Annotated in this window: 50 protein-coding genes, 1 pseudogene and 1 riboswitch; of the genes and pseudogenes, 41 read left to right on the forward strand and 10 right to left on the reverse strand. The window is 53.6% G+C overall.

The window, feature by feature from the left end; genetic code table 11:
- From C162_RS22230 to C162_RS22250, 5 genes and pseudogenes are all read left to right on the forward strand, one after another.
- Window positions 1–939: pseudogene (locus C162_RS22230) on the forward strand (extracellular solute-binding protein); the annotation flags it as partial.
- A gap of 138 nt (window positions 940–1077) precedes the next feature.
- Entirely contained in the window at window positions 1078–1917 is an 840-nt protein-coding gene (locus C162_RS22235) for an ABC transporter permease (RefSeq protein ID WP_235218502.1), read from the forward strand.
- 25 nt (window positions 1918–1942) lie between these two features.
- Window positions 1943–2815 (forward strand): carbohydrate ABC transporter permease, encoded by an 873-nt coding sequence (locus tag C162_RS22240; RefSeq protein WP_036697866.1) that lies wholly within the window; start codon window positions 1943–1945, stop codon window positions 2813–2815.
- Between the two features lie 40 nt (window positions 2816–2855).
- Window positions 2856–3797 carry a sugar phosphate isomerase/epimerase family protein gene (locus C162_RS22245; protein ID WP_036697869.1) on the forward strand — a complete coding sequence of 314 codons (942 nt, stop codon included), beginning with the start codon at window positions 2856–2858 and terminating at the stop codon, window positions 3795–3797.
- A gap of 62 nt (window positions 3798–3859) precedes the next feature.
- Window positions 3860–5599, forward strand: coding sequence for a hypothetical protein (locus C162_RS22250; RefSeq protein WP_036697871.1), 1740 nt, complete (start codon window positions 3860–3862; stop codon window positions 5597–5599).
- Window positions 5600–6410: 811 nt separating this feature from the next.
- On the opposite strand, the gene C162_RS35565 is transcribed toward C162_RS22250, so the two are convergent.
- Complete coding sequence (locus tag C162_RS35565) at window positions 6411–6740, reverse strand: hypothetical protein (protein ID WP_156949686.1); 330 nt, start codon at window positions 6738–6740, stop codon at window positions 6411–6413.
- 140 nt (window positions 6741–6880) lie between these two features.
- Window positions 6881–8194, reverse strand: coding sequence for a helix-turn-helix domain-containing protein (locus C162_RS22260; protein WP_036697876.1), 1314 nt, complete (start codon window positions 8192–8194; stop codon window positions 6881–6883).
- 117 nt (window positions 8195–8311) lie between these two features.
- Here C162_RS22260 and C162_RS22265 point away from each other — a divergent pair, with 117 nt between their 5' ends.
- The 14 genes from C162_RS22265 to C162_RS22330 all read left to right on the forward strand — a co-directional run bounded on the left by C162_RS22265 (window position 8312) and on the right by C162_RS22330 (window position 25934).
- Window positions 8312–10591, forward strand: a complete 2280-nt coding sequence (locus tag C162_RS22265; protein WP_036697879.1) for a glycoside hydrolase family 3 C-terminal domain-containing protein — start codon at window positions 8312–8314, stop codon at window positions 10589–10591.
- Window positions 10592–10795: 204 nt separating this feature from the next.
- On the forward strand, window positions 10796–12142 hold the full coding sequence (locus C162_RS22270) for a glycoside hydrolase family 30 protein (protein ID WP_036697881.1): 1347 nt from the start codon (window positions 10796–10798) through the stop codon (window positions 12140–12142).
- Window positions 12143–12270: 128 nt separating this feature from the next.
- On the forward strand, window positions 12271–14067 hold the full coding sequence (locus tag C162_RS22275) for a sensor histidine kinase (RefSeq protein WP_036697882.1): 1797 nt from the start codon (window positions 12271–12273) through the stop codon (window positions 14065–14067).
- A complete protein-coding gene (locus C162_RS22280; protein ID WP_036697884.1) occupies window positions 14042–15127 on the forward strand; it encodes a response regulator transcription factor in 1086 nt (361 codons plus the stop codon). Before C162_RS22275 ends, C162_RS22280 begins: the two co-directional genes overlap by 26 nt.
- A 78-nt stretch (window positions 15128–15205) precedes the next feature.
- Window positions 15206–16513: an ABC transporter substrate-binding protein gene (locus C162_RS22285; protein WP_036697887.1), complete on the forward strand. Its 1308-nt coding sequence runs from the start codon at window positions 15206–15208 to the stop codon at window positions 16511–16513.
- An 87-nt stretch (window positions 16514–16600) separates the two neighbouring features.
- Window positions 16601–17485, forward strand: coding sequence for a carbohydrate ABC transporter permease (locus tag C162_RS22290; protein ID WP_036697889.1), 885 nt, complete (start codon window positions 16601–16603; stop codon window positions 17483–17485).
- Entirely contained in the window at window positions 17482–18309 is an 828-nt protein-coding gene (locus C162_RS22295; RefSeq protein WP_036697892.1) for a carbohydrate ABC transporter permease, read from the forward strand. The genes C162_RS22290 and C162_RS22295 overlap by 4 nt, the downstream gene beginning before the upstream one ends.
- A gap of 82 nt (window positions 18310–18391) precedes the next feature.
- A riboswitch (guanidine-I (ykkC/yxkD leader) is annotated at window positions 18392–18503 on the forward strand.
- Between the two features lie 59 nt (window positions 18504–18562).
- Window positions 18563–18922, forward strand: coding sequence for a DMT family transporter (locus C162_RS22300; RefSeq protein ID WP_036697978.1), 360 nt, complete (start codon window positions 18563–18565; stop codon window positions 18920–18922).
- A 1-nt stretch (window position 18923) separates the two neighbouring features.
- Window positions 18924–19238, forward strand: coding sequence for a DMT family transporter (locus C162_RS22305; RefSeq protein WP_036697894.1), 315 nt, complete (start codon window positions 18924–18926; stop codon window positions 19236–19238).
- A 108-nt stretch (window positions 19239–19346) separates the two neighbouring features.
- Entirely contained in the window at window positions 19347–20210 is an 864-nt protein-coding gene (locus C162_RS22310) for an aldo/keto reductase (protein WP_036697896.1), read from the forward strand.
- A 414-nt stretch (window positions 20211–20624) separates the two neighbouring features.
- Entirely contained in the window at window positions 20625–22064 is a 1440-nt protein-coding gene (locus C162_RS22315; RefSeq protein WP_036697899.1) for a PTS mannitol transporter subunit IICB, read from the forward strand.
- A gap of 207 nt (window positions 22065–22271) precedes the next feature.
- Complete coding sequence (locus C162_RS22320) at window positions 22272–24338, forward strand: BglG family transcription antiterminator (RefSeq protein ID WP_036697902.1); 2067 nt, start codon at window positions 22272–22274, stop codon at window positions 24336–24338.
- A gap of 16 nt (window positions 24339–24354) precedes the next feature.
- Window positions 24355–24789 (forward strand): PTS sugar transporter subunit IIA, encoded by a 435-nt coding sequence (locus tag C162_RS22325; RefSeq protein WP_036697905.1) that lies wholly within the window; start codon window positions 24355–24357, stop codon window positions 24787–24789.
- Window positions 24789–25934: a mannitol-1-phosphate 5-dehydrogenase gene (locus C162_RS22330; RefSeq protein WP_036697908.1), complete on the forward strand. Its 1146-nt coding sequence runs from the start codon at window positions 24789–24791 to the stop codon at window positions 25932–25934. Before C162_RS22325 ends, C162_RS22330 begins: the two co-directional genes overlap by 1 nt.
- Before the next feature lie 148 nt (window positions 25935–26082).
- On the opposite strand, the gene C162_RS22335 is transcribed toward C162_RS22330, so the two are convergent.
- Window positions 26083–27156, reverse strand: a complete 1074-nt coding sequence (locus C162_RS22335) for a M42 family metallopeptidase (protein ID WP_036697912.1) — start codon at window positions 27154–27156, stop codon at window positions 26083–26085.
- A gap of 148 nt (window positions 27157–27304) precedes the next feature.
- Here C162_RS22335 and C162_RS36115 point away from each other — a divergent pair, with 148 nt between their 5' ends.
- The 16 genes from C162_RS36115 (at window position 27305) to C162_RS22410 (ending at window position 40384) form a co-directional block, all read left to right on the forward strand.
- Window positions 27305–27481 (forward strand): hypothetical protein, encoded by a 177-nt coding sequence (locus C162_RS36115; protein WP_156949687.1) that lies wholly within the window; start codon window positions 27305–27307, stop codon window positions 27479–27481.
- 134 nt (window positions 27482–27615) lie between these two features.
- The gene (gene spoVAC / locus C162_RS22340) at window positions 27616–28113 is read left to right on the forward strand and encodes a stage V sporulation protein AC (protein ID WP_036697915.1); all 498 of its coding nucleotides are present in this window, start codon (window positions 27616–27618) and stop codon (window positions 28111–28113) included.
- 3 nt (window positions 28114–28116) lie between these two features.
- Window positions 28117–29151, forward strand: coding sequence for a stage V sporulation protein AD (gene spoVAD / locus C162_RS22345; protein WP_036697917.1), 1035 nt, complete (start codon window positions 28117–28119; stop codon window positions 29149–29151).
- Window positions 29148–29498: a stage V sporulation protein AE gene (spoVAE, locus tag C162_RS22350; RefSeq protein WP_036697920.1), complete on the forward strand. Its 351-nt coding sequence runs from the start codon at window positions 29148–29150 to the stop codon at window positions 29496–29498. The genes spoVAD and spoVAE overlap by 4 nt, the downstream gene beginning before the upstream one ends.
- Before the next feature lie 221 nt (window positions 29499–29719).
- Window positions 29720–30676, forward strand: coding sequence for an AAA family ATPase (locus C162_RS22355; protein WP_036697922.1), 957 nt, complete (start codon window positions 29720–29722; stop codon window positions 30674–30676).
- A 1-nt stretch (window position 30677) separates the two neighbouring features.
- Window positions 30678–31928, forward strand: coding sequence for a DUF58 domain-containing protein (locus C162_RS22360; protein WP_036697924.1), 1251 nt, complete (start codon window positions 30678–30680; stop codon window positions 31926–31928).
- Window positions 31925–34168, forward strand: coding sequence for a DUF4129 domain-containing transglutaminase family protein (locus C162_RS22365; protein WP_036697927.1), 2244 nt, complete (start codon window positions 31925–31927; stop codon window positions 34166–34168). The genes C162_RS22360 and C162_RS22365 overlap by 4 nt, the downstream gene beginning before the upstream one ends.
- Before the next feature lie 95 nt (window positions 34169–34263).
- Window positions 34264–34788: a YqeG family HAD IIIA-type phosphatase gene (locus tag C162_RS22370; protein ID WP_036697929.1), complete on the forward strand. Its 525-nt coding sequence runs from the start codon at window positions 34264–34266 to the stop codon at window positions 34786–34788.
- Between the two features lie 8 nt (window positions 34789–34796).
- On the forward strand, window positions 34797–35918 hold the full coding sequence (gene yqeH / locus C162_RS22375; RefSeq protein WP_036697979.1) for a ribosome biogenesis GTPase YqeH: 1122 nt from the start codon (window positions 34797–34799) through the stop codon (window positions 35916–35918).
- A gap of 20 nt (window positions 35919–35938) precedes the next feature.
- Entirely contained in the window at window positions 35939–36817 is an 879-nt protein-coding gene (aroE, locus tag C162_RS22380) for a shikimate dehydrogenase (protein ID WP_036697931.1), read from the forward strand.
- Between the two features lie 51 nt (window positions 36818–36868).
- Window positions 36869–37162, forward strand: coding sequence for a ribosome assembly RNA-binding protein YhbY (gene yhbY / locus C162_RS22385; protein WP_036697934.1), 294 nt, complete (start codon window positions 36869–36871; stop codon window positions 37160–37162).
- Between the two features lie 12 nt (window positions 37163–37174).
- Window positions 37175–37765, forward strand: a complete 591-nt coding sequence (locus tag C162_RS22390) for a nicotinate-nucleotide adenylyltransferase (protein WP_036697937.1) — start codon at window positions 37175–37177, stop codon at window positions 37763–37765.
- On the forward strand, window positions 37749–38327 hold the full coding sequence (gene yqeK / locus C162_RS22395; protein ID WP_036697940.1) for a bis(5'-nucleosyl)-tetraphosphatase (symmetrical) YqeK: 579 nt from the start codon (window positions 37749–37751) through the stop codon (window positions 38325–38327). The genes C162_RS22390 and yqeK overlap by 17 nt, the downstream gene beginning before the upstream one ends.
- Window positions 38324–38671, forward strand: a complete 348-nt coding sequence (rsfS, locus tag C162_RS22400) for a ribosome silencing factor (RefSeq protein WP_036697944.1) — start codon at window positions 38324–38326, stop codon at window positions 38669–38671. The genes yqeK and rsfS overlap by 4 nt, the downstream gene beginning before the upstream one ends.
- The gene (locus C162_RS22405; protein ID WP_036697947.1) at window positions 38668–39591 is read left to right on the forward strand and encodes a CvfB family protein; all 924 of its coding nucleotides are present in this window, start codon (window positions 38668–38670) and stop codon (window positions 39589–39591) included. The genes rsfS and C162_RS22405 overlap by 4 nt, the downstream gene beginning before the upstream one ends.
- A gap of 22 nt (window positions 39592–39613) precedes the next feature.
- Window positions 39614–40384 carry a class I SAM-dependent DNA methyltransferase gene (locus tag C162_RS22410; protein WP_036697981.1) on the forward strand — a complete coding sequence of 257 codons (771 nt, stop codon included), beginning with the start codon at window positions 39614–39616 and terminating at the stop codon, window positions 40382–40384.
- A gap of 535 nt (window positions 40385–40919) precedes the next feature.
- Here C162_RS22410 and C162_RS22420 read toward each other — a convergent pair.
- Complete coding sequence (locus C162_RS22420) at window positions 40920–41078, reverse strand: hypothetical protein (protein ID WP_036697952.1); 159 nt, start codon at window positions 41076–41078, stop codon at window positions 40920–40922.
- Between the two features lie 76 nt (window positions 41079–41154).
- Complete coding sequence (locus C162_RS22425) at window positions 41155–42114, reverse strand: ArsR/SmtB family transcription factor (protein WP_036697955.1); 960 nt, start codon at window positions 42112–42114, stop codon at window positions 41155–41157.
- Between the two features lie 461 nt (window positions 42115–42575).
- On the opposite strand from C162_RS22425, the gene C162_RS22430 reads away from it, so the two are divergent.
- From C162_RS22430 to C162_RS22445, 4 genes are all read left to right on the forward strand, one after another.
- Window positions 42576–43973, forward strand: a complete 1398-nt coding sequence (locus tag C162_RS22430; protein WP_036697958.1) for an ABC transporter substrate-binding protein — start codon at window positions 42576–42578, stop codon at window positions 43971–43973.
- 190 nt (window positions 43974–44163) lie between these two features.
- Window positions 44164–45054, forward strand: a complete 891-nt coding sequence (locus C162_RS22435; RefSeq protein ID WP_036697960.1) for a carbohydrate ABC transporter permease — start codon at window positions 44164–44166, stop codon at window positions 45052–45054.
- A gap of 24 nt (window positions 45055–45078) precedes the next feature.
- Window positions 45079–45915: a carbohydrate ABC transporter permease gene (locus C162_RS22440; protein ID WP_076155496.1), complete on the forward strand. Its 837-nt coding sequence runs from the start codon at window positions 45079–45081 to the stop codon at window positions 45913–45915.
- 28 nt (window positions 45916–45943) lie between these two features.
- Window positions 45944–46906, forward strand: a complete 963-nt coding sequence (locus C162_RS22445) for a glycoside hydrolase family 43 protein (RefSeq protein ID WP_036697966.1) — start codon at window positions 45944–45946, stop codon at window positions 46904–46906.
- Between the two features lie 423 nt (window positions 46907–47329).
- Here the strand turns inward: C162_RS22445 and C162_RS22450 are convergent, their stop codons facing one another.
- The 5 genes from C162_RS22450 to C162_RS22470 all read right to left on the reverse strand — a co-directional run bounded on the left by C162_RS22450 (window position 47330) and on the right by C162_RS22470 (window position 53659).
- Window positions 47330–48634 carry a DUF4179 domain-containing protein gene (locus C162_RS22450; protein WP_036697968.1) on the reverse strand — a complete coding sequence of 435 codons (1305 nt, stop codon included), beginning with the start codon at window positions 48632–48634 and terminating at the stop codon, window positions 47330–47332.
- Window positions 48573–49169 carry a sigma-70 family RNA polymerase sigma factor gene (locus C162_RS22455; RefSeq protein WP_036697971.1) on the reverse strand — a complete coding sequence of 199 codons (597 nt, stop codon included), beginning with the start codon at window positions 49167–49169 and terminating at the stop codon, window positions 48573–48575. Before C162_RS22455 ends, C162_RS22450 begins: the two co-directional genes overlap by 62 nt.
- A gap of 157 nt (window positions 49170–49326) precedes the next feature.
- Window positions 49327–50181 (reverse strand): AraC family transcriptional regulator, encoded by an 855-nt coding sequence (locus C162_RS22460; protein ID WP_036697973.1) that lies wholly within the window; start codon window positions 50179–50181, stop codon window positions 49327–49329.
- A 128-nt stretch (window positions 50182–50309) separates the two neighbouring features.
- Window positions 50310–52907, reverse strand: a complete 2598-nt coding sequence (locus C162_RS22465) for a beta-L-arabinofuranosidase domain-containing protein (RefSeq protein ID WP_051493846.1) — start codon at window positions 52905–52907, stop codon at window positions 50310–50312.
- Between the two features lie 224 nt (window positions 52908–53131).
- Window positions 53132–53659: a hypothetical protein gene (locus C162_RS22470; RefSeq protein ID WP_036697974.1), complete on the reverse strand. Its 528-nt coding sequence runs from the start codon at window positions 53657–53659 to the stop codon at window positions 53132–53134.
- A 278-nt stretch (window positions 53660–53937) separates the two neighbouring features.
- Here C162_RS22470 and C162_RS22475 point away from each other — a divergent pair, with 278 nt between their 5' ends.
- Window positions 53938–55338, forward strand: coding sequence for a helix-turn-helix domain-containing protein (locus C162_RS22475; RefSeq protein ID WP_051493847.1), 1401 nt, complete (start codon window positions 53938–53940; stop codon window positions 55336–55338).
- Window positions 55339–55527: 189 nt separating this feature from the next.
- The coding region (locus tag C162_RS37370; protein ID WP_036697976.1) for a transposase at window positions 55528–55696 on the forward strand (169 nt) is incomplete at its 3' end.

Raw genomic sequence — 55696 nt, forward strand, 5'->3', positions numbered from 1 at the left:
CCGATGGGCATGTCTCTCGGCTCCGCTCAGCTGGAGACGCTGATCTACTCCTTCATCAAGCCGATCAGCGGCGACCTTACTTACAGCCAGCGCTACGAGCTGCCGCTGCATGAGGGCTTCAAGGATGCGGCACAGTTCCTCAACAAGCTCTACAATGAAGGACTGGTCAGCAAGGACTTCAGTCTGGATGAAGACAAAGCCCAAGTGTCCAAGGACATTCAGAACGGCAACGTCGGCTTCTTCTCCGAGGATGTGGACAGTCTGTTCTATGCCGACGGTACGCTGGAGAATCTCTACAAGAATGTACCGGGCAGCAAGCTGCAGCCGGTGGATGTCCTCACTAATGCCAAGGTGGACAATAAGTATATCAAATCCCGCTATGCCTCGAACGGTATGTACATCATGATTCCTAAGAGCAGCAAGCGTGCGGTGGAAGCAGTGAAATACCTTGACTGGATGGCAACCGGCAACAATCTGATTGACATCTACAACGGCGTTGAAGGCGAGAACTACGATATGGTGGATGGTATTCCGGTAGTTAAGGCTGATGTTTCTCAGGAATTCCAAGACCGTCTGTTCACTTCCGGGGACACCGCGATTATCTCCAACGGTAAGAACCTCGGCGATCAGGCCACCAATGAGAAAGCCTGGATTATGGGCTTCCCTGCTAATAACCAGGAGGCGCTGAAGCAATCTATTGATATTGCAAACACAGATACTGTGGGTCCTATTGTCTTCGGCAAGCCGATTGAAACAGAATCAAAATACGGCACTACGCTCAGCGACAAGCTTAACGTGATTATCGTGAAGACCGCGATGGCGAAGCCGGATCAATTCGATACTATTTTCGAACAGGAAATGAAGGACTACATGTCTCTGGGCGGAGACAAGCTGAAAGCGGAGCTGGAGCAGGCGCTTACAGAGATTTCAGCCAAATAAACTAAAAAAAAGTGAAAACCGGGGGGAGCTTGCATGCTGCTCTGCCCGGTTTTTTCTCCATAGGAGGAGAGGAACTTGAGCAAAGCGTCTTACATCAGAAGGTACTGGCAACTATACGCGCTGCTTTCACTGCCCATTATGTATTTCCTGATTTTCCGCTACGGCCCGATGTACGGGGTGCAGATTGCCTTTAAGGATTTCAACCTGTTCCAAGGCATCAACGGCAGTGAGTGGATCGGCTTCGATGCGTTCCGCGAGGTCTTTGGCATGAAAGAGTTTTACAGCAGTTTGCGCAATACGTTTTTGTTGAATTTTCTGGATTTGGTAGTGTCTTTCCCGGCCCCGATCTTTCTGGCCATTATGCTCTATGAAGTGAAGTCAGTATGGTTCAAAAAAATATCACAGACCCTCCTCTACATTCCCCATTTCATTTCCTGGGTGATTATCGGGGGGATCGTCTATCAATTGTTCGGCAACCAATCCGGTATGGTGAACGGTGTACTGGAGAGTATGGGGCTGAACCCTATTCCTTTTTTGACCGAAAAAAATCCATGGCTGATTACTTACCTGTTCACGGGTGTCTGGCAAAGTGCCGGCTGGGGGACCATCCTGTATCTGGCGGCGCTTACCGGTGTCAACCGCGAGCTGTTCGAGGCTGCTGAAGTGGATGGGGCTACCCGGATGAAGAAGATCTTCTACATTACGCTGCCCAGTATCAAACCAACCATTATTACCCTGCTGATTCTCAACCTGGGGAAAATGGTCAGCATCGGCTTCGATCGTCCTTACATCATCGGGAATACGGCAGTGCGCGAATACTCCGATGTGCTTAGTACCTTCGTATACCGGATTGGTCTGGAATCAGGCCAGTATACGCTGGCGACTGTAGTTGGATTGTTCCAGGCGGTGGTTGGACTGGTGTTCATCCTTGGTTCCAATTATATATCGAAAAAAGTGACCGGCGACGGCATTCTATGATTATACAGAAAGGAGGCGGAGTACGATGAGTGAACGTACCTCTAACCGGATATTCGATATCGTTAACGTTACCTTTATTGCACTGTTCGTGCTGTTCTGCCTGGCTCCGTTTGTACACGTTATTGCAGTGTCCCTCAGCTCCACGCGGGCTATCACTTCCGGGGAAGTTACGATTTTCCCGATTGAGATCAACTGGAAGGCGTATGTGCAGGTCTTCACCGACAATGCGATGATCCGCTCGCTGATCTTCACCATTATCCTGACGATTGCGACTACGGTATTATGTATGCTGTTCACCGTTGCAGCTGCTTACCCGCTGACCAAAAGCAAGCTGAAGGGCCGTACTATGTTCATGTACCTCATTATCATTACCATGTTCTTCAGCGGCGGTATTATTCCTGAATACCTGCTGATCCGTGATCTGCATATGATCGATTCTGTATGGTCGCTGATTCTGCCCGGTCTGGTCAGCCCGTTCAACCTGATTATCCTGATCTCCTTCTTCCGCAGCATTCCGCCGAGTCTGGAAGAATCGGCCGAGATTGACGGCAGCTCACATATCCGCACCCTGCTGAAAATCGTCCTGCCGTTATCCATGCCGGTTATGGCTACACTCGCGCTCTTCTATGCGGTGGGACGCTGGAACGGATTCCAGGATTCCCTGATGTACATCAATAATCCCGATTTGTATCCGCTTCAGCTGAAGCTCTTCCAGATGGTTCAGAACAATATGATCACTGAACTGACGAACCTGGAGGGGGCGGCCCGTACCAAGCTGCCGGCAGAGAGCCTCAAGGCCGCCACTGTCGTGTTCGCCACTGTACCGATTCTGGTCGTCTATCCTTGGCTGCAGAAATATTTCGTCAGTGGTGTTATGCTGGGAGCTGTGAAGGGCTAACTAACGACACTGCGGTACAGCGAGAGGAGAGACAGAGAAGATGGATAAGGGAGAGTTTTCATTCTCAACCTGCTGGAATATGAGACGTCATACAACAGGTGATGGATTGCTTAATGAGATCCGGGAGCTGGGATTCCGCAGGGTAGAGCTGAATTATAATGTGACGGAGGACATGCTGGTTACCATCGAGCCGATGGTTGAACGCGGGGAGATCGGCATATCGAGCGTGCATAATACGTTCCCCCATGTCCCGGACCCTGATTATGGCACGGATTCCGTCCTGCTGGGCTTCGAGGACAAGGAAAAACGGAAGCGGGCGATAGACCTGCTGGTCCGCTCGGCAGAGTACGCTCAGCGTTACGGCGGCGAAGCCGTGGTAGTGCATCCGGGCGAGGTACCGTTCCCATATGATATCTCAGGGGAGCTGGAGCAGATCTACGAGGGGCAGGGCAGGGATTCGGCAGCTTACCGCAGCAAGTGGGCGGAGCTGATGGAGCGGCGTGAAGCGTACAGTGCAGGCTATGTGCAGACCATTATCGAGAGTCTGGACGAGGTGTGTAACCGCGCGGTCTCCAAGGGGCTGAATATCCGCTTCGGCATCGAGACCCGCTCCAAGCCGCAGCAGATTCCAACGCTCGCAGAAGCCAAGACAATAATCAATGCGTTAAAAGGAGCACCGGTAGGCATCTGGTACGACACGGGCCACGCTATTCTGATGGACCGTCTGGGCCTGTATGACAGTATAGGGGAAATGGAAGGGCTGATGAATGATATTGTCGGTGTCCATATTCATGAGACAATCGGCCTTGCCGACCACTGGTGCCCTTATGTGAACAGCGGAGATCCGGATTTCTACGATGCCTATCTGCCGATGATTGAGCGGGCACAGGTCAAGGTGTATGAGCTGAAGGCTGCCTGCCGTCCGGAAGAGATTCATGAGAGTCACCGTCTGCTTACAGCCAAGCTGGCGCGCAGGGGATAGGGCAGAAGGCTGATTTGGCGAGAGCTTCGGGAGTTCCGAGATATCCGCAAGGAGGAAGCGCAATGTATAAGCAACTGGTGGAAAGTAATGACAGAGCAGTAGAAGAGGGAATTCCCCGGCAGGTGCTGGATCAGAGCAACCTGTATTATGGAGGCACCCTTGATCCCCATACGGGGATTGCCTGGGTGAATCACACCACCGGCACCCCGACGGACATGTGTTATTGGGGTGCGGCGCTGGTGAACCCGGATTCCCGGTATTACCGGGATGAGGAGCTGCTGGAGCGGCTGAAGCTGGCAACGGAGTTCGTACTGCGCTTCCAGCATCAGGACGGTTCGATCTCCCCGGGCTGGACGAATTATCATTCGCCGCCGGATACGGCCTTCGTTGTGGTCGGCTACGCGCAGTTATATCAGCTGCTGGCAAAGCAGGAGTGGCCGCCGCTTCAGCCGGTGCTGGACAACATGCTCCTGTTCCTGGAGCAGTCCCTCCCCGTTATGCTTACGGGCGGGGTCCATACTCCGAATCACCGCTGGGTAATGTGCGCGGCACTTGGGTTTCTCTATGAGCTGTTCGGCAGAGAAGAGGCCCGGCAGCGGGCGGATGAATGGCTGGCGGAAGGAATGGATATAACACCGGACGGGGAATGGACCGAGCGGAGCAACGGCATCTACAGCGCCGTAAGTGATATTATGCTGATTCATGCCGCCCGGCTGCTGGATAAGCCGGAGCTGCTGGAACCGGTGCGCCGGAACCTGCACATGATGGTCTACCTTGTTCACCCGTCCGGCGAAGTCGTGACCGATTATTCCGGGCGGCAGGATCTGGGGGTGCTCCACGATCTGTCTCCTTATTATCTGCCGTATGCGATTCTTGCCCGTTCGGACAAGGATGCCGTGCTGGCCGGTATGGCAGAATGGGCTGGACGCTCCTTGTCTAATCCGGGCGTCTGCTCGGTGAACGCCCTGGTACGGATGCTGTTGGAGCCGGAGCTGCAGCAGCCGCCGGAGGTTACAGCCGAGCTGCCTGTGCAGTATGAGCAAATCCTGAACGATGATTTCCTGCGGGACGGCTATCTGCAAAGAATGGAGTCGGCGGGTCACCAGGGGAAGATCTACCACAGCCGGCTGCATACCGACTTCGGGGCGCCTGTAGCACGGCTTAGAGACGGGGCGACCAGCGTGACGCTGATCACTGAGACGCCATCGTTCTTCGCGATGCGCCACGGTGCTGTAAGACTTCTGGCCGTTCAGCTGCATACCAGCTTCAATCCCGGATTCGTGCCGATGCAGGAGATGACCCGGCTGCCTGAGGGCTATCTGCTGAAGGGCGTGCAGAAGAAGGGCTACTACGGTCCGGTGGAGGGAGCACTTCTCCCGCCGGAAGCGGGTACGGCTGTCAGTCCGTGGTATCTTTTGCCGCATCAGAGCCGTCCGCTGACCCATGAACAGACGTTGTCTGTGGAGACAGAGGTACACCGTGCAGAGACGGGCTGGACGATCCGGCTGCACTGCGCGGAGCCTGCCCAGGTCCTGGCGCAATTGTCCTTCAAATTTGGCTGGGAAGGCAACTTCACTTCAGGTGAGCTGCAGACGCTGGACGAGGACAACTTCCAATGGAGCGGAGGACAGCTCCGGTACGCCTATGGCGGAGACTGGATCGATCTGACGGGCGGCGAAATGGCGCATCTCGGCAGAACAGCCCCGGAACCCGGCCTGCCTAAGAGCTACAAAACCGTGCAAGTGAACCTCGTGACCCCGTTCGATAAAACCTTCACGATTACTCTCTCTCCTGCGAAGTAGAGAAGGTTGCGGTTGAAGTAGTATCGTGTGGGCGCTGGCATATTCGCTTGGACATCAGATGATGATAAAAGACACCAGTGTGTACGCAAGACACCAGACTCTTCGGAGGCTGGTGTCTTTGCTATGTAGGGATAGGGGGGCTAAGAGTGTTGGCCCCTACCCCGCCCAGTGGTCCGGCGTGCTGGTGGGGGAGAGGTGGAAAGTGGGCGATAGACGGGAATGAAAGGGATAAATCCCTTTGATTTAGTTGAAAGTTGGCGAAAGCCGGAAATGGGAGGGATAAATCCCTTTGATTTAGTTGAAAGTTGGCGAAAGCCGGAAATGAGAGGGATAAATCCCTTTGGTTTAGCTGAAAGTTGGCGATAGGCGGGAATGAAAGGGATAAATCCCTTTGGGTGTGGCTGAAGGTTGGCGGTAGGCGGGAATGAAAGGGATAAATCCCATTGGTGTGGCTGAAGGTGGGTGTTTAGCGGTAATGAGTATTGGAAGCGCACATGACTTCCATTTCGAGAGGAAACAAGTGGAAAAGTGTATCATAATTTAGCTATTTATGATGATTATAGGGACGTAAGTGGAAAAACGTCATTTAATTTTGTTAGTTTCGACATCTTTGGGTGGCATGTGTTTATTTAAGTGTAATTTTTCCAACTGTTGTTGTGGCAGGGGATATTTTTATATGAGCAAGTGGAGAAAATCCAACTACTGTAGTAGCGAGCATATAATCTAATCGTAGCAAGCGTTCACGTAATCATACTCAGCACAGGAGCCTCCCAAACTGCTGCTTTCTGGGAGTCCGGGAGGCTCCACAATTTTAACTATTAGTCTCCGCCACCGCCAGAATCGCCGCCGCCAGAATCTCCACCGCCGGAATCGCCGCCTCCATGTCCACCGTGACCGCCGCTGTCCCAGCCTCCGTGGCTGCCGTTATCCCAGTGACTGCCTCCATGGTTATGATTATGTGAATGATTCCCTTGGTGATGACCATGATGATGGCTGGCGCCGCTGTGCCCGTCCGTGCCTGGATGGATTTTGTGGGGGCTGTTTTCGTTGTAGCTGCCCGCATCGGCCCCGGTACCTGTGATGAAATAATGATCTCCAGAGTGAGAACGGGTTCTATTGCCGTAATTTTTGTACCGCGCATTACGATTACTGCGATTAATAAATATCACCGCAACGAAGATAACTGCTCCTGTGAATAATAAGCTTCCCATCATGCAGAACCTCTCCTTTAACCAAATGTAGGATTGCCCCCATAGCTGAATCATACCATAATTCTGGAAACTACCTGGAATGCTGTTTGAATTGTCTCGGGGTGAGGCCGGTATACTTCTTGAATACCTTGGTAAAATAGCTCTGGTCGTTAAAATGCAGACGGGTAGCGATATCCGATAGCGTGATACCGGGCAGCTGGATCAGCCGCTTGGCTTCTTCGACCCGCTGTTGCTGGATGTAGTCGCTGATGGCGGTGCCGGTTTCTTTTTTGAACAGCTGGGACAAGTAACTGGCGCTCATTCCGGCGTATTCAGCCAGTCTGCCGAGCGGAAGCTCCTCATACAGATGATTGTATATATAATTCCGGCACCGGTCGGAGATGCGGGAATGTCTTGCGCTGCGGCTGCCCTCTACCTGATCGGCGAAGTCGCATAGAGCGGCCAGCATGGCGCTGTCTACCGCCGGAATATCGCGAAGCTCCTCAATATGCTGGATATGGAAATCACTCAGGGTATAGGCAGCCTCCCAGAACAGTCCGCCTTCAATCGCCGCACGGGTCGCCAGCGTGATGGAGGAGACGGCGAGATTTTTTTTGCTGCGCAGCTGGCTTTTACGGGACAACCTTCCGTAGCTCTCTTCGGCAAAAGAAGCATGGGTCCGCAGCAGCCCCGCCTTGTCCCCGTTCGTAATATGGCGGAACATTTCGCGTTCCTGCATCGGGTCATGGTGCAGCCATGTATGCTCGCGGCGGTAGGACAAGTCCAGATCCGGGCTGTCGTCCGCCGGATGCAGCGGTTCCGCCAGCGTACCCGCCGCCAGCAGCAGCTCCGTTACGGACATCGCCTGCCCGGTGACAAGCGTGTAGAGCAGCAGCGCCTCGTGATACCAGCGCGTCAGGCTGATCACAGGCAAGCTGCCGTAATACTCCAGCCAGCTTGCCTGCTGTCCAGGCGGGATGTTGTGGTCGCGCAGCAGGCTGGCTGCGTTATCACCGGTAACAGGCGCGTTCAGCGCCGGGCCGATGACGATGGCACCGCCTGTACCGGGAAGCAGGAGAATAATGAAACTCTCCAGGAAGCCGGTTGTGTGCAGATGCGGTAACGCGGGAGCGGCCGCAGCAGCCGTTCCGTCTGCCTCCGCGCTAAGCGTCCCATCCTCTTCAGCATCCCGTCCTGCCGCCCCGCTGCGTCCCCGGACAAGCTCCATCACCTCAACCGGCAGGCCACCCGTTCCCTGAACGGAAGGGCGGTTAAGTGCAGCCGGTGCCAGGGCTAGACGGGGCGCAGCCGTTTCATCCAGCCGCAAGACCGGGACCCGGTAAGCTTCGTAGATCAGCTTGCAGATGTACTGTATATCTTCGTCATTCCCGTTTAGCTTCGCCATGGGCCGCCCCCTTTAATTGTATACTTAGAATACCAAAGATCGAAAGAGAGTACCATAATTGGCCGGAACAGTCGTATAGAATGAAGTCAAGAAACCGTATTCATAGGAGGCTATATAATGGCAAAGGACGTAACAGAGCTGCAAAAGCTCATTTCGCAAATGACACTGGAAGAGAAGGCCGGACTCTGCTCCGGGCTGGATTTTTGGAATACCAAAAGCATTGAACGGTTGGGCATTCCATCAGTGATGGTAACGGACGGTCCCCACGGGCTCCGCAAGCAGCAGGGTGACGCAGATCATCTGGGATTGAATAACAGTGTGCCGGCAACCTGTTTTCCGTCAGCGGCCGGACTGGCCTCCTCGTGGGACCGCGACCTGATCTTCCGGGTAGGTGAGGCGCTGGGAACGGAATGCCAGGTGGAGAATGTTGCTGTTCTGCTCGGACCGGGCAATAATATCAAGCGCTCTCCGCTGAATGGCCGGAACTTTGAATATTTCTCGGAGGACCCGTTCCTGGCCTCAGAGATGGCTGCGAATCATGTGAAGGGGGTGCAGAGCCAGGGCGTCGGTACTTCTCTGAAGCATTATGCTGCCAATAATCAGGAGCACCGCCGTATGTCTATAGATGCTGTTATTGACGAGCGGACGCTGCGTGAGATTTATCTTGCCAGCTTCGAAGGCACTGTGAAGCAGAGCCAGCCGTGGAGTGTGATGTGCTCGTATAATCAGGTGAACGGAGAGTATGCTTCCGAGAGCTATGAGCTGCTGACCAAGGTGCTGCGTGAGGACTGGGGCTTCGAAGGCTTCGTTGTGTCGGACTGGGGAGCGGTCAATGAGCGGGTGAAGGCGCTGGCGGCAGGGCTGGAGCTGGAAATGCCGTCAAGCGCTGGAATTGGGGACGCTAAGATTGTAGCGGCTGTGAAAAGCGGCGAATTGGCTATGGAGACACTGGATCTCGCGGTAGAACGAATGCTGGCCTTTATCTTCAAAAGTGTCGAAAACCGCAACCCGCAAGCGGTCTTCGACCCGGAGAAGCATCATCAGCTTGCACGCGAAGTGGCCCGGGAGAGTATGGTGCTGCTGAAGAACGAAGGCGGAATTCTGCCTCTCGCTAAGAGCGGCCGGATTGCCGTGATCGGCGAATTCGCCAAGCAGCCGCGTTATCAGGGCGGGGGCAGCTCGCATGTGAATCCATCCCGGATGGATGATGCCTTCGCCGAATTGCAGGCCGTTGCCGGGGATGCAGCCAGCTTTCTGTATGCACAGGGTTATGAGCTGGAGAGCGATGACATCAATGCTGATCTGCTGCGCGAAGCCTGCGATACAGCAGCCAAGGCGGATGCAGCTGTGCTGTTCCTTGGCCTGCCTGACCGCTACGAATCGGAGGGCTATGACCGTAGCCATCTGCTGCTGCCTGCGAGCCATAAGGCGCTGATTGAAGCGGTGGCCGAGGTTCAGAGCGAGATTATTGTAGTGCTGAGCAACGGCGCGCCGGTCGAGATGCCTTGGCTGCATAGGGCGAAGGCGGTGCTTGAAGGCTATTTGGGCGGTCAAGCTTTTGGCGGTGCGGTAGCGGACCTGCTCTTCGGCGAAGTGAGCCCGAGCGGCAAGCTGGCGGAGACCTTCCCTATGAAGCTGAGCGACAATCCGTCATTCCTGAACTTCCCCGGTGAAGGCGATACGGTGGAGTATAAGGAAGGCTTGTTCGTAGGCTACCGTTATTATGATAAAAAAGAAATAGAGCCGCTGTTCCCCTTCGGCTTCGGCCTTAGCTACACGCAGTTCGAATACAGCCGTCTGCTGCTGGAGCAGACCCGCATTCAGGACACAGATACCGTTCAGGTATCGGTCACGGTCAAGAACACCGGCAGCAGAGCAGGCAAGGAAGTCGTGCAGCTCTATGTCAGCGATGTGGAGAGCAGTGTGATCCGTCCGCTGCAGGAGCTGAAGGGCTTCGCCAAGATTGAGCTGCAGCCCGGGGAAGAACGCATCGTAACCTTTACTTTGGATAAGCGTTCCTTTGCCTACTACAATGTGAAGCTGGCTGACTGGCATGTAGAGAGCGGGATGTTCAAGATCTCTGTCGGATCTTCGTCACGCGATATCCGCCTGAGCGTGGAGCTTGAGGTAGAGTCCACAGTGAAGCTGTCCGGCCGCTTCCACCGCAACACTACAGTCGGCGATTTGCTCGCCAATCCGCTGACGGAGGAGAAGGCGAAGAGCTTCAGCAGCGTGTTCGGGCTGGAGGATGTGCTTGGCGACAATCCGGAGATGCTGCTGGCCATGATGAAATATATGCCGCTGCGCGCCATGATCGGCTTCGGCCAGGGAAAGTATAGCGAGGCGGATCTGGAAGCGGATCTGCAGGAGCTGAACAGGCTGGCGGGACAGGCGTAGAACCTATCCCGCGGGAAGGCATAGAGCTTGCCCTCCTTGCAGGAAGACTAAGAGGCAGCGGGATATGCAGTCCGCTGCCTTAAGCTTAGGAAGGGGCAAGCCAGATTAATATTCTCCAATACCAGACCCTAGAATTGTCCAATACTGCAGTGAAGCCAATCCGTTACAATGTAAGCGTAATCATATAAAGAGGTGATTAGAAGGATGTCAATATCTGCATTGAAATGGTACACCAGCTCCGAGCAGGCGCAATGGGTGGCACGGAAAGCGCCGGAACAAGCACCTGCCGGAACGATACCTAATCTGACAATTACACCGGACAGCTATCAAACGCTTGAAGGCTTCGGAGGATGCTTCAACGAGCTGGGTTATGAGGCCATGTCTGTTTTACCGGAGGAGGAGCGGGCGAAGCTCATGCACGCACTGTTTCATCCGCAAGGGGAACAGCGGCTGAGCATCTGCCGTTTGCCAATTGGGGCCAGTGACTATGCCCTGGAATGGTACAGCCATAATGAGACAGACGGCGATTATGCGATGGAGCATTTCTCCATTGAACGTGACCGGAAGTACCTGATTCCATATATCAAAGAGGCGCTGGCACTCAATCCTGAATTGAAGCTGTTCGCCTCCCCGTGGAGCCCGCCAACCTGGATGAAGTTCCCGAAGGCTTATAATTACGGTACGCTGCGGTGGGAACCGGAGATTCTTGCTGCTTATGCCTTGTACTTCGTGAAGTTCGTGCAGGCCTACCGGGAAGAAGGGATCACCATTCACCAGGTCCATGTACAGAATGAGGTGGTGGCTGACCAGAAATTCCCTTCCTGTGTCTGGACCGGAGAGCAGCTTAGAGAATTCATCCGTGATTATCTGGGCCCTGCGTTCGAGGCCCATGGGCTGGATACAGAGATCTGGCTCGGCACGATCAATGCGCCGGACCCCTGGGAAGAGTTAATCAAGCAAAAGACCTCTGATTATGACGCCTACGCAGGCGTGGTTCTCAGTGATCCCGAGGCCTACAAATATGTGAAGGGTGTCGGCTATCAGTGGGCCGGCAAATATGCCATCCAGCGGACAGTGCAGAGCTACCCTGAGCTTAGATATATGCAGACAGAGAATGAATGCGGAGACGGGCAGAATACATGGTTCTATGCCAAGTATGTCTATAATCTGTACCAGCATTATTTCTCCAATGGCGTGAACGCTTATATTTACTGGAACATGGTTCTTGCACCGCATGGCCGAAGTACCTGGGGCTGGGAGCAGAATTCTATGCTGACGGTAGATCCCGCCACGCGGCTGCCAGTGGCTAACCCCGAGTATTATGTCATGAAGCATTTCTCCCGCTTCGCCCCGTCCGGCTCGGTCCGCATCGGACTGACCGGCCCGTGGAGCGCACATGCCACCGCATTCCGCACACCGGCGGGCGGCTTGACCCTGGTGATTGCCAACCCTTATAAGGAGTCAAGGACACTGCTTCTCGAATACGGTGCCGCGCTGCACTCCTTTGTACTTGAGGCGGAATCGTTCCATACCATTGTTTTAGAGAAATAGGCGGATTCGGAAGACTCCGCTTCAGGCTGTAAGTGCACATCAACTAGCGCCCTCGGTTATCGGGCGTTAGTTTTTTGCTACAGTTCGGGAACAATACGGCAAGTAAGAGCGGGGGGTTGATGTGAAGCATGTATGCCCGATGGATGAGAAGGCTCATTGAACCCTTCCGGCGGAGTATCCGCAATAAACTGATGCTGACGATGATTGTGCTGGCCGTAGCACCGATTATTGCAATTACAGGGCTAGCCGCAGAGAATAACCGCCGTTCGATGGAGGAAGAGGTAATCAGCACCACGCTCTCCAACATGAAATGGACGGGCATCCATCTCGGCAGCCAGTTCGCCCAATTGAACAATCTGATCTACACCGTGCTGATCAGTCCGCATCTCAGCGATTATCTCGCGAATGCTGAAGAACAGACTCTCTCCAGCCAGTTCACCTCCCAGCGGAACATTATAGATACATTGACCAATCTGTTCTATTCTGCCGGTAACCATGTGATTGGAGTCGAGTTGTATCTGAAGGACTATAACAAGCTATTCACGATTCATGCCTCCTCAAGTGATATTGCATCACTGCAAGCAGTTCCGCCGGCCTATAAGCTGCTGTTCGACCAGAACCGGGACTTCACGGTTACAACCGACCGTAAGGACCCGGGCAGATTCGAACTGATCCGCAGCATCAACCGGTTCGAGAATCAGGAGAAGCTGGGGGCGGTTGCACTCCAGATCCGCTGGGGAATGCTGGACCAGACACTGAATTTGCTTAGAAGGGGAGCCGAAGACACAGTTATAATAGCGAGTGCTGACGGGCAGATATTGTACCAGCCCTCAGGCATAGCACCTTCTCCAGTCATCTTAAGCAGGGTCGCCGGGACCGGGGAGGCCCAAGGCTATTTTCGCGCAGACCATGAGTATGTATTCTACAGCACTATTGATCCGGTAGGCCTGAAGCTGATCACCGTCCTCCCCACCAGCTTCATCAACGAAAGTGCTATGAACACCATGAAGTTTGGTCTGATTGTGGGCGCTATTTCGGTGGCGGTAGCCGTTCTACTAGCTGTTCTGCTGGCCTGGCGTCTGGCTACGCCGATCGTACGTCTGGCCCGTTCGGTCCAGGGCTTCGGCATGATGAAGGAGCGGGGGCCGCGGCCCAGTTACCGGGTGGATGAAATCGGCCTGCTTGAGATGAAGCTGGATCAGATGGCCCACCGTATCCGTGAGCATATTAAGAACGAATACATGATTACCTTGGAGAAAAAGAGTGCCGAGCTGAAGGCGCTGCAGGCGCAGATCAACCCGCATTTCCTGCAAAATACACTGCAGATGATCGGCAGCATGCTGTTTATGAACAGTCCCTCAGATAGCTACGGAGTGCTTAGATCCCTCAGTGATATGTTCCGTTATATTATCCGCGAGCCGGATGATCTGGCGCCGCTACGGGCTGAGCTTAAGCACCTTAGCGATTATATGCTGATCCAGCAGCAACGGTTTGCTGCCCGCCTCAGCTACAGTCTTGAGGTCGACGAGGCTGCCCTAACCAGTCTGATTCCCAAGCTGAGCCTGCAGCCGATTGTAGAGAATGCTTTCTTCCATGGCCTTGAGCCGAAGGAAGGAGCCTGGGAGCTGAAGGTGGAGGTGACCTGCCGGGAGGGTGATACGGTGATCCACATCATTGACAATGGGATCGGGATCGAAGCAGACCGGCTGGCCGGACTGCGGAGAAGTCTGGAGGGTCGAGACAGCTCCCGGACCTCGGGGGAGCGGATCGGGCTTGGCAATGTGGCTGCGAGGACACGGATGCATTTCGGCAGCAGATACGGACTTGAGTTATCCAGCCGGCATGGCCAGGGCACTATTGTAACTTTAACTATCCCGCAGGAGAGGAATGAGATGAAGCATGATCAAGGTGCTGGTGGTGGATGATGAGAGCTGGAACCGTGAACTGATCAAGACTTTCGGGGAGTGGCAGTCCTATGGAATGGAGATCGTCGGCGAAGCAGAAGGGGGGAATGAAGCCCTCCGCCTTGCCGGGACTCTTGAGCCGGATATTGTAATCACGGATATGCGTATGCCCGGCACAGACGGGGTCATGCTGATGAATGCGCTGCATAGAGAGTACCCGGATATTAAGATCATCGTGATCAGCGGCTACGATGATTTCAAATATGCCCAGAGTGCACTGCGGAACGGTGCAGTAGATTACTTACTGAAGCCTGTCGATCCCGGGGAACTGAACGCTGTGCTGGATAAATGCCGCATGGAACTGATGGAGATCCGTGCAGAACAGGAGCGCTATACGCTGGATATTGATATCACCTGGTCTCTCTCCAACCATAAGCAGCTGATGAAGGTTCACTTCAATGAACTTAATGTAGACAGTGTTAATTCAGTACTGGGCAATGTTACAGAGGAGCTGAAGCTGGGCGGTATTCAGAGCCCGGGGATGCTGCGGCAGGCCGCCAGTGAAATGCTGCTTCTGCTGAAGGAACTGCTGCGCGGAAACGGACTGGAGGATGCACATCTGAAGACGGAGATTCCGAATGCGGTACTGGCTACACCTGAGAGTCTGGAGTGCTGGCTAAGGGAGCTGTACGGGGGAAGTCTGGAACAGCTGATCGGGCAGCGCCGGTTCAAGAACAAGCTCAACCTTGAGGATGTCCGGCAGTACATCTGCGGGCATTATGCAGAGGCAGTAACCCTGGAGGGGCTCTCCAGAGTGTTTTTTGTCAGCAAAGAATATTTAAGCAAGGTGTTCAAGCATGAATACGGCATCAATGTTACGGATTTTATTCTTCAGCTGCGGATGGACAAAGCGAAGCAGTGGCTGGAAGGCGGGAATATTCCGATCAAGACGGTGGCAGAGCTTGCCGGATACGAGGATGTCGGCTACTTCTACAGAGTGTTCAAGAAGTATTTCGGTATAGCTCCCGGTGAAATGAGAAAGCAGTCCGAAGGTTTAAAAATGTCCAATGCTGAAGGGTAACACCGTCCAATTCAACGATTTCATAATCAGGATACAATGAAAGCGTTAACAAACATAGACATTGGGAGGTCTTACAGTATGGGGACAATGGGCAAAGGAATGCTGGTTACGTTGCTGGCAGCTGCACTGCTTGCAGGCTGCGGCAGCAGCAACACTGGAAGTGCGGTCAATACGGCCGGAGAAGAATCAGGGAGCGGTAACGGGAATGCCAAGAGTGTCACGCTGAAGATGTTCATCGCACAGCCGCGCTTCAAGGAGCATTATGACAACTATATTGCAGAATTCGTGAAGAAAGAGAAGGCGGACAAGAATATAGATGTTACCGTACAACTGGAAATGCCAACAGCCGACAATGCCTCCCAGATCCTGAAGACACGGCTTGCTTCTAATGATGCACCAGATATCTTCGCCCTTCATGCCGTCAATGAAATCCCTTCCTACTATAAAGCCGGATATTTGGAGGACTTATCCAGCCAGCCTTTTGCCGCCAAGCTGCTGGACAGCGTTAAGCCTTCAGTGACGACTGCCGACGGCAAGATTGTGGCGCTTCCGCTTGAGACGCTCTCCTGGGGCTACTTGTACAACAAGAAGATCTTCAGCGAGCAGGGACTGACTCCGCCAGCCACACTGACTGAGATGAAGACCGTGATCGGTAAGCTGAAGGATAAGCAGATTACGCCGTTTGTCCTCTCCTACAAAGAATCCTGGATTCCGCAGTTGGTGCTTCCGCTGGCCGTAGGTGGAATGGTGAAGACTCAAGATCCTGATTTTGTAGACAAGATGAACAAGGATGAAGGGTCATTCACAGAGATGAAGCCGGCCATCTTCGATATCTTTGATCTGATTAATGCGAATGGTACAGACAAAGCTACTGAGGTAGGCGGCGATGACGGTGCGGCAGCCTTTGCGGCAGGCAAGGGAGCCATGTGGCTTATGGGGCCGTGGTATGCCGAGACGATTCTCAAATCGAACCCGGATCTGGACTTCGGCGTTGCTCCGCTTCCCGTCAGTGATGATCCGGCTGCAACTCTGATTAACTTGAGCGCCTCCACCTCGCTGGCTTTATCGCCAACCAGCAAGAACAAGGAGGTAGCACTTGATTTCCTGAACTATGTGCTGGATGATCAGGCTTCGAACGGCCTGTTCCAAGCGCTGAAATTCAATCCGGTTGCCACGGTTCACACCTATGAGAGCTATCCTTGGATTACAGAAGCTACTACTTACGTCAAAGCAGGCAAATCCGTACAGGACCCGGCTATCCCGCAATCCGTGAAGGATGAAGTGGGCAAGGGGCTGCAGGCCTATTATGCCGGTCAAGTGTCGCAGGATGATGTCCTGAAGGCACTTGACAAGGCCTGGAAATCCTTCAACAAGGTGAATAAATAAGCTGCAGCCAAGCACTGGAACGGAAGGCAGGTGAGCCTGTCTTCCTCCACCCTGGTCAGTTATATTTATGGGAGAGGAGCGGATTCTGTGCCGGTCAAGAGCTATAAAAATATAGCTTCACTGCTTGCTTTCGTCGCACCCGCATTGATCATTTATTCAATATTTCTGCTGATTCCTACCATCGGAGGCATGTATTACAGCTTAACCGACTGGAACGGTCTGAACGCCAATTATTCGTTTATCGGACTCGGTAATTTCATTGAGGTGCTGCGGGAGGACCCCGACTTTATAAATGCGCTGCTGTTCACACTGAAATATGTGTTGTTCATGATTGTTTTGCAGAATGTTCTCGCGCTTGTGCTGGCAGTATTAATTGAGACGAAGACGCGCAGCAAAGGCTTATTCCGGACGATCTTCTTCATGCCGAATATGATCAGCACCATCATCAGCGCGTTCATGTGGACCTTCGTATTCTCGCAGGTGCTGCCGCAGCTGGCGGAGAAGACTGCTTTGGCGTTTCTGGACCAGCTATGGATCGGGAATCCGAAAGTCTCTTTTTATTCGATCATTATCGTATCGCTGTGGAATGGTGTCGGCTATATGATGATTATATATCTGGCCGCGTTGCAGGGTGTGCCGCAGAGTCTGAAGGAAGCTGCCGTGATCGACGGGGCAAGCCCCTTCCAGACCTTCCGCAAAGTCACGCTGCCTATGATTACCCATGCCGTGACCATCTGCCTGTTCCTGACGCTGAATGGAGCATTCAAAGTGTTCGAGGTGGTCTATGGACTCACCGGCGGCGGTCCCGGACGCAGTACCCAAGTCATTACAATGAATATTTATGAGGAAGCCTTCTCTAACAACTTCAGGTATGGGTACGCGAGTGCCAAATCCGTGATTCTGTTCATCATCATTCTGCTGTTCACCTTCATTCAAATCAGTGTTATGAAAAGAAAAGAGGTGGAGGCATGAGGCTGAGGAAAGGCAGCTCCTTCTGTATCACCTTGTTCCTCTGCGCAGGTGCGCTGATCTCCTTTTTCCCGATTTATCTGGCAGTTATTAATTCTGTGAAGACCCAGGGAGAGATGTTTAGCTCGTTCGTGGCCCTGCCGACCAAGCTGCATTTCGAGAATTACAGCCAGGCTTTTGCCAAAATCCATCTGTTGAACAGCACGCTTAATTCAGTAATTGTATCGGTGCTCGGAATTGCAGGCATTATCTGCTGTGCAGCCTTGGCCGGCTATAAGCTGTCCCGGACCTCCGGCAGACTGAGCGCCGCTATCTTCTCTCTGTTCATCGCTTCCATGCTCGTCCCGTTTCACTCGATCATGATTCCGCTGACCCGCATGGCCAAAGCACTGCATGTCAGCGGCAGCACTTACGGGCTGGCGGTCATCTATATCGGGCTTGGCGTAAATATGGCCGTGTTCCTGTATCACGGGTTTGTCAAATCCATTCCCCGTGAACTGGAGGAGGCTGCGCGCATTGATGGGTGCGGAGAGTTCCAGACGTTCTGGCGGATTATATTTCCGCTGCTGGTTCCCATTACGGTGACTATTGCGATTCTCGACTTCCTGTGGATCTGGAATGATTTCCTGTTGCCTCTGCTTATGCTGACGGATACTACCAAATATACACTGATTCTGTCGACCAACACCTTGTTCGGGGAATATAACAAAGAATGGCCGCTAATCCTGGCAGCACTTGTCTTAACTGCGCTCCCTGTCATTGTGATTTATGGGTTCTTTCAGAAGTTTATTATGCATGGAATTGCCGAGGGGGCCATTAAGGGCTAATCATCAGCCGGGACCGCCGGCGGCTAGAGAGTTGCTTTTGGCAGAGTGATTTGCTAACATAGGATGTAAGTTAATAATTTAGTTAATAGTTCTCTAGGGTTCCGCAGCAGGTAGACACCGCTGGTCTGGTCCGAGGGAGAACACACGGATGAAGCCAATCCGTGTATACACGGAGGGACAAAAGCCCGGGAGGTATCGTCAGTCAATGACGATAACCTTCCGGGCTTATTTTATGAAACAGGAGGACGGAGAAATGAAGAAGAACACTAAGAGCTGGATCATGATTGCAGGCGCTGCCTGCTTTGAAGTGATATGGGTCATCGGGCTGAAGCATGCCTCCACTCCATGGGAATGGGCGGTTACGGTAGCGGCTATCCTGATCAGCTTCTACGCCCTTATTTGGGCTAGCGGCAGGCTGCCGGTAGGGACGGTCTATGCTGTATTTGTCGGACTTGGAACAGCGGGTACCGTTCTGGCAGGTGGAGTCCTGTTCGGTGAACCGCTGCGGCCGCTGAAGCTGCTGCTGATCGGCCTGCTGCTGGCGGGCGTCGTCGGCTTGAAGCTGGTTACCCCGGCTCAGGCTGAACCTGAACAGGCAAAGGAGATGAATTGAGATGGCATGGGTGATGCTGATTACCGCCGGAATATGTGAAATGTTCGGGGTCGCCATGATTGGCAAGCTGTACAAAAACCGCAACTGGCAGTCCTTCTGTCTTTTGATTCTAGGCTTCGGGGCAAGCTTTCTGCTGTTGTCTCTGGCGATGGAGAGTCTGCCCATGGGAATTGCTTATGCGATCTGGACAGGGATTGGAGCGTCCGGAGCGGCGATCATGGGGATGTTGTTCTTCGGCGAAGCACGTGATCTGCGGCGAATTCTTTGCATTGTGCTGATTCTGGGTGCCGTAACGGGTCTGAAGCTAATCGGCTGAGGCTGCTGAAACTTTACAGAGCTTCACGCTTACCCGGATGTTTCGCAGGCGCTATTATGGTAAGTATAGTAAGGAAGAACATTATTCTTATAAGGAGACTTATCACATATGAGCAAACCTGTATCTGAGAGTATCCGCCTGAATGACGGAGCTGTGCTGCCCAGACTGGGGCAGGGGACGTGGAGGATTGGCGACCAGCCGGCGAACCGGGCAGAAGAGATTGCTGCGCTTCGTCAGGGCGTGGAGCTGGGCATGAATCTGATTGACACGGCTGAGATGTACGGGGACGGCCGCTCCGAGGAGCTGGTAGGTGAAGCGCTGCGGGGCATCCGCGACAGCGTATTCCTGGTCTCTAAGGTGTACCCGCATAATGCAGGCGGCACTAAGCTGATCAGCAGCTGTGAAGCCAGCCTGAAGCGGCTCGGCACGGACCATCTGGACCTGTACCTGCTGCATTGGCGCGGCAATATTCCTCTGGAAGAGACCGTGGAGGGGATGGAGGCACTGGTTGCATCCGGTAAAATCGCCCGCTGGGGCGTATCCAATCTGGATACGGCAGATATGCAGGAGCTGCTGCACATCCCCAGCGGCAATCACTGCGCAGTGAATCAAGTGCTCTATCATCTGGGCTCAAGAGGGATTGAGCATGAGCTGCTGCCTTGGCTGAGAGGGCATAAGATTCCTGTCATGGCCTATTCTCCGCTGGCACAGGCGGGAACGCTGAGAAAAGGGCTGACCGAGAATGAATCCGTGCAGCGGATTGCCCGGAATCATGAGGTCACTCCGCTGCAGGTTCTGCTGGCCTGGACCATCCGTGACGGGGATGTCATCGCTATTCCCAAGGCTGCTACCCGTGAGCACGTGAATGAGAATGCGGCTGCTGCGGGGCTTGTGCTTACAGACGACGAGCTGTGGCAGCTCGACGATGCTTTTCCCCAGCCGTCGTGGAAGGTTCCGTTGGACATGATTTGATCATAGCTTAACTGCTGCTGCATGGCATAGCCGTCTCCGCTTAGGGGGGCGGCTTTTTGTTTTGGGGTCCCCGCAAAGTACCTGAATCATCACCTACGCTAAAGCCCCACTTTGTGGGGTTACTTTGCTGTCTTGGATACTATGCGATAAACCGAATACAATTCAAGACATGATATTATACGTGAATTTGTGCATCCTATGAGGAAGCTTGTAGGCCGATTGGAGCAAGGCGGATACCGGACTTAAGCCCCTTGGCAGGAGCTCTTAAATGTTGTCAACAACGTTCATGCCGAAACCGTGTTTTCAATTTGGTGACAAAGAAAGCGCTTTGATTTACGATGTGTTCAAAGGGAAAACACCTTTCAGAATGCAGTGCGGAAGGTTCCCGTTCATCACAATAAGGGGGCATCTTAAATGGCCACAACGGCAACGAAACAAGCTTCATCCGGCGGTGCAAGGGTGAAGGTTCAACAATTCGGACGTATGCTCAGCGGTATGGTAATGCCGAATATCGGCGCTTTTATCGCTTGGGGATTGATTACAGCATTATTTATTCCAACGGGCTGGTATCCCAATGAGAGCCTTGCAGCTCTGGTAGGCCCAATCATTAACTACCTGCTTCCTCTCTTGATCGGTTACACCGGCGGACAGATGGTTCACGGCAAACGCGGTGCTGTCATCGGCGCACTGGTAACCATGGGGGTTATCGTAGGCTCAACGATCCCAATGTTCCTGGGTGCGATGATTGTCGGTCCGCTGGCTGCCTGGGTGCTGAAGCAGTTCGACAAGGCAGTGGACGGCAAAATCAGAGCCGGGTTCGAAATGCTGGTCAATAACTTCTCGCTGGGGATCATCGGCGGCGCGTTGACGCTGGGAGCCTTAAAAGGCGTTGGGCCGCTGGTTCAAGGTTTGACCAACATCCTCTCAAATGGCGTGGAGTTCCTGGTTAACCACAATCTGCTGCCGCTCATCAACATCATCATTGAGCCGGCCAAGGTATTGTTCCTGAACAATGCGATCAACCACGGGGTACTGGGACCGATTGCGCTTGAAGAATCCCAGAGAATCGGCAAATCCATCCTGTTCATGCTCGAATCAAATCCGGGTCCTGGTCTGGGGATCCTGCTGGCATACTGGCTGGCGGGCAAAGGCTCTGCCAAATCTTCCGCACCGGGCGCCATTATCATTCACTTCCTGGGCGGGATTCATGAGATCTACTTCCCTTACATCCTGATGAATCCGCGTCTGATTCTGGCGGTCATCGGCGGCGGAATGTCCGGTACATTCACCTTCCAGATGCTGGGCGCCGGTCTGGTAGCTTCTCCTTCGCCAGGCAGTATCTTTGCTTACTTCGCAATGACGCCTAAGGGCGGATATCTTCCAATGATTGCTGGGGTAGTCGTTGCTACTATCGTATCGTTCCTGATTGCAGCGGTGCTTCTGAGATCTTCCAAGAATAATGATCAAGAAGAGATGGATTTGGAAGCGGCAGAAGCCAGAATGAGAGACATGAAGTCTGCAGGTACGGCAGCGCAGACTGCTGCAACTGCAACGGTGGCTTCCAATGTCCGCACCAAAGCCAATGTGAACAAAATCGTCTTCGCTTGTGATGCAGGGATGGGCTCCAGTGCAATGGGCGCCTCGGTCCTGAGAAAGAAGCTGCAAAATGCAGGGGTGAACATCACCGTTACGAACTCTGCGGTCAGTGAAATTCCGGCGGACGCAGACATCGTGGTCACCCAGAAGACGCTTACCGACCGGGCGATTGCCAGCAATCCAAGGGCAGAGCATATCTCGATTGATAACTTCCTGAAGAGCCCGAAATATGATGAGCTTGTAGAACGTTTGAAGTAAGAGGCACAAGTGTAAAATCTAAGTATATACTTCTCGCTGAAACGGATGCCGTCCCTTATAGGACGGCATATCCGTTTGTGCTTGAAATATAAGGATTTATAGGCATCGCTTTATATATGATCCTTCTATTTTTCGCTGAAACGGTACCGTCCTTCAAAAGGGCGGCAAAGCCGTTTCCACTTAATGCAAGGCGGAGGGTTAGCGGAAATGACGAAAATTACCGCCAGACAGCGCCAGATCCTGTGGCTTCTGCTCGAAGTAAGCGGAGAGATTACCGCTGTGAAAATTGCCGAGGCTACCGGGGTAAGCGTAAGAACCGTACACCGGGAGATGGAGGATATAGAGTCCGCAATTGAAAACTTTGGTCTTCATCTGATCAAAAAATCAGGCAAAGGTATTGGGTTGAGCGGCCCGGAGGCCGGTCTTGCGGAGCTGCGCCTGTTCCTGCGGGAAGAGAAGCCGGCGGATTATTCCGGCGAAGACCGCAAGGTATTCGAGCTCTGCGTTCTGCTGGAGGCGGAGGAGCCGGTGAAGCTGTTCACACTTGCGCATTCCCTTAAGGTTACAGTTGCTTCTATCAGCTATGATCTGGATGAACTGGAGCAGTGGGTCCGTAAGTTTGGGCTGGAGCTGGTCCGGAGAAGAGGCTATGGCGTAGAAATCACCGGCAGCGAGCTCGACAAGCGCCGGGCGATCGGCCGTTTAGCTGCAGAGCATCTGGATTTGTCTGATCTGGTCGGCCATGGTTCTCTGGCTGAGAGCAATCCGGCTTTTCGCGTGCTGCTGACTACAGTAGGTCAGGCTAAGCTCATGGAAGTAGAGAATACGTTGTGGGATATGGAATGGAAATGGACGGCGGAGCTGCCCGAAATTGTCTATATGGAAATGCTCCTGGCCCTTGCCGTCACTACCCGGCGGATTGAGCTTAGCCGGAGCATCGACAGCGGGGCGGAAGCAGGCTATTCCAGGGTGTCCGACCACCGGAACATTGCAGGAGCCGAGCGATTTGTGCAGCAGCTCGCAGAGGTGCTTGAGCTGAAGATTCCCCGGGTAGAGATTCTATATATTGCCGGGTTGTTCGACCGGGTTCAGGATTCCTTCTCCTCTTCGGGCTATGCTTACGGCGATATTGAATTAATGGAGATTGTTTACAAGCTGACCGAGAGCGTGGTCAAGCGGACGGGGCTGCCCTTTCAGAGCGACCGTTCCCTGCGCGAAGGTCTGCTGGAGCATATTGATCCGGCATTGAAGCGGATTCGGGAGGGCACACGTATCCGTAACCCGCTGCTCGGCCCGATCCGCAGGGATTACGAATATCTGTTCAACATCATCCGCGCAGCCGTAGAGGATATGCAGCTGGAGCCCCAGATCCCGGATGAAGAGATTGGATTTCTGGTCATGCATTTCGGAGCTTCCGCAGAGCGGCTGAACCAGCTAAGGCGCAACGTAAGAGCCATTCTGGTCTGTGCCAGCGGCCTCAGCTCCTCCCGGCTGCTAGCCACCCGGCTGACCAAGGAAATGCCGCAGATTGAGATTCTCGGCAACATCTCCTGGTATGAAGCGGCGCGCCTGCCGGATGAAGATTACGATCTGATTATATCTACCATTGATCTGCCGATTGATAAGGAGCGTTACATCAAGATTAGCCCCCTGCTCACAGCGGAGGAGATCGAAAAGCTGCTGAATTACATTCAGAATACGACGCTGCGGGAACGGGAGAAGGGGATGCCCAGTGAACCGGACCACGTGGTCCGGGAGGAAGCCTCGCTTGAACGGCTCAGGAGCTACAAGGGCATCCTGGATGAGATCGTCAGCTTGCTGGAGCGGTTCCGGTTCCATCCGATTGATAATAAGGGGATGGATCTGTCAGCGACGATAGTGGAGATGCTGGAGACGCTGAATGGAAACGGCGTGGTCGGGGATGCCGGTATTGTGCTGGAGCGTCTGCTCGAACGGGAGCGGATGACCAGCCAGGTGATCCCTGATACCGCACTGGCGCTGTTCCATACCAGAAGCAGCCATATTCACCTGTCATCGCTGACCCTGTACCGGCTCGATCAACCCGTAATTCTGGAGGGGGATACAGAGGTCAGAGTCATTCTGCTTATGCTGGCTCCGCGCAGACTCTCTAAGGAGAGCCTGGAGGTGCTCAGCGAGATCAGTGCACTGCTGCTGAACTCCGAGCTGGTTCAATTGCTGGAAGAGCGTTCAGAGTCAGAGATCCGGGGGTATTTATCCTCGGAGCTGCTGCATTTTTTCCAAAATAAATGTTGAAAGAGGGAGAAACCATATGAGTATCCTGTCAGAAAATAAAGTGATTATGCACGGTGCTGCCAACGATAAATACGAAGCCATCAAGATGGCGGGTAAGCTGCTGGTCGATGCAGGGCATGTAACGGAGGAATATGTTCCCAAGATGCTGGAGCGCGAGGAAGTAGTGTCCACGTATATGGGCGGCGGATTGGCTATTCCGCACGGTACTAAGGAAGCGCGGCCTTATATTAAGTCCACTGGGTTATCTATCATCCGCTTCCCGGACGGGGTGGATTTCGGCGGCGATGAGCCGGCGTTTGTTGTCATCGGCATTGCAGCCGCAGGCGACGGACATATGGAGGTTCTGACGAACGTGGCGATGATTTTCACCGAGGATGATGCCATTGAACGCGTCATGAACGCTCCTACAGCTGCTGATGTCATTGCAATCTTCGAAGGAGGACTGGAGTAATGAAGGCGGTCCATTTCGGCGCGGGCAATATCGGCAGGGGCTTCATCGGGCTGCTGCTGTCGCAGGCGGGGTATGAAGTCACTTTTGTGGATGTGAATGAGGCCTTTGTTGCCCAGCTCAAGGAACGCGGGGAGTATCCGGTCACGCTGGCGAGCGACGGTCAGGAAACGGTCATCGTGAAGAATGTTACGGCTCTTAGCAGTGTAACGCATGCAGATGAAGTGGCGGCCGCCATTGCTGAAGCGGATCTGGTTACTACGGCGGTCGGCGTATCGATTCTGAAGCATATCGCAGGAACGGTGGCGGACGGCATCCGCCGGAGAGTAACTGTCTCCTCCGCACCGCTGCATGTGATCGCCTGCGAGAATGCAATTGGCGGCAGTGCGCAGCTCAAGGAACTGGTGTACGCGAAGCTGGATGAAGAGACCCGTGCGAAGGCTGAATCTTCAGTTGCTTTTCCTAACGCGGCAGTGGACCGGATCGTTCCGCTCCAGCAGCACGAGGATATTCTCAAGGTGGTCGTTGAGCCGTTCTATGAATGGGTGGTGGACGCCTCGCAGATGATCCCGGGCTATACGCCGGTTGAAGGGGTGCATTATGTAGAGAATCTGGAGCCGTATATTGAACGCAAGCTCTTCACTGTGAACACGGGCCACTGCTCTGCGGCGTACCTTGGTTTCCTGCAGGGCTACGAGACCATTCAGCAGGCTATGGCGGATGAGGCTTTAACGGCGAAGGTTCGTGAGGTGCTGGAGGAGACCGGCGCGGTGCTGGTCCAGAAGCATGGCTTCGATGCAGCGGAACACAGTAAGTATATCGATAAAATTCTGGAGCGCTTCCGCAATCCGGCGCTGACCGATGAGGTATCCCGTGTAGGGCGTTCGCCGCTGCGCAAGCTGTCACCGAGTGACCGTCTGGTATCCCCTGCAACACAGGCGTATGACAGAGGGCTGAGCTACACGGCGCTGACGCGTTCCATGGCAGGTGCGCTGCTGTTCAAGGCGGGGGATGACCCCGAAGCGGTAGAGCTGCAAGCTGCAATCGCGGAGCTTGGAGCAGAAGCCGCACTGACGAAGTACACGGGGCTTGCTGCGGATCACAAGGTTCATCAGTCTGCGATGGAGCAATACTCGAAGCTGAGCTAATAACATAAAAATACAGCCGCAAGGAAAGCCTATAAGCTTATCCTTGCGGCTATTTGTGTTAGAAAGAAAAGACTTTATATGTTCTGGGGTCCCCGCAAAGTGCCTGAATAGGCTTCGGAGCTAAAGCCCCACTTTGTGGGGAGGTTGTCTAGCTGTTCTCCAGAATCGTCTGCAGTGTCGTGCGGTCCAGTCCTTGCACCAGCTTAATCAGCAGCTCTTTGGCTGCCGCATAATCATCACTGTGGATGATCGAGGTTGCCGTGTGGATGTAGCGGGAGCAGATGCCGATCACTGCTGAAGGAATGCCGATTCCGCTGAGATGCACCTGACCCGCATCCGTTCCTCCCTGGGAGACGAAATACTGGTACTTGATCTTATGAGTATCAGCCGTATCCTGTACGTATTCAATCAGTCCCCGGTGGGTAATCATCGTCGGGTCAAAAATACGCAGCAGCGCGCCCTGGCCCAGATGGCCGAAGGCCTGGCGGTCGCCGGTCATATCGGCAGCGGCGCTGGCGTCCAGCCCGAAGAAAATATCCGGGGCCAGCAGATTGGCGGCCGTCCGGGCACCGCGCAGCCCGACCTCTTCCTGAACGGTAGCCCCGCAGTAGAGCGTATTCGGCAAGGCTTGTCCATGCAGTTCCTTCATTAATTCAATAGCCAGTCCGACACCGTAGCGGTTGTCCCAGGCCTTGGCCATAATCTTCTTCGGATTGGCGAGCGGAGTGAACGGGCAAACCGGTACGACCTGCTGTCCGGGAGCTACACCGAAGCTCTGCGCCTCCTCACGGCTGTCTGCGCCGATATCGATATACATCTTACTGATCTCTCCGGCCTTGCCGCGTTCATCCGCGCTCAGCAGGTGGATGGGTGTACTGCCGACCACGCCGTTCAGCGTACCCTTCGGCGTAATAATCTGCAGGCGCTGTGAGGCCACGGCCGAAGCCAGCCATCCTCCCAGCGGTGTGAAGCGGATCATCCCGTTGTCTGTAATGCCGGTAACCATGAAGCCTACCTCATCGAAATGGCCGGCGACCATAATCTTGGGACCGTTAGCTTCACCGCGCATTACGCCGAACAGGCTGCCAAGGCGGTCCTGTACGAATTCATCCGTATAAGGCGTCATAGCCTCCTTGACATAAGCGCGCAGTTCGCGCTCGAAGCCGGAGGCTGAGGGGAATTCTGTTAAGGTTTTGAACAATTCAAGGGTGTCTGTATTCATACATATATCGCTCCTTTATGTCATCTAGTATGAACATTCTTACGCCGCTTGTCCATGCCGGAAGAGCAAATGAACACAGAGACTCCCTGTGCGAATACTATACGGTAAGGGCTCTGCAGGCAGGAGCCGGAGAAAGGAAGCGAGGAGAATGTGGCTCTCGGGGAGTGTAGCCCAGGCAGGCAGCCGGAGCGGATTCCGCAAAGTGCCGGTCCGCCGGCAGAGCTTGCCCAGGCGGTGCCGCCGCCGGTACGGGCGGGAGAATGAGGCGGTACTGATCCTGGTGCTGTTTTTGCTGCTGATTGTTGTGCTGTTTTATTTTTCCTGAGCAGGAGGGACATAACGGGGCCGCCTGAAGTGAACAATAAGAAAAACTCAATTCCGCATAACACGAAGGGACGGGACTGCAGCTTACCCGCTGACCGTTCCCTTTCGTATCTATCAGTTCAGGGGGTGTCTGCATTGCCGGCAAAAACAAAAAAGTCAGGCGTCAAGCTGAACCTTGACGGTCTGACCCCGAAGTCTTATCAGGAATTGGCCAAGCCTCATGTACCATCCCGTCCCATATTCAAAAACTGTATGCGTGCCTTCCTCTCTGGAGGTCTCATCTGTGTGCTTGGGCAAGGCATCCAGGAAGCGTTCATGGCGATATTCGATATGACCTCCCGGGAGGCGGCAAGCCCGACAGTAGCCATTCTGATTCTGCTCTCCGTCATATTGACCAGCTTCGGGGTGTATGACAAGCTCGCCCAATGGTGCGGTGCCGGCACAGCAGTGCCGGTCACAGGATTCGCCAACAGCATGTGCTCCGCCGCGCTGGAGCACCGGGCTGAAGGGCTGGTGCTGGGTGTGGGCGGGAACATGTTCAAGCTGGCCGGGTCGGTTATTGTGTTCGGCGTCGTTGCTGCTTTTATCGTGGGTGTAGTGTATGCCGTTATGGGCTGGGGAGGTGCACATTAAACGATGAAGCAACTCGGCAAACAGACTTGGGAATTTACGAACCGTCCGGTGATCCTTGGGACCTCCGCAGTGGTGGGACCCGAAGAGGGGGAAGGGCCGCTGGCCTCAAGCTTCGACTTTGTCTACGATTCACTGGAAATGGGCGAGAAAACATGGGAGAAGGCAGAACGCGCTTTATTTGAAAAAGCTGCCAAGCTTGCCCTGATGAATGCGAATCTGGAGCAGGAGAAGCTGGAGTTCTTCGTCGGCGGGGATCTGATGAATCAGATCATCAGCAGCTCCTTCGCCGCACGCAAGCTTGGCGTGCCTTACCTCGGGGTGTTCGGTGCCTGCTCCACCTCGATGGAGAGCCTGGCCATCGCCTCCATGATCGTGGATTCCGGCGGCGGCAAGTACGTGCTGGCCGGCACATCCAGCCACAACTGTACGGTGGAGAAGCAGTTCCGCTACCCGACAGAGTACGGCTCGCAGAAGCCGCCCACCGCCCAGTACACTGTAACAGGCTCTGGCTGTGCAGTGGTAGGCGTGAACGATGGGACGGTTCAAGGGCCCCATGTGGTGTATGCAACGCTTGGGCGCATCATGGACCTGGGGCTGAAAGATCCGTTCAATATGGGAACCGCTATGGCCCCGGCAGCCGCCGATACGATTACGGCACATTTCCGGGACACGGGGCTGTCGCCCGGTCATTATGATCTGATTGTTACAGGCGATCTGGCTTCCATCGGATTGCCGATTGCCAAGGATTTGCTGGCCAAGGAAGGCATCCCGATGGAGGAGACGGTCTTCAATGACTGCGGCTTGATGATCTATGATCTGGACAAGCAGAAATATGTCATAGCCGGAGGAAGCGGCTGCGGCTGCTCTGCCACAGTCACCTACGGGCATATTATGGGCCGGCTGAAGAAGGGAGAATTGAAGCGGGTACTGATCGTAGCGACTGGAGCGCTTTTGTCGCCGCTGTCTTATCAACAAGGGGAGAGTATTCCGTGCGTAGCCCATGCGGTAGCTCTGGAGAGTGGAGGTGAAGGAGCATGATATATTTATGGGCTTTTCTGGTCGGGGGTGCGATATGCGTGATCGGCCAGCTGATGTTCGATGTGCTGAAGCTGACCCCGGCCCATACTATGAGTACGCTGGTGGTACTTGGTGCGGCTGCCGACGCTTTTGGCATCTACGATCCGCTCGTGAAATTCGCTGGAGCAGGAGCCAGTGTGCCCATTACCAGCTTCGGGAATTCGTTGGTCCACGGGGCGCTGACTGAACTGGAGCGCGATGGCTGGGTCGGCGTCGTCACCGGGATTTTCGATGTGACCAGCGCCGGGATTTCCTCGGCGATTGTCTTCTCTTTCCTGGCGGCGCTGGTGGTCCGGCCGAAGGGGTAACTGACGGTGGATAGATCGTCAATAGATATGTCAATTCCGGGATCGCCTAGAGCGGTCCCTTTTTATATGAAGGGGGGTTGCGCCGCCTGATGCGGGTTTCTTTTGGACAAATCTAGCATGCGACTCTACAAATTCACTTGGCCTAACATGTACTTTCGGTACTCCTATCATGTAAAATGTATATATTACTGCTTATTCTGATATAGGAGGGTTTAATATACATGCCCGTACGTCAAGAATCTACGCAAATAATGAACGCTGTCCGCACTAATTTGGAATCCTGTATTCTTGGTAAAAGCTTTGAAATAGAACTGCTGCTGACTGCCCTGTTAGCAGGCGGACATGTCCTGATTGAGGATGTTCCCGGGACTGGCAAAACCCAGCTGATCCGCGCGCTCTCCCGGTCGATGTCCGGCGAATACCGGCGTATTCAGTGTAACCCGGATATTCTTCCGAGTGATATTACCGGTGTATCCGTCTATCATCCGCGCGATGAGATGTTTCACTTCCGCCCGGGCCCGGTGATGACCAATATTCTGCTGGCCGATGAGATCAACCGGGCGACCACCAAGACCCAGTCCGCACTGCTTGAGGTAATGGAGGAACGCAATGTTACGGTCGATGGAGAGACCTATCCCCTTCCGCATCCGTTCATGCTCTGCGCGACCCAGAATCCGATAGATTTCGAGGGAACCTATACCCTTCCCGAAGCTCAGCTGGACCGCTTCATGCTGCGGATCAGCCTGGGCTACCCGGATGCAGACACCGAGAAGAACCTGCTGCGTACCCATCAGCAGGGCCAGCCGGTGGACAGGCTGGCTCCCGTAACCAGCATGGAGACGATCGCCGCCATTCAGGAGGAGATCCGCGATGTGTTCATCAGCGAGCCGGTGCTGAACTACCTGCTGGATGTGGTCCGACAGACGCGGGTGCATCCGCTGGTGCTGCTGGGCGCCAGCCCCCGGGCATCGTTATCGTTCATGATGGCCTGCAAGGCCTACGCTTTTCTCCAGGAACGGGATTATGTGCTGCCTGATGATGTGAAGACCCTGACCCCGTATGCGCTGGGACACCGTATCCTGCTGCGGCCGGAATCACGCCTGGATAACGTCAGCATGGACTCCCTGCTCCAGAAGCTGCTTCAGAGCATTAACGTGCCTGTAACCATGAGGCAATAAGATGAGGGCCTTACTTACGCGGGCTGCCGCTGCGGTTCAGCTGAGGAAGTTCACGGGCGTTCTGGCCATTTGGGTCATCACACTCTTATACGTGCTGTTTCAGGGCGGCAAAACCTCCTTCATGCTGTTCATTATGGTCTCTGTTCTCATTCTGTATCTGTTCATTGGCGGCCTTGAAGGAGTCCGGCGGACCAGAGGCACACGCAGCTTCTATTCCGAACAGGATAAGCCGGACCTGCTATATGCCGGGGGCTTTCTAAAGGTGAAGCTGGAAGTGACCATTCCGGGATTTCTGCCTTTGCCCTACGTGATCGTAAGGGAAATTCTGAAGCGCCATAACGGAGAGTCCTGGGTATTCGAGGAGAGCCTGATTCCGAACATGGGCGGACGGGGCGAGCTGCTGTTCCAGACGCCGCTGCTGGAGCGGGGCCGTTATTCTTTTGAGAATACGGATATTCTCAGCGAGGACATCTTCGGTCTGATGGAGCACAAGGGAACCTTCAAGGCAGAAGGCCAGTTCCGGGTGATGCCCCGGGCTGTCGTAGTGCCGCGCTGGCAGCTATACGAGCGCAAGGCGCGCCTGTCGGGGCCGCAGGTATCGCTGCTTCAGTCACGGCGTGAGACCACGCAGATCAACGGTGTGCGTGATTATGTCTACGGCGACCGGCTGACGCGCATTCACTGGAATGCAACGGCGAAGACCGGTGAGTGGAAGTCCAAGGAATTCGAGCATGAATCCGTTCCCAGAACCATTCTGGTGCTGGACGGTACCTCCAGCGGCTATTACAACTCCGCACAATTCGAGCTGGCGGTCTCGGTCACGGCTTCTCTCCTCGGCTTCGGCATCCGGGAGCGGATCGGCATTGGAATGTGCTGTCTGGATAAGCATACGAAGGTGTTCAGTCCGGCGGAAGGCAATGCCGAGCGGCAAAAGATGATTCAGTATTTGATAGACATCAACGCGGAAGGTAAGGGGCCGCTGATTAACAGGCTGGAGAGTGTCCAGCGGCTGTTCCCCAAGGGGTCGTATTTCGTACTGATCAGTCCGCAGAGCGGCAGAGTGGTGCTGGATACGCTGCACTGGGCGGAGAACCGGGGGATGACGCCTTCCCATATTCATATTCTTCATCCTTCCGGGAAATACCGGGCCGGTGAGTGGCAGAATATTCTGCACTCGCATGGCGTTACCGGACATAGCATCAGCACACTTCAGGAGCTTCCTGCGGTACTTGGAGGTGATTCTGTCCGATGAAGCACTGGTTCCAGGCGATACGTTCCTCTTGGCATCACGGGCTGACGCTGCTATGGCTAAGCATTATCGCTATGCAGTGGGTGTCCTATACGGTGCCCTTCTGGCTGCAGGAGACCACCGTTTCTGTGGCGCTAACCCTGCTGGCCGTTACAGCTATTGAAATTATTTTTCCGTTCAAAAATGTGTACCGCATTCTGCTGGAAGGCGCGGCAGTGGTATTTATCGTATACAACGTGATTATCAGTTACGGCATTTACATTCCTGATCCTCTGCTGCCGGCATTTCTTGACCGGCTGCCGGGGATAACGGTATCGATGAATCCGTACATCTGGTTTGCGCTGGGGGCTTGGGCGCTGCTGCTTGTGTCCGCCTGGTGGGTGAACAGCAAGGCACGGATTCTGATGTTCATCGCGGCGAATATCACAGCCTTCGCCGCGCTGGATTCATTCACGACAGCGGTAATGTGGCAGGAGGTAGCCTGGACGGTCTTTGCCGGTATGGGCTGGCTGGTCACGCGGCATCTTAGGAATTTCCAGCTGCATTATCCGCGCGGCTGGACCTATATGCTGAGGTACCCGATGAAGGTTGCCTTGAATATAGCGATTATTTTCTCACTGGTCATCCTTGCCGGGGTGAACATGCCTGGCGTGCGTCCAACCTTGACCGACCCGTATACCGCCTGGCAAAAGTGGAACGGTAACTCGGTCTCGTCCAGACCCTCCTCCGGGGGCGGGGACAGCGGAAGCGGCGGGTCAGCGGCGAACGCGACGACTTCGGGCTACAGCCTGAACGATGACAATCTGGGCGGGGGCTTCAATTTCGATTATTCGCCGGTCATGCAAGTGACCTCCGATCTGCGCACCTATATGCGCGGCGAGATCCGCAGCGTGTATTCGGGCAAAGGCTGGACAGATGATGATACCTCCGGCCGGGGAAAACATAACGAAGTCCAGGTGGGCGAGCCGCTGGAGCGCGCTGCCGCTTCCAAGACAGAGACCCGTACGCTCAAGCAGACCGTCAAGCTGCTCGGAGGGAACAGTTATCCGGTTCTGTTCGGCGGCTATTCGATCTCGGGGGTAGACTCGGTGGACGGGCAGGAACAGAGCAGCGGCTTGGCCTGGCGGAGTGAAGACAGTGAACTGCTGTGGAATCCCGGAGGCAAGACGAGGGCTTACCCGCAGACCTATGTGGTAACCTCGGAGGTGCCGGTGGTTCCCCTTAAGGAACTGAGCATGCAGACCTTCGAGCAGCTCTACAGTAATAAGAATATCGATCCGCAGTATCTTCAGCTCCCGGATAACTATCCTGAGCGGGTGAGCGCGCTGGCCAAGGAGATTACGGCGAGAGCGCAGACGCCTTACGAGAAGACGATTCTGCTGCAGCAATATCTGCAAGCTTCCTTCCCTTACACGAATCAGCCGGATACCTCACGGGCCAGAAGTAAGGATATGGTCGAGAGCTTCCTGTTTGAGATCAAGGAAGGATACTGTGATTACTATTCCACGGCGCTTGTCACCATGGCGAGGTCACTGGATATACCAGCCCGCTGGGTGAAGGGGTATGCTCCCGGGGAGCAGGCCGAGATTCCGGATAGCGTAATGATCCAACAGAGCGCTGCCGGTTATGTGAACAATAACTACACGATTACCAATGCGGATGCCCACTCCTGGGCCGAAATTTATTTCGGCGATTACGGATGGGTGCCTGTTGAGGCAACGCCCGGCTTCGATGTTCCGGTGCTGACGCAGAGTGAGCAGGATAATCCGGATCAGCCCGAAGTTCAGGAAGAGGAGCCGGAAGAGCTTGAACCGGCGGCATCGGGACAGACGGACAAGTCTGCCGGGTTCCATCCCGGCACCTGGGCTGTGGCTGGAGCAGCCGCTGTACTCCTGCTCTGGATCGTATTCCTGATCTGGCAGCGCCGGCTGAGCCTGCGCTTCCTGATTACCCGTATGCGTCTAGGTGGTCAGCCGACTCCGGCGCAAAAAGTTGTTGCAGAAACGGAGCGCTGGGTAAGGTATATGCGCAGGAAGGGTATGCTGAAGAAAGAGCATGAGACCCTGCGCGAATCCGTGGCACGGTGGAGCGTGGAACGCCCGCAAGCTGCGGGTAGTCTTGCTGCACTGCTGAAGATGTTCGAGCGGGCGAATTACAGCCCTCAGGTTATTGAAGACAAAGACTGGCACAGCGTGTATACTGAAGCTTTGCGGCTGCGAAAAAGCATGAAGTCCGGCAAGTAATGCCCCATGGTGATGAAATGCTGCCGGACCCTGTTTTTTTTGCAGTCCTATAGCGCCGGGTAACAAGTTTCCTGTATGAAAATGAGGTGAAGGTATTGTTTGAAAGATTAGTCCCCAAGCTCCGGGTAAACACGGTGTTTGATATCGCTCTGGAGGAGCTATACCGCCAAGGCTACCGGGGAATTATTACGGATCTGGATAATACGCTGGTCGGCGCCAAGGCGCCGCTGGCTACTCCTGAGCTGCTGCTCTGGTTCGCTAAGGTGAAGGAGCTGGGCTTCAAGCTTGTGATTGTATCCAACAACAATATGGACCGGGTGTCGCGTTTTGCTACCCCGCTGAATATTGAATTTGTACATCAGGCCAAGAAGCCCAGCAATTCCCCGTTCCTGCGGGCCATGAAGCTGATGGAGCTGGGACCGGAGCAGACGATTGTGGTCGGCGACCAGATGCTTACCGATGTATACGGCGGTAACCGGCTGGGTCTGTTCACGGTACTCGTGCTGCCCATCTCCGTCAAGGATGAAGGAATAGGAACAAGAATTAACCGCAGAGTGGAGCAGATTGCCTTGACCCGTCTGCGGAAGCAAGGATTGTGGCAAGAGGAGGATAAATCTTAATGAATGCAATGAACGATGAAAAGACGCGGCCAGAGAAATGCAGCGGCTGCGGCATTAAGCTCCAGAGCGTGGACAAGGAGCTTCCCGGCTATATCCCGGAGGTCGCCTTCGGGCGGGAGCCGGTAATTTGTCAGCGCTGCTTCCGGATCAAGAATTACAATGAAGCCTCATCCGTATCGGTGAATCAGGATGAATTCCTGAAGCTGTTAAGCGGAGTAGGGGAGAAGAATGCACTGGTGATCCATATTGTGGATCTGTTCGATTTCGAGGGCAGTCTGATTTCCGGGCTGCAGCGGTTTGTCGGCAATAATCAGGTCATCCTGGCGGTGAACAAGATCGATCTGCTGCCGAAGGTGACCAACTGGAACCGGCTGCGTAACTGGATGCAGCAGCGCTGCAAGGAAGAGGGGCTGCGCACGGCGGAGATCGTCCTGGTCAGCGCGAAGCGCAATCAGGGCTTCGACCGTCTGCTGGAGGCCGTTACCGAGATGCGCGGCCAGCGTGATGTATATGTCGTCGGGGCTACCAATGTAGGCAAGTCCACCTTGATTAACCGGCTGATCTCCGATTACAGTGACCTGGAAGAGGAGCTGACGACCTCCCGTTATCCGGGCACCACCCTCGATATGGTCAAAATCCCGCTGGATGACGGCCATTCCATCATTGATACGCCTGGGATCGTATACCCTTGGCGCTACAGTGAGCTGGTCGAGCGCAAGGATCTGGGCGCAGTGATGCCCGAGAATCCGCTCAAGCCTGCGGTCTACCAGCTGAATGAAGGCCAGTCTCTGTTCTTCGGCGGACTGGGACGCTTCGACTTCATTCAGGGGGAACGCCAGTCCTTCACCTGCTTCATCAGCGGCACCCTGAAGATTCACCGCACGAAGCTGGAGCGTGCAGATTCCCTGTACCAAGACCACCGGGGCGAGTTGTTGTCTCCGCCGGGAACTGCCGACATGGACAAGCTGCCGCAGTGGCAGCGCCATGAATTCCGTATCTCCAGGAATAGTGAGACCGACCTGTTCATCTCCGGTCTGGGCTGGATCAAGGTGAACGGTACAGCCGGAGCGGTAGTAGCTGTCCATGTGCCGCGCGGCGTCAAGGTGCTTACCCGTCCGTCGCTGATCTAATTGTACAGGAGGAAGGCGACATGACTGAGACAGGCAGGAACACGCAGAGTCACGGGGAACTCCTGCTGGGCGTGATGGGTGACCCGATTGCCCAGTCCAAATCCCCGCTGATGCACGGGGCAGCGCTCCAGGCGCTCGGTCTCTCTGGAGCTTATGTGCCGCTGCACATCACGCCGGACAAGCTGGGCGATGCGGTGCAGGCGATACGAACCCTTGGCTTCCGTGGCGTGAATGTAACGATTCCGCATAAGGTTGCCGTGATGCAGTATCTGGACCGGCTGGATTCAAGTGCGGTGGATGTCGGCGCAGTCAATACCATCGTCAATGACAATGGTATACTGACCGGCTTCAATACGGATGGAATCGGATATGTCCGCTCGCTTATGACAGAGGCTGTGCCGGATCTCACCGGCACCCGTATTCTGGTAATTGGAGCCGGCGGTGCGGCCAGAGGGATTGTCTCGGCGCTGCTGAAGGAGCAGCCGGCTTCGGTCCTGATTGTGAACCGTAATGAGGAACGGGCCCGTCAGCTGGCAGATAGCTTCAGCAGCCGGGGCAGCTTAACCGGAGCAGGGATGGATGCCGTTCCCGGCGTGCTTGGCAGCATGGATATTGTAATTAATACTACATCCGTAGGGATGTATCCGCATATGGAAGACATGCCGATCGATCCATCCGGGCTGCATGAAGGGATGATCGTCAGCGATCTGATCTATAATCCGTTGCATACCCGGCTGCTTACAGAGAGCCTGAAGCGCGGCTGCAGCGTTCACGGCGGGCTAGGTATGTTCGTCTACCAGGGCGCTTACGCCTTGGAGTACTGGACGGGACTTGAAGCTCCCGCAGCGATTATGCGTCAGACCATTGCGGATTGCCTCGGCCAGGTGCCGGGCAAATGATTTTCACTGAACAGGGTAATAATATATGTTAATTAAGGAGTTTTCACATTTATGTTAACAGGCAAACAAAAACGTTATCTTCGCTCTTTGGCTCATCATCTGGATGCTGTATTTCAGGTTGGCAAAGGCGGCGTAAACGATCATCTGATCCGTCACATTGAAGAAGCTATTGAGAAACGCGAGCTGATGAAGATCAGTGTACTGAATAACAACGCTGATGATCCCAAGGAAATTGGTGCCGCGCTTGCCGAGCAGTCCGGTTCGGAGCTTGTTCAGGTTATCGGCAAGACTATCGTTCTGTACAAGGAATCACGCGACAACAAAACGATTGAGCTTCCAAGATAGGAGGTTGACCTCTTGAGAGTAGGCATAATGGGAGGGACCTTCGATCCTCTGCATATCGGCCATATGATGGCCGCTGAGACAGCGCGCGAGAGCTACGGTCTGCAGGAGGTCTGGTTCATGCCTTCGCATATCCCGCCTCATAAGCATGAAGCCGGGGCAACCGGTGAAGAGCGGCTGGCTATGGTGGAGGGAGCGGTGAAGAATCATCCTTCCTTCGGCATTCTCGATTGGGAAATCGTACGGGGCGGAGTATCCTATACGCTGGAGACGGTGATTAGTCTTCAGGAGGAATATCCGCAGCATGAGTTCTTTTTCATCGTGGGCGCAGATATGGTGCAGTATCTGCCCAAATGGCAGGGGATCGAAGAGCTGGTGAAGCGGTTGACCTTCATCGGTGTCGGACGTCCGGGCACTCCGCTGGATCTGGGACTGCTGCCGGAGTTCATTGCGGGTAGAGTCCTGCTGGCGGATATGCCGCTGGTCGATCTCTCCTCCACCATGCTCAGAGCCCGGGCCGCCGAAGGAAAGTCGATCCGCTATATGGTTCCGGATGCTGTGTATGAATATGTTCAAAGGAGTGGATTGTATGGAGTACAGCCGTGAAGCGCTGATTGAGGCGGTATCCGGCCAGATGCCGGACAAACGCTGGAAGCATACACTCGGTGTGATGGAGTCCGCTGTGAAGCTGGCGCAGCATTATGGCGCTGACCCGCAGCGGGCCGAGACCGCAGCCATCCTGCATGATGTGGCCAAGTATTGGCCGGTAGAGCGGATGCGGGAGATCATTGAACAGAATGAATTATCCGCCGAGCTTTTGAAATATGACAAGCAGCTATGGCATGCAGAAGTGGGTGCTTATACTGCCGAGCATGATTATGGCATTCAGGATACTGAGGTGCTGGACGCGATCCGTTACCATACCTCGGGACGGGAGAACATGAGCCTGCTGGAGCGGATCGTCTGTCTGGCTGATTATATTGAGCCGGGTCGGGACTTCCCAGGTGTGGAGGAGATCCGCAAGCTGGCGAAGGTCAGTCTGGAGCAAGGGCTGATTGCCGGACTGGATTCCACTATACGCGTGCTGCTGGAGAAGCGCAGGGTCGTATTTCCGCTTACGGTGCTGGCGCGCAACGATTTAGTTAGAACATTGGAGGATAAACTATGAGTGTACAAGCAAACAAGCTGTTTGAGCTGGCGTTACACGCCGTTCAGGATAAAAAAGCAATGAACGTGGTGGCTCTTGATCTGCGCAGTGTGTCGCCGATCAGCGATTATTTCATCATCTGCCACGGTAATTCCGATACCCAGGTTCAGGCGATTGCCACTGAGGTGCGCAAGGTAGTTCATGAAGCTGGCGGAATGATCAAAGGCATTGAGGGGATGGATGCAGCACGCTGGGTACTGATGGACCTTGGCGACGTGATTGTCCATGTCTTCCACCGCGATGAACGTGAATATTACAATATTGAGCGTCTGTGGTCGGATGCCAAGGTCGTGGAGACAGTATGAGTCTGATTGCAGGAACTACGGTTACGCTTGAAGTGATGCGGGAGGTATCCCCTTACGGGTACTTCCTGAGCGCGGGCGACCAGGATATCATGCTTCATTACACCGAGCTTGTGGGCAGTAAGCCGAAGATCGGCGACAAGGTGGAGGTATTCCTCTTCTTCGATACCGAGGACCGTCCTGCGGCTACGATGAAGAAACCGTATCTGACGCTTGGCGAGATGGCGCTGCTGGAAGTGGCGGATATCCATCCACGGCTGGGCTGCTTCCTGGAGATGGGGCTTGGACGGCAGCTGCTGCTGCCGCTCAGCGAGCTTCCCGAGCTGGTGGAGCTGCGTCCGCAGATTGGCGACAAGGTCTTCGCAATTATGGAGCATGACAAGCAGGGACGTCTCCGTGCCAAGCTGGCCGGAGAGCAGGAGCTCGCGCCGCTGGCCTTGCCTGCACCGGAGTCCTGGCAGGGGCAGAGTGTCACCGCCCGGGTGTACAAGCCGCTGCAGATGGGCACCTTCGTGCTTGTAGATGCTGGTGTGCTCGGCTTCGGCATCATCGGTATGGTTCACTCCTCTGAACGCGCCCGCTTGCTGCGTCTGGGCGAAGTGATTGAAGCGCGCGTGGCGCATATCCGTGAGGATGGCCGCGTCAACCTCAGCATGGGTCACCGCAAGGAAGTGGGCCGTGATGTGGATTCAGCAGCTCTGCTTGATTTCCTGGCTTCCCGTCCGGGCGGCGGAATGCCGTATTCGGATGCTACGCCTCCCGATATTATCAAGCAGCGCTTCGGGATTAGCAAATCAGCGTTCAAGCGTGCGCTTGGCAAGCTGATGAAGGAAGGATTGGTTGTCCAGAAGGAGAACTGGACCTATCTGGCTGCCCGCGAAGAGGCGCAGGCCGAACCGGACAGCGAATCTGACAACCAATAGTATAGAGAAAGCGGTGTTCGCAGTGTCTTCCTATGGCAAATTTGCTTATGTATACGATGCGCTTATGGCGGATATGCCGTATCCAGATTGGCTGGCCTTTGCCGAGACGGCATGGGGCAAATACGGCAAGCCGCGCACGGTAGCCGAGCTCGGCTGCGGTACCGGCAGCCTGACGATTCCGCTGGCTGCTGCTGGTTACCACATGACGGGGATTGACCTTTCTTCGGACATGCTGTCCGTTGCCCAGCGGAAGCTGGAGCAGCAGCCGCAGGGACGGCGCTTTTTGCGGGAGGGCAGTGTGCAGTGGGTTCAGCAGAACATGAAGGAATGGGAGCTGCCGGAGCCGGTGGACGCCGTCATCTCCTTCTGTGACTGCCTGAACTATGTGCTGGAAGAGCAGGACATCCGGTCCGTGTTCTCCAGTACGTATGACGGACTGAAGCCAGGCGGGACCTTCTTGTTCGATGTACATCATCCGAACACGCTGATCCGCTATGAGGAAGAGCAGCCCTTCGTGCTGGATGAACCGGACATCTCCTATATCTGGACCTGCGAGCTGGATGTGCCCCGTAGGGAGATTGAGCATCACCTGTCCATCTTTGCCCGCGAGGAGAGCCGCTTGGACACGTACCGCCGCTTCGAAGAGACCCATACCCAGCGTGCCTATGACCCGGAGTGGATGAAGCAGGAGCTGCTTGCCGCCGGATTCAGCGAGGTGTCGGTGTATGCGGACTTCGAGTGGGTGGCGGCGGATGATTCGGCGGAGCGGCTGTTCTATGTGGCTGTGAAGTGAAGCTGCTAGAGAGTTGAACTTGTTCAGCACAGATGAGAACCTGAAGCGTAATCGTCACCGCGGGGAACATTTGGACTTCTAGCGCACATAAGAACTTGAAGCGTAATCGTCACTGCGGAGAACTTTTGGACTTACGGCCGCTGTTGTCTCCAGATGTTCTGAATTGTACCGCTATTAGCGGATAACATCCGGAGACAAAGGCGGACGCTACCGCTCCTACAGTTCCAAATTTCCCCTCCGTTCCTTTTTGCTTCTTGTTAAATTCTTTAGAGCTTCATATATGGTTGAGGTTATATGGGAGGTCCTTACCTGAATTGGGTAAGGGCCTTCTTTGATCTTGATAAGGACCAAATGTATGTGGAAAACAGCATACAATCGGCGCTATTGGGGCATGTGGGTTGTGTTGCTGCGGGGCGAGTGAGACAGAAGTACAAATACCATCTGTACAAAGGGGCGCATCAGCCGTTCCTGCTTGCATGACACAGCAAACCGGGCCGTATCCTTCAGATACGGCCCGGCCATCTTCCAATTATGCTTACCGGTGTTCGAACAAATCGATGGTGCCGAGTACAATATGCGCCAGACCAAATCCAAGAATGCCGGTTGCCGCGATCTTATATCTGCTCCCCAGAAAAGCTGCACTCGAAGCAGTAACTACGGTCCCCAGTACGGCTGGTATTAACCCTTCACGCATTCGAAACACTCCCTCACGGTAGTTTGAAAGACATTCGTTAGTGTGGGTTAAGGCCGGGACAATTATACTTCAGGGATTAATCTGCTACTCCCGCTGTGGTCGCCCGGCCGGAAGGGTCTTCGACCTCATGTACATTGTAGAGCACACGCGCCAGCAGATCCTGGCTGTAATTGCCGAAATGCTTGCCGTAGATGGTCAAGCCGCGCTTGTTGACCGGCTTGTCGGTGACGGCAATACGGAAAGTCAGCTCGCTCTTGTAATCCAGCTTGATGTCATCCAAGGTGATGTCTGAGATGCGGCAGCCGTCAATGAAGCTGCCTTCCTGATTGATGCGGATCAGCTTCAGCATGCCATACTGGTTGAGGTGGGGGGGCCACCAGTCCGGGTTGAAGGTGCCGCGCGTGTCGCCGAAGTCTCCGGGGCTGGTCCAGAAGCCGATCTCGATGCCGTTCACATAGAAGTACAGATCTGAAGGGTAATTGTCACTGAAGCCGGGAGCCTCGGAGCCAATCTCCATGGAGAACTGAATTTCCCGGAAGGTCTGGTTGGCTTTGAGATAGTTAGGAATGCGGTACTCCAGGAAGCCTTCGGCCATCCAGATGATCTCGGAATCGATCCGCTGGGGATCAGCGAAGTAACGCGGCTCGTCGAAATCCCCGATGATGCTGTCCTTGGTAGCCAGACCGCAGGTCGGAACAGCCTGATAATTACTGTAATGACCCACCTGAATCTCCACCTCGTACAGATTATCCACATCCTTGCTGCGCAGATCCACCATTAACTTATCCTTATTCAAGTAGCAGACCTTCTGAATTCCGTGCTTGCCTACTGCGGTGTTGATCTCGATTAAGCCGCTCTCCTCCAGCTTCTTGATATGCATCGTAATCGCCCCGTTGCTGAGATTCAGCTTCTTGGCAATTTCGTTGAGATTCAGGGCCTGATTGGTCGCCAGCAGCTCAAGGATCTGGATGCGGATTTCCGAGCTGAGCGCCTTGAAGATATCAATCCCGCTCATCAGATCTTTAATATAAATCATATTTAGGGTACCTTCTTCCACTGAGGTCATGAGAATCGAAACTATTTTATAAAATTATAAACTAATCAGCCCTAAAAGGAAAGTATTCTGCCTTTATTTGTAGTAAACGATTAAATTTAAGCTAAAACTAAAAGTTAATAGCTATTTGTTTTAAATAAATGTGAATACTTAATGTACTGTTAAGTCATTATTAAGTGATATATTTCAGAAAAAAGGCAATAAACAACGTTTAATTTGAATATATATAAAAAGATTTAAACTTTTATATTTACACTCCACTTTATATATGCTATTTTATACCTGTAAGCGAATACATTCAATTGTTTATCAATTATTTAATTAAAATGTGAAACATAGCACAACATGCGGTAGCTTGAACTAACAGAGCCGGTGAGGTTCCCTAGTTCTTCTATATAGATTGTATCAATCGAGTTGCTCAGCAAATCCTAGGAGGGGTTACAGTGTTAAAGAAAAAGGGCTGGTTCACACTGCTGTCGTTAGTTCTGATGGTATCGGTTGTACTTACAGGCTGCGGCGGAAAGAACAATGCATCGTCCGGGGGCAATAGCGGAAGCGAAGCTACGGCGAATGCCGGCAGCAAGGATTCCAAGGAAACCAAGAATCTTACGTTCATGTTCCGCGGGGGAACCGATGAGCAGAAGGCTTATGAAGGTGTTGTGAAAAAATATGAAGCCGATCATCCGAACGTCAAGGTTAAGATCGTTGTGACTGCAGCAGATCAATATGCGACTAAGCTGAAAGCCTCTATTACCGGGAACAGCGTGCCGGACGTATTCTATTTTGAATCCGGTGACCTGAAGGCTTATGTGAACAGCGGCGTGCTGCTGGATCTGACCAGCTATGTGGAGAAGAACCCTAACATTGATTTGAATAACATCTGGAAATATGGCGTGGATCTGTACCGTTACGACGGTACCATGGCTGGACAAGGTAATCTGTACGGGATGCCTAAGGACGTAGGCCCTTTTGCACTCGGCTATAATAAGACCATGTTCGAAGCTGCGGGTATCCCGCTGCCGGACAAAGACAAACCATACACCTGGGATGAATTCATCAAAGTCGCTCAGCAGCTGACGACTGATAAGGACGGGGACGGCAAGCTGGATCAATTCGGCGCAGGCTTCAACGTGCAGTGGGCCTTACCTTCCTTCGTCTGGAGCAACGGAGCGGACTGGCTGGATGCTACCAAGACCAACGTTACCATTGATGATCCGAAGTTTATCGAAGCCTTGCAATTTTTCACTGACATGCAGCTTAAATACGGCATTACGCCATCAACGGAACAAGCTCAGACGCTGGATACCTACCAGCGCTGGATGAAAGGTGAAATGGCCTTCTTCCCTGTAGGTCCGTGGGATATGAGCACTTACGAGAAGCTGCCTTTTGATTATGACCTGATTCCTTATCCTGCCGGCTCCACAGGCAAATCTGCAACATGGACCGGCTCACTAGGTATCGGTGCTTCCGCCAAAACCAAGCATCCCGGTGAAGCCGTGGATCTGATCAACTATCTGACAGCCTCCAAGGAGGGGATGGAAGCGCTGGTGAAGGCTAAGGTGCAAATCCCGAACCTGATGGATATGGCCAAGGAATGGGCCGCTGATACTACGACCAAACCGGCGAACAAGGAAGAATTCCTCCAGGTCGTGAATGAATATGGACGGGTGCTGCCTGGTCACTACACGTACAATGCTGAATGGTATAACCTGTTCTACACGGACATCCAGCCAGTGCTTGACGGTAAGGTTACCCCGGAGGAATATGTGAAGGCGGAACAGCCGAAGATGCAGAAGCTGCTGGATAAAGCGGTTGAGCAAGAGGCGAAATCTAAGAAATAAGCGGTACACACCGTTCTTATCTAGCATACAAAGTGATGCTCGGTCTCCTGTAACATCAGACCGGCATCACTTTATTCTGAGATGAACTTGTATATATTTTGGGGACCCGCAAAGTATCTGAATACTCATCGGAGCTGATGCATCACTTTGTGGGGAAAGTTATAGACTATCCGAATTTGAGGTGATTCTAATGAATGCTAAGTTGGGTCTCTACCGCAAGGAGAAAATCTACGGATTTCTGTTTATCCTGCCTCCGCTGCTGGGACTGCTGATCTTTACGCTATACCCGATGATCTATTCGATCTATGGCTCATTTACGGATTGGGATGGGCTCGGCCAGATGAACTTCATCGGACTGAGTAACTTCACGGATCTGTGGTCGGATGAGCTGTTCCATAAGGCCTTATTCAATACCTTGTTCATGATGCTTGGCATTCCGATCGGCATTACGCTGGCGCTGCTGCTGGCACTTGGGCTTAACCGGGGAGTTCCCGGGACTACAGCGTTCCGGGTCATCTATTATGTTCCGGTTATTTCTTCTCTGGCCGCAGTATCGATCATGTGGAACTGGGCCTATAACGGTGATTATGGACTCGTCAACCAGTTCCTCGATCTCTTCGGAATCAGCGGGCCGAACTGGATGGCGAATAAATATACGGTGAAGCCTGCGTTGATCATTATGGCGGTATGGAAGGGCCTCGGTTATACGATGCTGCTCTATCTGGCGGCGCTGCAGAGTGTCTCCAGATCTTATTATGAAGCGGCGGAACTGGACGGAGCCAGCGGCTTCAAGTCCTTCTGGCATATCACCTGGCCAATGGTGCGCCCGGTAACCTTTTTCATCATCGTGACCAACATTATTGGAGGATCGCAAATTTTTACCGAGATGAACATTATGACCCCTACAGGCGGGCCCGAATATGCTTCGGCCTCCGTGGTGTTCTACATTTGGCAAAAAGCCTTCGGCAACTTCCAGATGGGTTATGCCTCTGCTATGGCGGTATTCCTCGGCGTGTTCATATTTGTTGTGACTCTTATCCAATTCCGAATGAACGAGAAGCAATCGTTCGATGTCGATTAACCGAAGAGGGAGGAGACCATAAATATGACGAGCAGAAGAAGAGTTACCCATAGCATTATCTTTGTTCTACTTTTAATCGGCGCGGTGTTCATGATCGGCCCGCTGCTCTGGATGCTGTCCACCTCATTCAAGGATAAGCAGGATGTGTTCGCTCTGCCTCCGGTGTGGATTCCGCGGCCGTTCCATTTCGATAAATACAGTGAGATCTGGGAGGCGGGGCCGCTGCTGAGCGGGATCAAGAACAGCTTGATCATCGCCGTCACGGTAACGATCGTAGGTACGTTCACCTCCAGTCTTGCGGCGTTTTCTTTTGCTAAATTGCGGTTTCCGGGTAAAAATAAAATATTCCTGCTGATGCTCTCATCCCTGATGATTCCGTATCCGGCAGTCATGATTCCGCAGTTCTTCATGTTCTCGAAGCTGGGCTGGATTGACACGCTGCTGCCGCTGATTGTGCCGGGCTTATTCGGTAATATCGTCATGATCTTCTTCCTGCGGCAGTATCTGAGCAGTGTGCCGAATGCGATTATCGAAGCGGCCAAAATCGACGGAAGCTCGTACTTCCGCCTGTACAGCTCCATTACCTTCCCGCTGATCAAGCCGGCGGTGGCTGCACAGCTGATTCTGTGGTTCATGGGCATCTGGAACGACTACCTGTCTCCGATTATCTATCTGAATTCACCGGAGAAGCAAACCCTCCAGCTGGTCATCGCCAACTTCAATGCGACCTATGCGATCCAGACGGACTATCCGCTGATTATGGCGGCTTCGATTATTGCCCTGCTGCCGATGCTGATTATCTTCCTTGTTTTCCAAAAGCAAATTATTGAATCTGTTGCCATCTCCGGAGTGAAGGGCTGACAGAGACAAGACCAAAGGAGAAACCATAATGAATACAAATAGAGAGTACACTAACCCGCTTGTCGAACAGCGTGCAGATCCCTGGGTATACAAGCATACCGACGGCTATTACTATTTCACTGCTTCCGTGCCCGAATATGACCGGATTGAAGTACGCAGAGCGTTAACGATTGAGGGGCTTCGGGAAGCACAGCCGGTAGTAGCCTGGCGTAAATATGAGAACGGTCCGCTCAGCGCCAATATCTGGGCACCCGAAATCCATTACATGGACGGCAAATGGTATATTTACTTCGCGGCGGCCCGGACCACGGAGACGAAGGAAGGGCTGTTCGACCACCGGATGTACGCCCTGGAGAATACTTCAGCGAATCCGCTGGAAGGGGAGTGGACCGAGAAGGGACAGGTGAGAACCGCCTGGGAATCCTTCGCTCTGGACGCTACAACGTTCGAGCATAGAGGCGTGCATTACTATGTATGGGCGCAAAAGGACCCTGAGATTGACGGGAACTCCAATCTGTATATCTCAGCCATGGAGAACGGCTGGACGCTTAAGGGTCCGCAGACGATGATCTCTTCACCGGAGTATCCTTGGGAGGTCATCGGCTTCAAGGTCAACGAAGGGGCTGCCGTGCTGAAGCGGGGTGGCCGGATCTTCATGAGCTTCTCGGCCAGCGCTACCGATCATAACTATTGCATGGGAATGCTTACCGCAGATGAGGACAGCGATCTGCTGGACGCTGCATCCTGGACCAAGCATCCTGAGCCCGTGTTCCAGACCAGTGAGGAGAACGGGCAGTACGGTCCGGGCCATAACAGCTTCACCGTGGATGAGCACGGCGAGGATGTGCTGATCTACCATGCCCGTAACTATAAGGAGATTACCGGCGACCCGCTCTACGACCCGAACCGCCACACCCGCGCCCAGCGCCTGAGCTGGAACGCGGACGGCACACCGGACTTCGGCGTGCCGGTGAGGGATGGCGGGAAGTAGGGCAGATTTCAGTCGGGAATAGAGTGGGATAGCACGCTGAACTGCGAACTTCTGTTGAAGGCCGCTCCGAAGGTGGGCTACCCGCTGCATAGAGTGAAATGCAAAGAGTCCCGCAACCCTATGGAGGGGAGCGGGACTCTTTGTGCTGAGTGGCGGCATCAGGATAAGGAGACGGAGGTGCGCTGTAACAGTACTCTGCTGTTGCAGTTTGTGCAGGATTTCCGCGCTGGCAGTTTCTATGGAGCCGCATTGTTGCAACTTTTGCAGGAATCCGGATGATAAGGTGCTAGTTTGGGCAACATTGTTGCATTTGGTGCAGGATTTTCGCATAGGCCGCTTCTATTGAACCTCATTGTTGCAATTTGTGCAGGATTTCCGCGCCGGCAGGCGCTGGCTGCTCACTAGTGCTCTGTGCATACGCCCCTATTTTTCCCCTACAGGGACCGGAATAGTTTGTCTATAGTACTTAATATAGTGGAAGCCGTCCATCTGCAGGAATTCCGGCTTCTCTGTTGTCTGGAAGGAATACGTGCGTTCCCACAGGATATTGCCGTTCTTCAGATCCCACTTGCGGGAATCGGATATGGAAGTGACGGGAACGGTGGCCCCTCCGGCTTGAACAGCCAAGGTATCCTTATCCAGAGATGTGAATTGTCTCCCGGCAATCACGATATCATAGCCGTCAGCAGTCCTGGTGACACTGCGAATCCAGAGCTTCTCCTGGCCGACCGTAACGGAGTGGTCTGAGGGTGAGGCCAGCGGGATCGGCTGCTCCACCTTCTGGTATCCGCTGAAGTTATCCAATACAAGTTCAACACTCTGCGGCTTGTCTGTCGGCAGCACATCGTATTCAATCTGAAACTCCGCTACTCCCGTTTTCTCATTGACACCCGACCGCATGGACAACAAATCCACTTCTGTCCCATTCACATACAGCTTGGTTGCAGCAGAGAATCTTGGATTTTCTCCGTTATCCATCTTGTATTGTCCCTTTACGATGGTTGACGTAGGGGAAGCGGTAATCGTGTCATAGTAGACGGTTCCCTGATCCACCTGAACGGCTTGATGAATATCGGCGACCAGGATGCTTTTCATGGCTTTACTGGCGTCAAAATTAAAGGAGAGCTTGGCTTGCGCAGGCTTGGCTTCACCCTGATAGCTGTATACATTAAGGGTCAGATTTTTGGCGAACGGACTGACCGGCTCAAATTTGTTAATTCCCTCATACCGGGTTTTGTCCTTGTTGTAACCGCCGCCACTTGTCGGTGAAGAGTTTGTCAAAAACCCTGTAATATGGCCTAATGCATACAGCGACGACGGCTCCTCATCGAACACCTCTCCCGGCGGCGGGGTAATGCTGTAATACATCAGCAGAGCATTATCATCCGCAATTACTCCGTTAACCGTGAGTACAATCCCATTCTCCAGTGTCATACTTTTGTTAACGGTCTGTCCGTAGCCATGTTCAGCGACTCCAGAGAATCCAAGCGTATACAGCTCAGTCTGGTTAAACAGCTTCCCGCCATAATAAGCCAACGCCGGATACTGATAGACGCCCACCGTCAGCAGCAGGGCGGCGGCTGCTGTAGCCACCCAGGTCCGCGCTTGTCCGGCCCGTGATTTCTGTCTAACCGGAGCCTGCTCCAGCGCCTTCCGCAATCTGCCTTCAAGTTCTGACGGCGTCATGGTCTGCTGATGCTCCTGTAATCTCTCCTCGATCGTTCTCATAACGGTCACCTCCAATCATAGCTTTTAGTTTCTGTATTCCCTGCGAGATTCTGGACTTGATCGTACCGACCGGCGCTTCCGTAATATCGGCAATGGTCTGATACGGCAGATCGTGGACATAACGCAGCTCAATCGCTTCCCGCTGCCGGGGATTCAGATGCGCGAGCAGGACGGACAGATCCATGTCAGACTCGGTATCGCGGTACGGGTTATCTGCAGTCCATGCCTCAAGGGAAGGCTCCGGCGACTCGTCCTCCTCCAGAGGAACGAACCGGTTCTGGTTGCGGAGGACCGTTTTGCAGCGGTTGACCAGGATGGTTTTGCTCCAGCTGTAGAAGGCCTCGCGCTTCTTCAGTTGCGCAAGCTTCTCATAGAGCGTGACGATCATATCCTCCATTACATCCATCGCGTCATGCTCATTCCTCATGTAGCTATAGGCAAGACGATAATAAGCGTCCTGTTCGGCTAGGATCAGTTCTAATAATGCTTCTTTGTTGCCGCGCTGTGCGGCTCTGACAAGACGGCTTATATTCATGTGCTCACCCCTTTCACAGATAAGAGTGCGTAGCAGCCCGGAAAGTTCATTATGCTCTCAAAAAAATATCCACAGCCTATTCCAGAGAAATCGTTAGTCTCTGGAAGGGCTGTGGAGGGAGCGAAGAAGAGGCAGGAGCTGACGGATGCTCTCACGCTCATTCGTAGAACAGCAGGCGCTTGGCATAAGCGTTGCGGAACTCGGTGGGGGTGAGGCCGACTATTTTTTTGAACGATTTCATGAAGTTATGACAATCCTTATAGCCCAGCTGTAATGAGACTTCGCTGACGTTCTGGTTGGTGTCGGTCAGCAGGAATTTCGCCAGCTCCATCTTCTGCTGCAGAATATATTGCTTCAGGGAGATCCCGGAGATGACAGTGAACAGATGGGAGAGATACTTCTCGTTATAGCCGAAATAGGCAGCGATCTGGGATACCTTAATATGCTCGCTGCGGCTCCATTTGATGTAATCTACAATATCGTGGTAGAGCTGCTCCTGCTTGGTTCTTTTGAACGGATCGGCATCGGTTGGAAGGGTCTGGCTGTACAGCTCACACAGAATAACGGTAGACATATAGTTACCCAGCACCGTCTGATTGTAGCTCCGCACCGAATCCTGAAGCTGCTTCATCATGACGATGATTTTCTCCACATTCCTTAGGGTTCCGTATTGGGGCAGGTGAATCACATATTCTTCCTTATCGCTATTCAACGGAGCGGGGCCCGCAGTCTGACTACCGTCAGTAGCATGAAAATGCAGCCAATAAAAGCTACAGTCCGAAGACTTGTACCCGTATTGTCTGGTAAGCGGAGGCAGGAGCAGGAACTCGCCTTTGGAGACGACGAACTGCTGGTTGTCACCCGCCAGGTAGAGTACGCCTTCGGTCATCACAATCAGCTCATAATCCTGCAAAATCCGGCTTAAGTGTATCCACTCCGCTGAGGGGGCCACGAATTTGCCGGTCATCTCCAGATGTACAGGCTTATCTACCAGCAGTGTGAACGCAGTCATGTCATCATCCCCCGGTGCGGAAATAGTCTTATCCTATTACCATATCAAATAAGGGCTATCTTGAATACAGCAGAAGCTGCATCCGAGATAACCCCGGGGTGGTACAGTATTGGCTATACTGCTAGAAGCTATTCTTTCACAATCTGAAGCTTATATTCCTGCACCGTAACATGATCCTCCGCCTTAACCGTGAGATTCACCTCAGTGCGGCTGTGCGGCAGCTTGATCTCGCGGGAGAGTGAATCCTCGATCAGAATTCCGTCTGCATAGACCAGGGCATTGTGATGATGTGGGGTTACGTTCAGTTGTACCTGGCCCGCTGCTTGCGGAACGCTCAGGCTATACGTGGTTATGCCGCCGCTGAAGGAGGTGGACAGCGTTCCTTCACTGAAGGCAAGCTGGCGCAGTCCGGCATTGTGATCATAACCGGTCATCATGCGCAGCAGGTCGAAGATGCCATTTTCCTTCTCAGGAACCACGAACTTGACTTCCACCTCGGTCTTGCCGCCAACCGCTTCAGCAGGAATCAAATAACTCCGCTCGTAGAAGCTGCGGGCTTCATCCGTATGCAGCACCTCGCTCGCAATCAGCTCCCCGTCTACATAAATCGCTATTTTCTTACCATTATTTCCTGAGAAATAAATGACCGACAGGTAGTTGTCCGTACGCGGCGCCACCTTCATCCGGTAGCTGAACCAGCCGCCGTTCTCCGCTTTGCGGATGTTATATCCGTCCCAGGTGGCTACGGAGGTGTTCTCTCCCGCAATGCCATGCTCCAGCTCATACTGGTCATTGCCGACTGGGAGGCTGTCCAGTGTAGCGTCCTGTACACGCTGCCGGATTTTGCCTTGTAAAATATGCTTCTGCAGCTCAGCCGAATCGGCCTCGACCAGCCGCCAGTAGATGCCGTAACGCTCACTATGCTGCTTATAATGCGGAGTGAAGACCAGCCGCTGATCCTCATCCGTTCCCCGCAGCGCAAAGGCCAGTTCATCCTGCTCCAGCCGGACTGCGCGATCCGCAAGCTGCGCCAGCCACTCCTGCGGGCTCTCGTTCACCGTCGTGATGAAGTCTTTCACCAGCATGTTGCGGGTTGGGACACTTACAGCAACCCCAGTAGCGGACACAGACAAATCACTCTGGCCCAGAGCAGCGCTCAGCACCACCGGTCCATACTTGAACGCGACCACCTGTCGGGCATCCGGCAGGCTGAAGTGCGCCAGTTTCATTGGCAGCTTGAGCTGAAGTGTGTCGCCATCCTCCCATACTCTGTCCGTCAAGAGGTAACCTCCGCTGATCTCTAAGTTCACAGGCTGCCCGTTCAATAGAAGCCCGGGTTCTCCGGCCAGCCAATCCGGCAGACGAAGCTTTAGCGTGGTGGACTGATCCTGAGGCTGCATCACTGAGATCTTGAACTCTACAGTATCGCTATAAGGCAAGTTGGCGGACTGGATCAGCATCAGGCCGTGCGCGGCAGAGTTCAGAGTAGAGCTGAAGTACTGATTAACCACAATGCTGGCCGCATCATGGAAATACAGGCTGTCATTCAGCTTGGTGAAGCTCTCCATGCCGGTGCCCGTGCAGCACCAGAAATGCTCGAACGGCGAGCTGTAGACCTTGAAATACCCGGTCGCCATGGGCTGGAAATACATCGTCATCCCGGTATGCGGGTGCTGTGACGACACAATGGCATTCAGATAGGTGTTCTCGTAGAAGTCGGCGTAACGGGGTTCTCCCGTGATTTTGAACAGCTCGCGGGTAAGCTTGAGCATATTGTAGGTGTTGCAGGTCTCCGCTGTGAAGTTGGAGCGTTCCCGGTCCAGCATATCCGGATCACCGAAGTGCTCCCATTCGCTGTTCCCTCCGGTGATGTAGCTGTGATGCTGGACAACCATCTCCCAGAACTGCACTGCCGCTTCCAGATAAAAAACTTCACTCTCCCCGAGCGTCCGGTAACGGTTCAGCGCACCGAGGAATTTCGGAATCGTAGTATTGGCATGCTTGCCCTTGAGAATATCCTTGCCCTCATGGACTGGAGTGAACAGCGTCAGCTCGTCGAAGCTATGCGCGGCGCTTAAATGGCCTGCTTTTCCGGTGATTCTGTACAGGTCGTAGAGGCAGTCATTCATCCCGCCGTATTCCACCGATAATACACGCTGATGGACTTCTTCAGACCAGGAGGCTGTACGGCGGTATACCCAATCACCGAGCTTATCCGCCAGGGCATAGGCTGTTTTGCTGCCGGTGGCAGAGTAGGACGCGGTGAGTCCGGCGATGATTTTGTGCATGGTGTACCAGGGGACCCACGCCGGCTGCTTGTTCTCCACATTATCAAAAAGGCGTTCCTCGAACGCGGACAGGTAACCGCTCTCATGCTGGCATAGGGCCAGCTCTCCCAGAAGATAGTTCAGCCTGAGCAGCAGGCCGTCATCCCGCGTACAGGCATAGGCCTGGGACAGCGCCGACAGATAATGGCCCAGCGTGTGTCCGCGGATCTCTGTGTTCTCCCAGCCGGGATATTTGTCGGCACGCTTCGGCAGTTCCCGGTTCTCGCGGAAGCCCGCCAGCAGGCGGTCTGGATCATAGCTGGTCAGATAATCGACCTCTTTGGCAAAGGCGTTTGCAATATACGGATCGGACACACGGACCTGGTCCATACGGTATTCTTCGTACAAGGGCTTACCCTGAATCGGGGCCTCCAGAGGCTGATGGGGTGTAATTGTCATTTTGTATCCTCACTCCTATGGATTCTGTAGGGTTACTGCAGGATGAATATCCTATGTTTAAGCTTATAGATAAAGGGCTTGGGGGTAAATAGTGATAGGATTGAATATGTGTGAAAAGGTTAGATTGGCAGAGAGAGATTAGACGCAAAAAAGCCACAACCGCTGCTGGGCAACAGGCTATGGCTTGAGGTTTGTTGTAGGTAAGGGATTAAGACAGCAACTCCTTATGGAGTGTACTGCTGCACGATTGATACAATCTGGCCATCCTTGATCGTGATGTGATAAGGAGAACCGCTTAGATCGAATACATCCGTCTTGGCGAATTCATGAATGAACTTCTGCAAAGTGAGCGACTCGTTCCAGTTCGTATCCAGGTCTTCGAGCTTCCCTGTGCGGTCATAGATCTGCATGGTGACCTTGGCATCCGGGGCTACCGTATAAGTAGTCAGCGTGTCGCTGTCGTTCACGATATAGTAACCGTCCGGGGCACCTCCGATTTCGGCTGCGGATTCCGGCTCCCGCTGGGCGAAGACCGCATCGGCTGCTGCGCCTTCATACCATTCGATCTCATCTCCGGTAAGGGTCGTCTGACCGTTAAGGGTCTCTAAGGAATGTATATACACCGTCAGATGCTGGGTTGACCCTTCGCTCTTGGCATCAGCGGTTTTTATGGTTGTGCTTGCCGTAGTTACGAGGGAAAGGAACAACAGGACCAGAACAGGAAGCAGGTAGACGTTTTTGTTTTTTAACATTATGAATTTCCCCCTTGGCGTAATCTTACACGGCATGAGTCTACACTCTTTATTTACCCTGCCGGAATATTCTCAAACTTGTTTATACCCTAATAAACGTTAGTTCAGCAGAAATGTTGCAAAAGATTTTTTAACTGGGTATATATAACAAATATTCCGTCTTTGTCAACCACTTTTGAACCGTTCAAACCAGATTGACCTGCCTAATTAAGGGATTTATGATATAGGAATATCTGGATTTTTACTAGAATATCTGGTTCTTGAGGGGCGGTATTGGTTTGCAACAGCACACTACAATTCAAACAGAACTGGCTGCTTTTCTTAGAAAAGAAGGCCAGACAATCAATCAGTTCGCAGGAATCTCCGGTGTCAATTCGGGTACGCTCAGCAGCATAATTAATGGTAACCGTCCTATTGCCATGCAGCAGCTGGACCGGATTACCGCCGGAATGGGGCTTCCTGAAGGAGCATTTTATGAGTTATATATAGATGAATGTGTCGTACATTCCACACCCGACTGGCGGCGGCTGGGACCCTTCCTGCACCGCTGTGCGGAGCTGGACAAGCTGGAGTATATCCGGCAGGTGGTTCATATCATCATGGACAATATTACATATGCCCCGCTCTTATTCGATACGGCGGAGGAATTCTACAGGCAAGGCAAGCTTCAGGCAGCGGCTCTGCTGTATGCAGGGGTAGCCGACAGTGAGAAATATCAGCATTCGGAGCGGCTGGCCTTGTGCCAGTACCGGCTGTTCACGATCCGGATCGGCCAGAGCCCGGAGGCTGATTTCCGTGCGGCGACCCGGTTTGAATATTTCGTAGAGCGCCTGGAGGAAATAGACCAGTTGGAAGCGCTTCGGCAGCTGGCGGATATCTATATTGCTCTACAGCACTGGGAGAAGGCCAGACTATTGGCACAGGAGCTACGTCATAAGACATCTATCCAGTACGAAATCAGATTTTACAAAACCAGAAAGAAGAAGGAGCTGAGGCAAGCGCCCAAACCTCTTTGCTTCTATATACTGTACGCTTATTGGCTGCAATCCAAGGTATGCGAGGAAACCGGTGAATATGAGCGGGCGCTGGAATATGTAGGCCTCTACTCTGAAATGAACTGGATTGTCGAGGAATCGGAAGAGGTTCGGCAGATCAGAGACCAATTCAGCAGGCTTGGTACAGTCTATGCATGTCTATACCGTATGATGCGCGGTGAGCTTGAGGCTCTTCCCCAGGTTGTAGAATCTATCGGCACCCCCGGGCTGCAACTGTGGGACGGGCTGCTTAAGGCAGTTCAAGCGGCTAACCGGTATGGCTGGGAGGTAGATGAGCTTATCGGCCGCTTCCAGCAGCTGCTTACGCCGGAAGGGGCGGCCTTCGGCCAAGCCGAAGGAACTCCGGGCAGAGAGACGCCGGATCAATATCCGGTACTGCTCTATGAGCTGGCGGTGTACTCTCTCAAGGCAGAGAGGATAGAGCAGGGGATCCGTTATATCTTCGGGAGTCTGGAGGCTTCCGCCGCACTTGGCAGCATAGCCTGTGTGATCCGCTGTGTAAGATTATTCGAGCAATTCCGGCTGCACGCTTCTGCAGATGACCAAGAGCGGTATAAGCAACTGATTAGTAAGGTACAAGTTGCTCACGCAGAGCAGACGGTTAAGACACAGGACCGGTTGTAGGAGGCTCATTGATAGTATACAAAGGAAGCCCCTTCCGGGATGGAGGGGCTTCCTTGTATGGACCGATGCAAATGTAATCGAAAAACCGATCACATTGCGCCGGATGGTATTATCCCCTTGAAGTAGACACTCGTAAAAACCCTCATGTGTTAACATGAGGAAGTGAGTGACCATGGAGGGGATTTTGGTATGGCCAAAAAGGGACAAGTATTTCAATCGTACACAGAGGAATTCAAGAAAGAGGCTATTCAAGCCTATTGTACAGGAGGGGAGAGCTATAAGGTCGTCTCCGACAGGTTGGGAATTGTGAACTGTACCCAGCTTAAAGTATGGGTAAAGAAATATCGGAATGGGGAGC

Origin of the sequence: Paenibacillus sp. FSL R7-269 (genome assembly GCF_000517865.1) — a bacterium.
GTDB lineage: Bacteria > Bacillota > Bacilli > Paenibacillales > Paenibacillaceae > Paenibacillus_AQ.

Coding starts and splice junctions, on each gene's coding strand:
- C162_RS22235 (WP_235218502.1), top strand. CDS start 1,078: ATGTATTTCCTGATTTTCCGCTACGGCCCGATGTACGGGGTGCAGATT.
- C162_RS22240 (WP_036697866.1), top strand. CDS start 1,943: ATGAGTGAACGTACCTCTAACCGGATATTCGATATCGTTAACGTTACC.
- C162_RS22245 (WP_036697869.1), top strand. CDS start 2,856: ATGGATAAGGGAGAGTTTTCATTCTCAACCTGCTGGAATATGAGACGT.
- C162_RS22250 (WP_036697871.1), top strand. CDS start 3,860: ATGTATAAGCAACTGGTGGAAAGTAATGACAGAGCAGTAGAAGAGGGA.
- C162_RS35565 (WP_156949686.1), bottom strand. CDS start 6,740: ATGCGCGGTACAAAAATTACGGCAATAGAACCCGTTCTCACTCTGGAG.
- C162_RS22260 (WP_036697876.1), bottom strand. CDS start 8,194: ATGGCGAAGCTAAACGGGAATGACGAAGATATACAGTACATCTGCAAG.
- C162_RS22265 (WP_036697879.1), top strand. CDS start 8,312: ATGGCAAAGGACGTAACAGAGCTGCAAAAGCTCATTTCGCAAATGACA.
- C162_RS22270 (WP_036697881.1), top strand. CDS start 10,796: ATGTCAATATCTGCATTGAAATGGTACACCAGCTCCGAGCAGGCGCAA.
- C162_RS22275 (WP_036697882.1), top strand. CDS start 12,271: ATGTATGCCCGATGGATGAGAAGGCTCATTGAACCCTTCCGGCGGAGT.
- C162_RS22280 (WP_036697884.1), top strand. CDS start 14,042: ATGATCAAGGTGCTGGTGGTGGATGATGAGAGCTGGAACCGTGAACTG.
- C162_RS22285 (WP_036697887.1), top strand. CDS start 15,206: ATGGGGACAATGGGCAAAGGAATGCTGGTTACGTTGCTGGCAGCTGCA.
- C162_RS22295 (WP_036697892.1), top strand. CDS start 17,482: ATGAGGCTGAGGAAAGGCAGCTCCTTCTGTATCACCTTGTTCCTCTGC.
- C162_RS22300 (WP_036697978.1), top strand. CDS start 18,563: ATGAAGAAGAACACTAAGAGCTGGATCATGATTGCAGGCGCTGCCTGC.
- C162_RS22305 (WP_036697894.1), top strand. CDS start 18,924: ATGGCATGGGTGATGCTGATTACCGCCGGAATATGTGAAATGTTCGGG.
- C162_RS22310 (WP_036697896.1), top strand. CDS start 19,347: ATGAGCAAACCTGTATCTGAGAGTATCCGCCTGAATGACGGAGCTGTG.
- C162_RS22315 (WP_036697899.1), top strand. CDS start 20,625: ATGGCCACAACGGCAACGAAACAAGCTTCATCCGGCGGTGCAAGGGTG.
- C162_RS22320 (WP_036697902.1), top strand. CDS start 22,272: ATGACGAAAATTACCGCCAGACAGCGCCAGATCCTGTGGCTTCTGCTC.
- C162_RS22325 (WP_036697905.1), top strand. CDS start 24,355: ATGAGTATCCTGTCAGAAAATAAAGTGATTATGCACGGTGCTGCCAAC.
- C162_RS22330 (WP_036697908.1), top strand. CDS start 24,789: ATGAAGGCGGTCCATTTCGGCGCGGGCAATATCGGCAGGGGCTTCATC.
- C162_RS22335 (WP_036697912.1), bottom strand. CDS start 27,156: ATGAATACAGACACCCTTGAATTGTTCAAAACCTTAACAGAATTCCCC.
- C162_RS36115 (WP_156949687.1), top strand. CDS start 27,305: ATGTGGCTCTCGGGGAGTGTAGCCCAGGCAGGCAGCCGGAGCGGATTC.
- spoVAD (WP_036697917.1), top strand. CDS start 28,117: ATGAAGCAACTCGGCAAACAGACTTGGGAATTTACGAACCGTCCGGTG.
- spoVAE (WP_036697920.1), top strand. CDS start 29,148: ATGATATATTTATGGGCTTTTCTGGTCGGGGGTGCGATATGCGTGATC.
- C162_RS22355 (WP_036697922.1), top strand. CDS start 29,720: ATGCCCGTACGTCAAGAATCTACGCAAATAATGAACGCTGTCCGCACT.
- C162_RS22360 (WP_036697924.1), top strand. CDS start 30,678: ATGAGGGCCTTACTTACGCGGGCTGCCGCTGCGGTTCAGCTGAGGAAG.
- C162_RS22365 (WP_036697927.1), top strand. CDS start 31,925: ATGAAGCACTGGTTCCAGGCGATACGTTCCTCTTGGCATCACGGGCTG.
- yqeH (WP_036697979.1), top strand. CDS start 34,797: ATGAACGATGAAAAGACGCGGCCAGAGAAATGCAGCGGCTGCGGCATT.
- aroE (WP_036697931.1), top strand. CDS start 35,939: ATGACTGAGACAGGCAGGAACACGCAGAGTCACGGGGAACTCCTGCTG.
- yhbY (WP_036697934.1), top strand. CDS start 36,869: ATGTTAACAGGCAAACAAAAACGTTATCTTCGCTCTTTGGCTCATCAT.
- yqeK (WP_036697940.1), top strand. CDS start 37,749: ATGGAGTACAGCCGTGAAGCGCTGATTGAGGCGGTATCCGGCCAGATG.
- rsfS (WP_036697944.1), top strand. CDS start 38,324: ATGAGTGTACAAGCAAACAAGCTGTTTGAGCTGGCGTTACACGCCGTT.
- C162_RS22405 (WP_036697947.1), top strand. CDS start 38,668: ATGAGTCTGATTGCAGGAACTACGGTTACGCTTGAAGTGATGCGGGAG.
- C162_RS22420 (WP_036697952.1), bottom strand. CDS start 41,078: ATGCGTGAAGGGTTAATACCAGCCGTACTGGGGACCGTAGTTACTGCT.
- C162_RS22425 (WP_036697955.1), bottom strand. CDS start 42,114: ATGATTTATATTAAAGATCTGATGAGCGGGATTGATATCTTCAAGGCG.
- C162_RS22435 (WP_036697960.1), top strand. CDS start 44,164: ATGAATGCTAAGTTGGGTCTCTACCGCAAGGAGAAAATCTACGGATTT.
- C162_RS22440 (WP_076155496.1), top strand. CDS start 45,079: ATGACGAGCAGAAGAAGAGTTACCCATAGCATTATCTTTGTTCTACTT.
- C162_RS22445 (WP_036697966.1), top strand. CDS start 45,944: ATGAATACAAATAGAGAGTACACTAACCCGCTTGTCGAACAGCGTGCA.
- C162_RS22450 (WP_036697968.1), bottom strand. CDS start 48,634: ATGAGAACGATCGAGGAGAGATTACAGGAGCATCAGCAGACCATGACG.
- C162_RS22455 (WP_036697971.1), bottom strand. CDS start 49,169: ATGAATATAAGCCGTCTTGTCAGAGCCGCACAGCGCGGCAACAAAGAA.
- C162_RS22460 (WP_036697973.1), bottom strand. CDS start 50,181: ATGACTGCGTTCACACTGCTGGTAGATAAGCCTGTACATCTGGAGATG.
- C162_RS22465 (WP_051493846.1), bottom strand. CDS start 52,907: ATGACAATTACACCCCATCAGCCTCTGGAGGCCCCGATTCAGGGTAAG.
- C162_RS22470 (WP_036697974.1), bottom strand. CDS start 53,659: ATGTTAAAAAACAAAAACGTCTACCTGCTTCCTGTTCTGGTCCTGTTG.